Annotated in this window: 52 protein-coding genes and 3 pseudogenes (2 of these 55 running past the window's edge); 18 read left to right on the plus strand and 37 right to left on the minus strand. The window is 58.6% G+C overall.

Annotated elements, in window-relative coordinates; translation table 11 throughout:
* Positions 1-138 carry the 5' end (the start) of a chitooligosaccharide deacetylase NodB gene (gene nodB, locus OHD58_RS25995; protein WP_263806563.1) on the minus strand. It extends 513 nt beyond the left edge of the window, so the window shows 138 of its 651 coding nt (coding positions 1-138); it begins with the start codon at positions 136-138; its stop codon lies off the left edge, out of view.
* Entirely contained in the window at positions 135-725 is a 591-nt protein-coding gene (locus OHD58_RS26000; protein WP_263806564.1) for a NodA family N-acyltransferase, read from the minus strand. The genes nodB and OHD58_RS26000 overlap by 4 nt, the downstream gene beginning before the upstream one ends.
* 502 nt (positions 726-1,227) lie before the next feature.
* Between OHD58_RS26000 and OHD58_RS26005 the strand changes: the two are divergent.
* A pseudogene (locus OHD58_RS26005) lies at positions 1,228-1,886 on the plus strand (transposase); the annotation flags it as partial.
* Between the two features lie 382 nt (positions 1,887-2,268).
* Here the strand turns inward: OHD58_RS26005 and OHD58_RS26015 are convergent.
* Entirely contained in the window at positions 2,269-4,209 is a 1,941-nt protein-coding gene (locus tag OHD58_RS26015; protein ID WP_263806565.1) for an acyltransferase family protein, read from the minus strand.
* Between the two features lie 174 nt (positions 4,210-4,383).
* Here OHD58_RS26015 and OHD58_RS26020 point away from each other — a divergent pair, with 174 nt between their 5' ends.
* Positions 4,384-5,334, plus strand: a complete 951-nt coding sequence (locus tag OHD58_RS26020; protein WP_263806566.1) for a LysR family transcriptional regulator — start codon at positions 4,384-4,386, stop codon at positions 5,332-5,334.
* Here the strand turns inward: OHD58_RS26020 and OHD58_RS26025 are convergent.
* The 4 genes from OHD58_RS26025 to OHD58_RS26040 all read right to left on the minus strand — a co-directional run bounded on the left by OHD58_RS26025 (position 5,315) and on the right by OHD58_RS26040 (position 9,655).
* Positions 5,315-5,590, minus strand: a complete 276-nt coding sequence (locus tag OHD58_RS26025) for a 3-keto-5-aminohexanoate cleavage protein (protein WP_263806567.1) — start codon at positions 5,588-5,590, stop codon at positions 5,315-5,317. The genes OHD58_RS26020 and OHD58_RS26025 overlap by 20 nt on opposite strands.
* 196 nt (positions 5,591-5,786) lie before the next feature.
* Complete coding sequence (locus tag OHD58_RS26030) at positions 5,787-7,109, minus strand: aspartate aminotransferase family protein (RefSeq protein ID WP_263806568.1); 1,323 nt, start codon at positions 7,107-7,109, stop codon at positions 5,787-5,789.
* Positions 7,110-7,194: 85 nt separating this feature from the next.
* Positions 7,195-8,811 carry an MFS transporter gene (locus tag OHD58_RS26035; RefSeq protein ID WP_263806569.1) on the minus strand — a complete coding sequence of 539 codons (1,617 nt, stop codon included), beginning with the start codon at positions 8,809-8,811 and terminating at the stop codon, positions 7,195-7,197.
* A 13-nt stretch (positions 8,812-8,824) separates the two neighbouring features.
* Positions 8,825-9,655: an alpha/beta fold hydrolase gene (locus OHD58_RS26040; protein WP_006201702.1), complete on the minus strand. Its 831-nt coding sequence runs from the start codon at positions 9,653-9,655 to the stop codon at positions 8,825-8,827.
* 260 nt (positions 9,656-9,915) lie between these two features.
* On the opposite strand from OHD58_RS26040, the gene OHD58_RS26045 reads away from it, so the two are divergent.
* The gene (locus OHD58_RS26045; RefSeq protein ID WP_006201703.1) at positions 9,916-11,343 is read left to right on the plus strand and encodes a sigma-54 interaction domain-containing protein; all 1,428 of its coding nucleotides are present in this window, start codon (positions 9,916-9,918) and stop codon (positions 11,341-11,343) included.
* A 212-nt stretch (positions 11,344-11,555) separates the two neighbouring features.
* Here the strand turns inward: OHD58_RS26045 and OHD58_RS26050 are convergent, their stop codons facing one another.
* Positions 11,556-12,392, minus strand: a complete 837-nt coding sequence (locus tag OHD58_RS26050) for an EamA family transporter (RefSeq protein WP_263806570.1) — start codon at positions 12,390-12,392, stop codon at positions 11,556-11,558.
* A 215-nt stretch (positions 12,393-12,607) separates the two neighbouring features.
* On the opposite strand from OHD58_RS26050, the gene OHD58_RS26055 reads away from it, so the two are divergent.
* Complete coding sequence (locus OHD58_RS26055) at positions 12,608-13,207, plus strand: helix-turn-helix domain-containing protein (protein WP_006201706.1); 600 nt, start codon at positions 12,608-12,610, stop codon at positions 13,205-13,207.
* A 97-nt stretch (positions 13,208-13,304) separates the two neighbouring features.
* Here OHD58_RS26055 and OHD58_RS26060 read toward each other — a convergent pair whose 3' ends face one another.
* The 4 genes from OHD58_RS26060 to OHD58_RS26075 form a co-directional block, all read right to left on the minus strand.
* Positions 13,305-15,701 (minus strand): transketolase, encoded by a 2,397-nt coding sequence (locus tag OHD58_RS26060; protein WP_263806571.1) that lies wholly within the window; start codon positions 15,699-15,701, stop codon positions 13,305-13,307.
* Positions 15,702-15,749: 48 nt separating this feature from the next.
* Positions 15,750-16,700, minus strand: a complete 951-nt coding sequence (locus tag OHD58_RS26065; RefSeq protein ID WP_006201708.1) for a PDR/VanB family oxidoreductase — start codon at positions 16,698-16,700, stop codon at positions 15,750-15,752.
* A gap of 6 nt (positions 16,701-16,706) precedes the next feature.
* The gene (locus OHD58_RS26070) at positions 16,707-17,198 is read right to left on the minus strand and encodes an MOSC domain-containing protein (RefSeq protein ID WP_263790944.1); all 492 of its coding nucleotides are present in this window, start codon (positions 17,196-17,198) and stop codon (positions 16,707-16,709) included.
* A gap of 157 nt (positions 17,199-17,355) precedes the next feature.
* A complete protein-coding gene (locus OHD58_RS26075; protein WP_263790942.1) occupies positions 17,356-18,852 on the minus strand; it encodes a PLP-dependent aminotransferase family protein in 1,497 nt (498 codons plus the stop codon).
* 83 nt (positions 18,853-18,935) lie between these two features.
* Here OHD58_RS26075 and OHD58_RS26080 point away from each other — a divergent pair, with 83 nt between their 5' ends.
* From OHD58_RS26080 to OHD58_RS26095, 4 genes and pseudogenes are all read left to right on the plus strand, one after another.
* Positions 18,936-20,168, plus strand: a complete 1,233-nt coding sequence (locus tag OHD58_RS26080; protein ID WP_263790940.1) for a trans-sulfuration enzyme family protein — start codon at positions 18,936-18,938, stop codon at positions 20,166-20,168.
* Positions 20,169-20,220: 52 nt separating this feature from the next.
* Positions 20,221-21,123 (plus strand): dihydrodipicolinate synthase family protein, encoded by a 903-nt coding sequence (locus OHD58_RS26085; RefSeq protein WP_263790814.1) that lies wholly within the window; start codon positions 20,221-20,223, stop codon positions 21,121-21,123.
* Between the two features lie 33 nt (positions 21,124-21,156).
* On the plus strand, positions 21,157-21,792 hold the full coding sequence (locus tag OHD58_RS26090) for an FMN-binding negative transcriptional regulator (RefSeq protein ID WP_263790812.1): 636 nt from the start codon (positions 21,157-21,159) through the stop codon (positions 21,790-21,792).
* 283 nt (positions 21,793-22,075) lie between these two features.
* Positions 22,076-22,309: pseudogene (locus OHD58_RS26095) on the plus strand (DDE-type integrase/transposase/recombinase); the annotation flags it as partial.
* Between the two features lie 255 nt (positions 22,310-22,564).
* Here OHD58_RS26095 and OHD58_RS26100 read toward each other — a convergent pair.
* The 4 genes from OHD58_RS26100 to OHD58_RS26110 form a co-directional block, all read right to left on the minus strand.
* Entirely contained in the window at positions 22,565-24,487 is a 1,923-nt protein-coding gene (locus OHD58_RS26100) for a class I tRNA ligase family protein (protein ID WP_263806572.1), read from the minus strand.
* A gap of 71 nt (positions 24,488-24,558) precedes the next feature.
* Complete coding sequence (locus OHD58_RS26105; protein ID WP_263806573.1) at positions 24,559-25,917, minus strand: lysine N(6)-hydroxylase/L-ornithine N(5)-oxygenase family protein; 1,359 nt, start codon at positions 25,915-25,917, stop codon at positions 24,559-24,561.
* Positions 25,808-26,869, minus strand: coding sequence for a saccharopine dehydrogenase family protein (locus OHD58_RS30810; RefSeq protein ID WP_412177299.1), 1,062 nt, complete (start codon positions 26,867-26,869; stop codon positions 25,808-25,810). The genes OHD58_RS26105 and OHD58_RS30810 overlap by 110 nt, the downstream gene beginning before the upstream one ends.
* 227 nt (positions 26,870-27,096) lie before the next feature.
* Entirely contained in the window at positions 27,097-28,281 is a 1,185-nt protein-coding gene (locus tag OHD58_RS26110) for an MFS transporter (protein WP_263806574.1), read from the minus strand.
* 551 nt (positions 28,282-28,832) lie between these two features.
* Between OHD58_RS26110 and OHD58_RS26115 the strand changes: the two are divergent.
* Positions 28,833-29,644 (plus strand): annotated as a pseudogene (locus OHD58_RS26115) (IS110 family transposase); the annotation flags it as partial.
* A 423-nt stretch (positions 29,645-30,067) separates the two neighbouring features.
* Here OHD58_RS26115 and OHD58_RS26120 read toward each other — a convergent pair.
* The 13 genes from OHD58_RS26120 to OHD58_RS26180 form a co-directional block, all read right to left on the minus strand.
* The gene (locus OHD58_RS26120) at positions 30,068-30,511 is read right to left on the minus strand and encodes an Lrp/AsnC family transcriptional regulator (RefSeq protein ID WP_006205813.1); all 444 of its coding nucleotides are present in this window, start codon (positions 30,509-30,511) and stop codon (positions 30,068-30,070) included.
* Entirely contained in the window at positions 30,495-31,316 is an 822-nt protein-coding gene (locus OHD58_RS26125; RefSeq protein ID WP_263806575.1) for a phosphotransferase, read from the minus strand. The genes OHD58_RS26120 and OHD58_RS26125 overlap by 17 nt, the downstream gene beginning before the upstream one ends.
* Positions 31,317-31,333: 17 nt before the next feature.
* Entirely contained in the window at positions 31,334-32,743 is a 1,410-nt protein-coding gene (locus tag OHD58_RS26130; protein ID WP_263806576.1) for an aspartate ammonia-lyase, read from the minus strand.
* A 10-nt stretch (positions 32,744-32,753) separates the two neighbouring features.
* Entirely contained in the window at positions 32,754-33,632 is an 879-nt protein-coding gene (gene dapA, locus OHD58_RS26135; RefSeq protein WP_263806577.1) for a 4-hydroxy-tetrahydrodipicolinate synthase, read from the minus strand.
* A 56-nt stretch (positions 33,633-33,688) separates the two neighbouring features.
* Complete coding sequence (locus OHD58_RS26140; RefSeq protein WP_263806578.1) at positions 33,689-35,104, minus strand: aldehyde dehydrogenase family protein; 1,416 nt, start codon at positions 35,102-35,104, stop codon at positions 33,689-33,691.
* Positions 35,104-36,165 carry a homoserine dehydrogenase gene (locus OHD58_RS26145; protein WP_263806579.1) on the minus strand — a complete coding sequence of 354 codons (1,062 nt, stop codon included), beginning with the start codon at positions 36,163-36,165 and terminating at the stop codon, positions 35,104-35,106. The genes OHD58_RS26140 and OHD58_RS26145 overlap by 1 nt, the downstream gene beginning before the upstream one ends.
* Positions 36,166-36,651: 486 nt before the next feature.
* Positions 36,652-37,293, minus strand: a complete 642-nt coding sequence (locus OHD58_RS26150) for an FMN-binding negative transcriptional regulator (protein ID WP_263790794.1) — start codon at positions 37,291-37,293, stop codon at positions 36,652-36,654.
* Positions 37,294-37,511: 218 nt separating this feature from the next.
* On the minus strand, positions 37,512-38,732 hold the full coding sequence (locus OHD58_RS26155; RefSeq protein ID WP_263806580.1) for a trans-sulfuration enzyme family protein: 1,221 nt from the start codon (positions 38,730-38,732) through the stop codon (positions 37,512-37,514).
* A 42-nt stretch (positions 38,733-38,774) separates the two neighbouring features.
* Complete coding sequence (locus tag OHD58_RS26160) at positions 38,775-39,464, minus strand: ABC transporter permease (protein ID WP_263806581.1); 690 nt, start codon at positions 39,462-39,464, stop codon at positions 38,775-38,777.
* Between the two features lie 9 nt (positions 39,465-39,473).
* On the minus strand, positions 39,474-40,196 hold the full coding sequence (locus OHD58_RS26165) for an ABC transporter permease (RefSeq protein ID WP_263806582.1): 723 nt from the start codon (positions 40,194-40,196) through the stop codon (positions 39,474-39,476).
* Positions 40,197-40,271: 75 nt separating this feature from the next.
* The gene (locus OHD58_RS26170) at positions 40,272-41,033 is read right to left on the minus strand and encodes a transporter substrate-binding domain-containing protein (RefSeq protein ID WP_263806583.1); all 762 of its coding nucleotides are present in this window, start codon (positions 41,031-41,033) and stop codon (positions 40,272-40,274) included.
* 36 nt (positions 41,034-41,069) lie between these two features.
* Positions 41,070-41,876, minus strand: a complete 807-nt coding sequence (locus OHD58_RS26175) for an ABC transporter ATP-binding protein (protein ID WP_006204323.1) — start codon at positions 41,874-41,876, stop codon at positions 41,070-41,072.
* 170 nt (positions 41,877-42,046) lie between these two features.
* Positions 42,047-42,742, minus strand: a complete 696-nt coding sequence (locus tag OHD58_RS26180; protein WP_006204324.1) for a B3/4 domain-containing protein — start codon at positions 42,740-42,742, stop codon at positions 42,047-42,049.
* A gap of 44 nt (positions 42,743-42,786) precedes the next feature.
* On the opposite strand from OHD58_RS26180, the gene OHD58_RS26185 reads away from it, so the two are divergent.
* On the plus strand, positions 42,787-43,407 hold the full coding sequence (locus tag OHD58_RS26185; RefSeq protein ID WP_006204325.1) for a helix-turn-helix domain-containing protein: 621 nt from the start codon (positions 42,787-42,789) through the stop codon (positions 43,405-43,407).
* A 512-nt stretch (positions 43,408-43,919) separates the two neighbouring features.
* Positions 43,920-43,994, plus strand: a complete 75-nt coding sequence (locus OHD58_RS26190; RefSeq protein WP_244426006.1) for an Lrp/AsnC ligand binding domain-containing protein — start codon at positions 43,920-43,922, stop codon at positions 43,992-43,994.
* Positions 43,995-44,128: 134 nt separating this feature from the next.
* On the opposite strand, the gene OHD58_RS26195 is transcribed toward OHD58_RS26190, so the two are convergent.
* From OHD58_RS26195 to OHD58_RS26230, 8 genes are all read right to left on the minus strand, one after another.
* Complete coding sequence (locus tag OHD58_RS26195) at positions 44,129-44,941, minus strand: 2-keto-4-pentenoate hydratase (protein WP_006204327.1); 813 nt, start codon at positions 44,939-44,941, stop codon at positions 44,129-44,131.
* 21 nt (positions 44,942-44,962) lie between these two features.
* A complete protein-coding gene (locus tag OHD58_RS26200) occupies positions 44,963-45,700 on the minus strand; it encodes an ABC transporter ATP-binding protein (protein ID WP_263806584.1) in 738 nt (245 codons plus the stop codon).
* Positions 45,697-46,464, minus strand: a complete 768-nt coding sequence (locus tag OHD58_RS26205; RefSeq protein WP_006204329.1) for an ABC transporter ATP-binding protein — start codon at positions 46,462-46,464, stop codon at positions 45,697-45,699. Before OHD58_RS26205 ends, OHD58_RS26200 begins: the two co-directional genes overlap by 4 nt.
* Positions 46,461-47,330: a branched-chain amino acid ABC transporter permease gene (locus OHD58_RS26210; RefSeq protein ID WP_263806585.1), complete on the minus strand. Its 870-nt coding sequence runs from the start codon at positions 47,328-47,330 to the stop codon at positions 46,461-46,463. Before OHD58_RS26210 ends, OHD58_RS26205 begins: the two co-directional genes overlap by 4 nt.
* Complete coding sequence (locus OHD58_RS26215; RefSeq protein WP_006204331.1) at positions 47,327-48,193, minus strand: branched-chain amino acid ABC transporter permease; 867 nt, start codon at positions 48,191-48,193, stop codon at positions 47,327-47,329. The genes OHD58_RS26210 and OHD58_RS26215 overlap by 4 nt, the downstream gene beginning before the upstream one ends.
* Positions 48,194-48,355: 162 nt before the next feature.
* Positions 48,356-49,606, minus strand: a complete 1,251-nt coding sequence (locus OHD58_RS26220) for an ABC transporter substrate-binding protein (protein ID WP_006204332.1) — start codon at positions 49,604-49,606, stop codon at positions 48,356-48,358.
* A gap of 89 nt (positions 49,607-49,695) precedes the next feature.
* Complete coding sequence (locus OHD58_RS26225) at positions 49,696-50,832, minus strand: M24 family metallopeptidase (protein ID WP_157999218.1); 1,137 nt, start codon at positions 50,830-50,832, stop codon at positions 49,696-49,698.
* Positions 50,833-50,867: 35 nt separating this feature from the next.
* Positions 50,868-51,371, minus strand: coding sequence for an Lrp/AsnC family transcriptional regulator (locus OHD58_RS26230; RefSeq protein ID WP_006204334.1), 504 nt, complete (start codon positions 51,369-51,371; stop codon positions 50,868-50,870).
* Between the two features lie 214 nt (positions 51,372-51,585).
* Here OHD58_RS26230 and OHD58_RS26235 point away from each other — a divergent pair, with 214 nt between their 5' ends.
* The 7 genes from OHD58_RS26235 to OHD58_RS26265 form a co-directional block, all read left to right on the plus strand.
* A complete protein-coding gene (locus OHD58_RS26235; protein WP_157999220.1) occupies positions 51,586-52,245 on the plus strand; it encodes an NAD(P)H-dependent oxidoreductase in 660 nt (219 codons plus the stop codon).
* A complete protein-coding gene (locus tag OHD58_RS26240) occupies positions 52,229-53,470 on the plus strand; it encodes an LLM class flavin-dependent oxidoreductase (RefSeq protein WP_263806586.1) in 1,242 nt (413 codons plus the stop codon). The genes OHD58_RS26235 and OHD58_RS26240 overlap by 17 nt, the downstream gene beginning before the upstream one ends.
* On the plus strand, positions 53,467-54,258 hold the full coding sequence (locus OHD58_RS26245) for an alpha/beta fold hydrolase (RefSeq protein ID WP_263806587.1): 792 nt from the start codon (positions 53,467-53,469) through the stop codon (positions 54,256-54,258). The genes OHD58_RS26240 and OHD58_RS26245 overlap by 4 nt, the downstream gene beginning before the upstream one ends.
* Positions 54,259-54,286: 28 nt before the next feature.
* Entirely contained in the window at positions 54,287-54,733 is a 447-nt protein-coding gene (locus OHD58_RS26250) for a cupin domain-containing protein (RefSeq protein WP_006204338.1), read from the plus strand.
* Positions 54,734-54,790: 57 nt separating this feature from the next.
* Positions 54,791-55,798 carry an MBL fold metallo-hydrolase gene (locus tag OHD58_RS26255; protein WP_006204339.1) on the plus strand — a complete coding sequence of 336 codons (1,008 nt, stop codon included), beginning with the start codon at positions 54,791-54,793 and terminating at the stop codon, positions 55,796-55,798.
* Between the two features lie 66 nt (positions 55,799-55,864).
* Positions 55,865-56,623, plus strand: a complete 759-nt coding sequence (locus OHD58_RS26260; protein WP_006204340.1) for an SDR family NAD(P)-dependent oxidoreductase — start codon at positions 55,865-55,867, stop codon at positions 56,621-56,623.
* Positions 56,624-56,797: 174 nt separating this feature from the next.
* Positions 56,798-57,671, plus strand: partial view of an ABC transporter substrate-binding protein gene (locus OHD58_RS26265; RefSeq protein ID WP_263806588.1) — the 5' portion only. 275 nt of this gene lie beyond the right edge of the window; the window shows 874 of its 1,149 coding nt (coding positions 1-874); the start codon lies at positions 56,798-56,800; its stop codon lies off the right edge, out of view.

Raw genomic sequence — 57,671 nt, forward strand, 5'->3', positions numbered from 1 at the left:
GTGTTCTGCCAGGACATCGAGGATCTCCGGCGTGGCAAATGGATAAGGACCGTCGTCAAACGTCAAATAAACGCTCGGCTGGCCTGTGCCGTCAGCATCCTCACTGCGCACTTCGGACAAGCAATCGAAGTGGTTCATAGCTCTGGCCCATTCCGATCGATGAAATTACCGGTGGGCCAATCGCTCATCGACCGTGCAAGGGTTAAAACGATCACAAGTGCGTCCTCGATGCGAGTGGGCGGCTTGTCGAGACGCGCGTCTGGTAGGGTGGAGCGCACGCGAATCCCCGACAAAACGGTCAGTTGGCTGTGTCGGCCGAACCTTTCAATGTGTTTTTGCAGCGCGTGCCGAACGGTGCCAAAAGCGAATGGAACGCCTAGCTCCTGCAGCGTTGGAATCATGAAGCGGATCGAATGGGCGATCCCAAGGCCCTCAAGGTCCGGACGGACCCCGTACAGGCCTAGCTCGGCAACCAGAAGATCGACCCCGTCAACCTTGATGAAACGCCGCAGGCAGCCCATGTGAGCCGCCACACCGTTCGAGTCATAGGCGATTGCGCGGAGTTCGGGCCTGGCGCCAGCCCAGCTTCGACTACCTTCGAAGGGTTGTGCATTAAAGACTCCAGTCGGCCCGTAGGTCTTTCGAAAAAACTCCGTCAGTTCGACATGGTCGCCCAGTTGCAACTCATTTTCCCAGCACAGCTTCCACCGCACCTGCGAGCGCATGTAAAGACTTCCCTATTTTTGCTGTTTGTTTAAGACGCCTGATCACACGTTCGACGCAGCAGAGGCCGTCGTCAGCGATCGTGATGTCGGGCAATTGGGCGGATGGAACCCTTCAGGGCATTGCGTTCCAGATGTGGTGATGCTCTAATCGATGTCCGTCTTTGTTGTGCCGCCCAGGAAATGTACCGCTGGAGTACTTGGTTTCGCTCAGTTGACGATCTTCTAATGTATTACGCTCATGGATTTGTAAAATCGATTGTTTGGATAGACCGCATCCACGCTTTGGATGGGTTCGGTCATGCGGCTGGAGGCCTTTACCCAGCTGTTCAGGATGGATGCCGCGAACTTCTCCCCCGTCCATCCAAGCCGTCATCCGATCCATAAGGTGCTGATTATCCCTTGCGATCGCGACGCCCTCCCAGCGCAAGTCCAAGCGATCCTTAAGGACGGCACCTCCACTTCCCGACCGCCTGCTCATGCACCGCAAACTCAGCCGCGACGATGGAAGGGCCGCCGGCGTGGCCCGCGAAAGGATCGGCGATGGGCCAAGGCCTGGCGCCCGGAGCAGATTGCCGACGCCTGCTGATCGACTTCCCGGACGACAAGACGATGCGCATCAGCCACGAAGCCATCCATCAGGCCTTCTTCGTTCAGGGGCTGCGGAGTGCTGCGCCGCTAGCTGACGGCCTGCTTGCGAACAGGACGTGTATTACGGGTCCCCAGGGCGCGCGTACGTAGGCGAGGCACAAGGGCTTTATCTCGCCGGAAATCATGATAAGTCAGCGTCCCCGCCGAAGCGGCCGATCGAGCGGTGCCGGGACATTGGGAGGGAGACCTCATCCTCGGTCTTGGCAGCTCGCGACGGGCACGCTAGGCAAGCGACGCGCTTCACGATGCTACTGCATCTTCCCCGGCTTGCGGGGCATGACCCAGCACGATCGTCTGACGATCGATGCGGGTGTCTAGTTCTACTTCTGCGATCCGCAAGGCCATGGCAGCGCGGAACCAACGAGAACACCAATGGACTGCTGCGTCAGCACTTCCCGAAAGGGCCCGACCTGAGCATCCACCGCGCCGACGAGGATCGCCGCCGTGGCGGCCCTCAATGCCCGGCCGAGAAAGACCCTGGGTTGGAAAACGCCGGCAGAGACGCTTGACGAGTTGCTGGTCCTCTACAGCCCATTGTCTCGCCAGGCACAGAATAGCGTTGGACCGTCGGAACCGGCGGGAAGCGGTCCGGTAATGCCCGTCACTGGCAGCCCGTCCAGGCGATCGATATAGAGGAGCGCGTCCACGATTGTCCGCATCTCGGTCGTCCGTGGTCGTCCGGTCGCCTTCGCTCCAGGCATGAACGGCTCGATCAACGCCATTCCCTGTCGGTCAATGCGTTTACTCCCGCTGGCCCGCGCAGCAATATTGCCTGCGTGTGGCCTCCGTCAAACCCATGTCGCGATCCCGCTCAAGTCTAGACAACTCAAGCGAATCGCAACGGACAGAGCCACTCATCCGCTTCCACGTCCAAGCCCGAGTTTCGGGTCAGGCTCTAACGAGCAGCCCTGATCAGCTTCTCAGCAAGTCTTGTCTGGCGAGCAATGATTTCTGATCCTTCATAGGAAAGATGCCCGCTGTCTCGATAAAGGAATTTGCCATCTATCTCGGTCTTGCATGTGGTCTCATCGCAGAGGAAGTCGCGGTAGGAAATAACCACTACGTCAGCCTTCAAGGAAACTTGTTTCAATAGCTCAAGAGTTCTGGATCTTATCTGGAGGTAATCACTTACATATATTTTACAGTCACTGTAGGGACCGATCATAAAACTTCCCAGCGACTTTCGCTCAAGGCAATCGCCGATATCGAAGCTTGCGACTGGCGGAGGGGCAACAACAACCACTCGCTTGCCCTGCGCTCGAACGGCTTCGACGAGAGCCTTGATACCATCGACTGCTACATCTAGAGAAGCGTCAACCTCCGTGAAAGTACCATTGCTCTTCTTAAGAAGCATGAAGTCCGTCGACACAGGCGTGGCAAATGGGCTTGAAATGGCAACGGTCGTGATCTCGGGCCGACGTTTCAAGACATCCAGAACACTGTCATTGAAGCGCATGCAGTCCTCGCCGAAGGCACGGGGATAATAAGGAGACTCTGTTGACGTCTTCGAGAAGGCAGCAATGCCAATGGCGGGGAAGCATGCACTCATCGTGAGCTGCGCCAGTCCGCCTTCGCCGACTGTCTTGGCCAAGCCGGGAACGAGTGCCATGGCAAATGAATCGCCCCAAACCAGCAATTGGGGCCTGTCTATCGTCTGGCAGTTCTTGGGGATTTCCCGAGGAGGCGATCCTGGCTTGAAAACACATGCTGGTCCCAAACCGCTATTGATCTGCCGGATCTTGGCAAAGTCAACATTGTTCTGGATTGCGGCGATGGCGACTGAAGGTGACAAGCCAAGAACAACGGATGCGGCAACAAGTCCTCGGGCCAGCCGTCGACGAGACGTGACGAACCCCCGCCGGAACGGCTCCTCCACGAAGCGGTAGAGAGCCCAGCCCGCAACAAATGAGAAAGCAACTGCCGCGTAGATCGCAAGGGCAGGAGCATCTGACAGCCAAACAGCCCGCACATAGACAAGCACAGGCCAGTGGACCAGATAAAGCGAGTACGATACATCCCCTATCCTTGCCATGCCTCGAATCGCCGCGTTATCCCTGCTGGGCGCGAGCAGGAGGATCAGGGTTGCCAGGCAAACCAAAGCGGCGTCCACGCCCGGGTGCTGGGAACCAACAGGGGCAATGGGAAGAAAGAGAAGAAGTACGAGCGCGGGGAGGCGCAGCTTCGAAAGCTTGGCAGTCACCCAAGGGCTGGCGGGAAGCAAGGCTCCGAATGAACCGAGGGCCATTTCCCAAAATCGGGTGGGTAGAAGATAGAATGCAGTGGATGGGTCATAAGAGGCCACGTATAGACATAGAGCTAGGCTGGCAACGAGGAGTGAACTGACTCCTATCAGCCACCATCTTCGGGGAGCCAAGGCCAAGAAGGCAGGCAGCAGCAGATAATACTGCTCTTCAACACCAAGCGACCAAACATGCAGGAGTGGCATCGTATCGGCGGCTCCGCCGAAATAGTCGCATTGGAACCAGAGAACGATATTGCCGGAGAATGTGAGCGCCCCGAGGACTTGATTTTGGAACTCCCTCAGGCTCACTTCGGACAGCAAGAAAGGCGCAGCGATCGTCGTGAGCGCAATGACGACATAGGCAGCGGGCAACAGACGCTTCGCACGTCGATAGTAGAATTCCCAAAAACTGAATCGTGATTGCTCAAGCTGCGTCCTGATGAGGCCGGTGATCAGGAAGCCCGAAATCACGAAAAAAATATCAACGCCCAGGTAACCCGCGGCGAACGGCCCAAGGCGAGCATGGTAGAGGACAACCAGCAAAACAGCCAGACCCCGCAAGGCCTGGATATCAGATCGAAACTCTCGCGGCATGGGACTGCGTTCCAGATGTGGTGGGTGCTCTAACCAATGCCCGTCCTTCCTGCGCCGCCAAGAATGCACCGCTGTGGCACTTGATTTCGGGGGGTCGATGCTTCTAATGACGCATGCTCACTAATTCCTAAAATCGATTGTTTGGATGCCACGCATCCACCCTATGGATAAGACATGCGGTTCAAAGGCCTTGATCTAAATCTCCTGGTGGCACTCGATGCTCTGATGACCGAGCGCAACCTCACGGCGGCGGCGCGCAACATCAACCTCAGTCAGCCAGCGATGAGCGCTGCCGTCGCCCGGTTACGGGCCTATTTCAACGATGACCTGTTTACGATGCATGGTCGTGAACTTATCCCAACACCGCGTGCGGAAGCGCTTGCCATCACGGTGCGCGAGGCCCTGCTGCACATCCAGCTCTCCGTTATTTCCAAGGATCTGTTTATCCCAGCCAAATCGGGTCGCCGCTTCAGGATCATCCTTTCGGATTTCATCACACTGGTGTTTTTTAAGACGATCGTAGAGCGTACTGCGCTGGAAGCTCCCGAGGTCACCTTCGATTGTCTGCCTCTTGCCGACGACTACGATCAGCTTCTCCGGCGCGGCGACGTCGATTTTTTGATCATGCCGGAACTCTTCATGTCGAAGCAGCCTCGTGAAGCACTGTTCGAGGATATATTCGTATGCGTAGCCTGCGGCACGAATAAGCCGCTATCCGAGCCATTTACATTCGACCGATACATGTCGATGGGGCACGTCGCGGTCAAATTCGGGAACACCCTGAGGCCGTCCATCGAGGAGTGGTACTTGCTCGAGCACGGTATCAAGAGACGAATAGAGATCGTCGTACAGGGCTTTAGCATGATCCCGCCCGTTCTATCAGGCACCAACCGTATAGCGACGATACCCTTGCGACTGGCTCAGCATTTCGCAAAAACAATACCCCTGCAGATAATGGAGCTTCCGCTGCCACTTCCCTCATTGAAGGAGGCCATCCAATGGCCTGCGCTTCACAGCAGCGATCCCGCAAGCATTTGGATGCGGGAAATGATGTTAGATGAGGCATCTCGCATGGCTTCCTCACCCGAGAGACTGTTTGGAAATTCTACTCTGGCGGCCGTCTAGCGGTTTCCACGGACCCAAATGTCCGCTTCGTGTCAAGCGAAGTGAGGATTTGACCCCCTAATACAAGAAGCCAGGCCTTTTGCGACAGCCGAGATTGCCCTGAAGCTGGGCCGGCGACCGGCGCACCAAGCCGTTCCAAGTGCCATTTCGCTTTCTCGACGAGTTCGGCATTGCTCTTCACGAGCTCAGTCAGCGACATCTGGGTCGTGTCCTCCATACCGATCCGGACATCGCCACTGAGCACATAGGACTGCATCAATCGCGAATCGGCGGGATGCTGGCAACACCCGAATCGTGCCACCTTGGCCCAGTCTGGCTATTCGGCTGGGAGAAGGGCGACAGACGCAGCACCATATATTGTGGCCACCTGAGGCGAACGGGATAAGCGGTCTGCACCAACAAACAGTGCCGTTCGCTCTGCCGACAGCTTCCCAATCATATTGCGTAGGTCATCAGGCGAAAGCCGGCAATGCTCGGTCGAAGGCCCGTACTATCTCGTCGATATCCGCGCCCTCCATGGCGGTGGAGAACGCCATCAACCCGTTGCCTGAAATGATCACGCCTTCGTCGAACAATACCTTAGCGAGCGCCGAAACCCGCGCGGCGCCATCCGCCGCTGCGAATGTGGAACGGTAGTCGCTCAACGGTGCGTCCGTCAGGTGGAAACGGCGTAGCGAGCCCAGCCCGGTAACTTGCCCCTTGATCCCGTGTCGAGCAAAACACGCACGAATACCCTGGTCGAAGCGATCACCGAGCGCCTCGAGCTTCTCGAATGCGGCGGGTGTCAATTCCTCCAGAGCGGCTATACCGGCCGACATCGACATGGGATTGGCACTGAACGTCCCGCCATGAGGAACAGCGGGTTTGCCCTTGCTCGGATCGAACACCGACATCACTTCCGCCAGCCCGCCGATGGCGCCGATTGCAAAGCCGCCGCCGATGATCTTGCCGAGCGTGGTAAGGTCCGGGTCGATGTCGAAACGGCCCTGAGCGCCATTGTAGCCAAGGCGAAACGTGATGACCTCATCGAGAATCAACAAGGCCCCGAGTTCGCGCGTGACCCGCCGCAGCATCGCCAGATAGTCGGACTTTGCCGGCACGAGGCCAGCGCGGTTTGGCATCACATCGACAAGCACGGCGGCGAGGCTGTTGCCGCTGGCACGCAGGATTGCCTCGGCGACCGGGGTGTTGTTGAAGGGAATGACGACGACATCGTCGAGCACCCCTTGGGGTGTCCCCTCGGCTGCCGGCACGGATCCCGGCCTATCGATATCCCCCCAGGTAACTGGACTGGCGTCCAGACTTGTCTCGGCCGGGTCGTACGTTCCGTGATAGGCGCCCTCGCATTTTGCTATTTTCGGTCGGCCGGTATGGGCGCGCGCCGCCTTGATAGCGTTCATCACCGCTTCGGTGCCGGAATTTGTGTAGCGAAGCTGCTCGACGGACGGCAGACGATCGCACAGAATTTCAGACAGCCGGATTTCGCTCTCGGTAGGCATGCCGAAACACGTTCCGGCTTCAAGCTGCCGTGTAGCCGCCTCGAGGATTTGGCGATTGCCATAGCCATGGATCAGAGAGGTGGAGTTTCCCAAGGCATCGATCCGGACATGGCGGTCGATGTCGGTGATCCGGCAGCCATCGCCGCGCCTTGCATAGATTTGATGCGGTTTGCGATAGACGGTGGTGCGCGTGTTCCCGCCAGGCATGACCTCGCGGGCACGCGCATAGAGCTTTTCGGAATTTGGTGTCGCTGGTCCTGACATGATGTCGCTCATCACTTGGTTCTAGGGGGCAAGGTTGATCCGCGCGCGACGCACGCGGCGCCGTTGGGACAGCGCCGCGGCCTTCTATTCCGCCGCCCTAGTTACTCAAGTCGCGGCCACGGGTCTCTGGGAGCAGAAACGCCCCGATAACCGCGGTCAAACCGGCAAACGCGACGGTGTACCATAGGCCACCGAAAATATCGCCGGTCGCGATGACGACAGCTGTTGCCACAAAGGGCGCGAATCCACCAATCCAACCGTTGCCAAGTTGCAGGGCGACCGACACCCCGCTGTAGCGGATCCGGACAGGAAACAACTCGACCAACAATGCCCCGAGCGGTCCGTAGACCATCGTCGCAAGAAAGATCAAAGCGAACAGAACAGCGACCACCATGGGGCCGTTGGGCTGGGCGGGTGTATTTGCCGGCGGCATGCCCTTTTCGGTCAATGCCGCAAGGAGTGCGGCATCATCGAAGGTTTTGGGTGCGTCATCGTTGATCTGGATGCGAAGGGGTTCAGCGTCGGTGTTGATGGTGTAGGGGACGGCGTGCGCCGTTAGCAGCGCCTTCACCGTCTGGCAGTGTGTCGCTGCCTTCGGTCGGAAAAGCTGCCCGACGAACGACTGATCCTGGCGGCAGTCATTGCCAGTTAGCACCACTGACGTCTTCGAGCGGAACTGTGCGAGCGCAGGGTTCCCGTAGCTCGCAAGGCCCTGGAAGAGCGGTATGATCAGCAGGGCTGACAGCGCGCAACCCGTCACCACGATCCACTTGCGTCCGACCTTGTCGGACAGCCAACCGAAGAAGAGGAAGAACGGCGTTCCCAAAGCGAGTGCCGTTAGAAGGTAGAAGCTTGCCTGGTCCTGGCTCATCCTCAACGTCGTGGTCATGAAATAAAGACTGTAGAAATGCCCCGTATACCAAATTACCGCCTGACCAGCGACGGCGCCGAAGATCGCAACGAGCACATGGCGCAGGTTTCGGCCGTCGGCAAATGTATCGGCGATCGGATTCTTCGAACCTTTGCCCTGTGCCTTCATCTCCTGGAAGATAGGTGATTCCTGCAGTTTGAGACGAATGTAGAGCGACAGCAACAGAAGGACGATCGAGCCGATGAACGGTATGCGCCAGCCCCAGTTTGCGAAGTCTTCCGCTGACATGGAAGCACGACACAAGACGATCACTATCAGCGACAGGAACAGGCCGAATGTCGCGGTGATCTGGATCCAGCTCGTCGTGAAGCCTCGCCTTTCCACATCGGCGTGCTCGGCGACGTAGGTGACGGCACCGCCGAACTCGCCGCCGACGGCCAGCCCCTGCAACAGCCGCAGACAGACCAGGAGTATCGGAGCGGCCCACCCGATGGACTCGAATGTCGGCAAAAAACCGACCGCTACCGTAGCAAAGCCCATGACCAGCATGGTCACGAGAAACGTTTTCTTGCGACCGACAAGATCACCCAGCCGGCCAAACACAACGGCTCCGAAGGGACGAAGGACGAAGCCCGCCCCGAAGGTCGCCAGTGCAGCGAGCAATGCAGCCGTTTCATTGCCTTTGGGGAAAAACAGGGTGCTGAACAATACGGCAAGGGAGCCGTAGATGAAGAAATCATACCATTCGAACACGGTTCCCAAGGCGGCGGCAAAGACGATCCGCTTGGTGTCGCGGTCGAGATCGTGCGATTGCGAAGCGGCAGTGATACTTTGAAAGGACATTTGAACCTCCCAATCAAACAGTTTGCTGAGAGAGGCCAGCGCCTCCCATCAGACGGGATCGGCTGATGTTCTCGACGAGGAATTCGTCGAGCACGCGGTTGAAAACATCGGGCTGCTCAAGCATCGGGAAGTGGCCCGCCTCGGCGACGATCTCAAGCTGGCTATCGGGAATTCCTTCCGCCAAAATAACCGATTCACTCGGAGGCGTGATGACGTCCTCATTCCCGACGACGACCAGGGTCGGGACGCGGATCTCTCCGAGCCTGAGGCGACTGTCCGATGCATTGAGTGAGGCGATCGCCTGGCGCGCCACGAAGTCCGGAGTTTGCGCGACCTCTTCCTTGGCAAATGCCACGAGCTCAGCGCTTGCGGCCCGGCCGAAAGATTTTTGGATGACATTCTGGCTCGCCGTAACGACTCCCAGCTCATCGATTGCCGTCAGCACACTGTCGGCATTTACGTGCTCGCCTAGCCCATGTGATGTAGCCCCGACAAGCACAAGCGCTCGCACGCGTTCGGGGTGGGAAAGCGTAAAACTCTGAGCCACGGTCCCTCCCATCGAAAGGCCAACGAGAATAGCCTCGCCGATTTCCAGGGCGCGATACACTTCCAGGACATCCTCCGCAAAGGCCGGTACCGTGTAGTCGCGTCGCTTGCGGCGCGGGGATGCACCATGTCCGGGCAAATTGATCCTGATGACCCTGTATCGCGACGAGAACGCCTCGATTTGTTCTCGCCAGAATTCGGCTGTGGTCGTGAATCCATGGACAAAGACCAGTGGTGTTCCTGCTCCAGACACACGTACCACGGTGTCTCTTATTTCAAAGGTGTCGATGCGCGTCATCTCTTTCCTCCCTGCGCGTTTCCACACGGGGAACTTTGCAAGGCCCGGGCCAGTCCACGCTCGCGCGCCAACAACCCTCTTATCGAGTTGGTATCGTTGTAGAAAATCGTCGCCTTTGAAACTGTGAGCGATGTTTGACAGGCCGCAACCGGGATAGTAATGTCACCGAAGAGACACACTATCGTCTCGCTTGCGGGACACTCGGACATCATGAAGCCTCGCAAGCCTGCGCTTGGGGCTTGGCCAACACAGGTGCTTCAATGGCGCTTCCGGATTGGTTTGTCGGTTCATCCGAAGAGGCCGACTTTCTGAGGCTCATCCTCGATCATGTCTCGGACTGTCTGGTTGCCGTTGATACGTCCGGGACGATCGTGTTGATAAACGAGCCTTATTGCCGCCTGCTGGGAGGCGAGGCAGAGGAGTTTCTAGGTCGGCACATAACCGATGTGGTTGGGCAACAAACCCGGCTTCATCTTGTTGCTCGAGGCATAGGGACCCATGTCGGCTATCCCTTGGAAGTTCGTGGCCACAAATTGGTGACGAAGCAGGTTCCTGTACAGCGCGATGGTATTACTATCGGCGCGGTAGGGCTGGCCCTGTTCTCCGATTTCGATGCGCTAAAGAAAACATACAGCCGTATCTCGAAGGCGGAGCTCGCCATCCCTCAAAGCAACAAGCTCTGGCAATCAAAATTCAGCTTGGACGACATCCTTGGACAAGGTGAGCAGATGGATGCGTATCGCGGCGCCCTTCAGTCGGTCGCGGAATATGAACTGCCAGTGCTCATCTGCGGCGAAACCGGCTCGGGCAAGGAACTGGCCGCGCATGCAATTCATGCCCTATCAGACAGATCCCGCGGACCCTTCGTCTGGGTCAATTGCGCTTCGATTCCAAGCGAGCTCGTCGAAGCTGAGCTATTCGGTTACGAGGGTGGCGCCTTCACGGGTGCCCGCAATCGCGGCAAGCCGGGCAAGTTCGAACTTGCCGCAGGTGGCGCGCTGTTCCTGGACGAAATTGGCGATATGCCGCTTTCCCTTCAAGGCAGCTTGCTGCGCGTCCTTCAGGCCAACGAGATTGTGCGGGTAGGCGGCACCACTCCCGTGAGCGTCAGCGCGCGTGTTATCTGTGCTACCAACCGACCGCTCGCCAATATGGTCAAAGCTGGCCGCTTTCGCGAAGATCTCTACCACCGGCTGAATGTGCTTCCCATAATTGTACCTGCTTTACGTGAGCGCGACGATGTCGGTTTTCTCGCGGAGCAATTGCTCTCACGCATCACCGACCGTCTGGGCAAGCCAGCGCCCGCGTTGGCGGCGAAGGACCGTCAACTCCTGCTCCGGCATTCATGGCCCGGCAACGTGCGCGAACTGGAGAATGTTCTGACGCGACTGGTCATCACCGGCAAACTTTCTGCGTCTTTCCCAGAGTTTCCTTTGGAGCCGACATATGCGGGATCGAACCCTCCGCTCAAGCACCGAATTCAAGCCCAAACCGGAGCGGAGATTCGGGCCGCGTTGAAACAAGCTCAAGGGAACAAGCGTCGCGCCGCGGATTTGCTCGGCATAAGTCGCGCACATTTATACCGGCTCCTGAAGGCGCACAGTGCCCAAGGGCCTGTCAAAGGTGAAATGTCGCCGATGCAACCTTCAAGCCAGCGCAAGAATACTTCGTTTGGGGCTGGCGGCTGACCCCGGAAGGGCAACGCGACCGTTGCCACTTCGCAGGCGCTCCACGTCCGGTTGGCATCCGCGAATTGTCATATCCTGACGGCCAACTGCCCTGCGCATGCCACTCGATCGTCGCACCAGGACGATAGGGAGAACGTGACGCCCCCTCTTGCAAGGACGGGCACCTCAGACCGGCATCTATCATTATCGTCCCGAGCCGCTTGGACCACCCCTTAACCGGATTGGAGAAGGAAGACCGCCGGAATGGCCAAAAGCAGCCCGATCCCTTGTGTAATCGAAGGCCGCTCTCGCAGAACGGCGATGGCCAACAGGATGGTGGCGACCGGATAAAGTGAGGCGACGGCGGCAGTCTCGGCCAACCCTCCCGTGGCAAATGCAAGCATCAGCAGCAGGTTTGCAGTTCCATCGAGAAGGCCGGCAACAGCAGCGACACCCAAGCTCCGCAACTGAAACACGTGTCTTCGGCTTCTCAGGGCCACGGCAGTAACCAGTACAAATGCTGTGGCACGAACAAGCGTGAGTCCCCAGATCCCTCCCCCTGCCGCGTCGACTCTATCAAGGCCGATGTAGAACAGGGCCAAGCCAAGCCCGGCACCGATAGCGACAATGATGACCGATGGGTTCCGGATGCTCTTGTACAAGCCACCACTCAAACCCGATAGAAGAGCAGCGCTGAGGCCGGCAGCCCCGAGCCCAAGCAACAGATGCCCTGTCAGCGCTTTGCCGGTCAGAATATCCACCAGAGCCGGAACGGCGATTGCAACGACGGCGGTGACCGGTGCGACCTGGGTCATCTGTCCCTCGGCGAGCGCGCGGTAGAGGAGCGACACACCGACCGCGAAACCTGCGCCAGCCGACAAACACCAGTTCAGCGGAAGCGTAGGGGGCGGGCTGCCCTTGAAGCATGCCGCGACGCCTAAGACCAGCAAGCCCGTTCCGAGCGCCACCAACACGACCCGGCGCCAATCCGAACCGCGGGACGCGACACCGCCAAGAAAATCGCCAGCGCCAAAAGCGGCGGCCGCCAAGCTTGCGGCCGTGACACTCATGCGCAGCACCCAGTGAGCAGAACGGGTTTCAATGGTCGATGCATATCCGCCGCCGCCCTTATTGTCGGGGATGTATCTGACTTCAAAGCAATGGCTTTACGAGCGATCGGAAGGTACATCTTCATCAATCCTTGAACAAATGAGATGGCATGATTGAAGTCCCCGCACCGGTCATTATACTGACCGTAAGCGGCATATCTGGAGAAGTCAATATAATGACCAAGCACGCAGCAGCGGTGGCAACCGAGAGAGAACTGGGAACGCTGCTCTCGTCCAAGGTGCAGCATTTGCGGCAATTGCAGAATATGAGCCTTGATGCGCTAGCGAAGCGCGCGGGCCTTTCGAAGGGCACGGTTGTGGCCATCGAACAGGCAAAGGCAAATCCGAGCATTGGAGTCTTGTGCCGCCTGGCCGTCGCGTTCTCGCTGTCGGTCAACGACTTGCTAGGTCAAACTTCGGAAGAAATCACAGACGATCGTATCGAACGGACCAAACCAGCAACACTTTGGAAAACCCCGCAAGGCAGCGAGGCGAAACTGATGGCATCGACCTCAGGCCGAACGATGTTCGAGATGTGGTCCTGGACGATTGCGCCCGGTGATGTCCATTGGTCGGACGCTCACAGCCGCGGCACTCGTGAACTTGTTTCGGTCCTGCGAGGAAGTCTGAAGCTCACTGTCGGCTCCGAAACCATAATCTTGCAAGCCGGCGAAGCCGCGCGACTCCTCACCGATCAGCCGCACTCCTATGCGGCTGCCGACGATCATGCCGTTTCGTTTTCCATGGCTGTGCTGGAACGGGGCGTAGAAACGTGACCCCGCGGCAATATGGCGTTGGCTTGATGGAGTCTCGAGCGGCTACTCAAGCATGACACCCCCATCGTGCCGATAGCGCAAGACGTCCGCCGACCGCTTAGGGAAGCGCCTTCAGGTATCGGATCCTGCGGCCGGAACTGACTGCCTGGGCGGCATGCACGATGGCATTCGCATCGAGACCATGGTGGCGATAGAGATCTGCAATCGTGCCGGTCTGGCCAAAATGCTCGACCCCAAGCGCCTTGACGCGATGCCCGTTCACGCCGCCGAGCCACGCAAGCGTCGCCGGGTGACCATCAATTGCGGTAACGATTCCGCAATCGCGCGACAGCGGTGCCAACATCCGCTCGATGTGGCTAAGGGCGCCGGTCGTTCCGCGCTGGCGGGCACGCTCCGCTGCCTGCCAGCCCGCGTTCAGCCGGTCGGCTGACGTGATTGCCATCAGCCCGACGTCGCGCCGGTCCTCTGCCAGAAGCCCAGTCGCTGCAATCGCCTCTGGCGCGACAACGCCTTGATAAGCGATCACTACGCTGGCGTTCGGCCCGGGCGGTCGCAGCCAATAGGCGCCATTGACGATATCCCGTGCCAGGTCCGGCCTGATGTCGCGCAACGGCTGCTCGAGCGGCCGGGTGGACAAGCGCAGATAGACCGACCCTCCGGTCTGATCGCGCAGCCATGTCGTCTCGTCCGGATCTCCTTCGCCGTTGCGCTGCATGTAATCGAATGCGAAGCGCATGATCACAGACAACTCGTCGACGAAGGCCGGTTCGAAGGCGCAAAGCCCATCCTGCGCCATGCCGATGAGCGGGGTGCCGATCGATTGGTGCGCCCCGCCTTCCGGCGCCAGCGTCACGCCGGAGGGCGTGGCGACCAGCATGAAACGCGCGTCCTGGTAGCAGGCATAGTTCAGTTGATCGGCGCAGCGATAGATGAACGGGTCGTAGACCGTCCCGATCGGCAGCAGACGCACGCCATTGATCGAATGCGATAGACCGAGCGCCCCGAGCATGATCATCAGGTTTGACTCTGCGATCCCGAGTTCCAGGTGCTGCCCCTTGGGTCCGAACTCCCAACTGTAGGTGGAGGGGATGCGTTCGGCCTTGAAGGTGTCGGCCATCGTCTCGCGCGCAAAAAGGCCACGCCGGTTGACCCACCCCCCAAGATTGGTCGAGACCGTCACATCGGGCGAGGTGGTGACAATGCGTTCGGCAAGTGGACTCTGCTCGCGCGCGATGTCGTTCAGGATCTGGCCGAAGCCCATCTGGGTCGAGAGCGGCTTGCCGCGCTGCCCCGATGACGGAAGGGTTTCGGGCACCGGCACTGACGGCGCCGACAGCCGGCGCCGCCCCTCACTGAAGAACGGCACCTTGGAGAAGAAGGCTTCAAGCTCCGCTTCCGGCAGGGTGGCCGCGGCCCATTTGCCCCACTCCTCACCCGGCTTGACGCCCATTTGCCGGCGGAACCCTTCCATCTGTGCAGGCGTCATCTGTCCCGCATGATTGTCCTTGTGCCCTGCAAGCGGCAGGCCGTAACCCTTGATGGTGTAACAGATGAAGCAGACAGGGCGGTCATGTCTGGATGCCGCTTCGAACGCTTCAAGGAGGCTCGGCATGTCATGCCCGCCAAGGTTCGTCATGAGCGCCTGCAACTCGTCGTCGGAGCGGCGTTCGATCAGAGCGGTGGCCGGACCCTGATCTCCGATCTCGTCGAGCAGCCGCTTGCGCCAGGCTGAGCCTCCCTGGAAGGTCAGCGCCGCATAGAGCTGGTTGGGACACCGCTCGATCCACTCACGCAGCTTCTCGCCCCCCGGCTCAGTGAAGGCGGCCTCTTGTAGGGCACCATGGCGCAGGATCACCACGTCCCAGCCGAAGTTACGGAAAATCTGCTCGAACCGCTGCCACAGGCCCTCGCGGATCACGGCGTCGAGCGACTGGCGGTTGTAGTCCACGATCCACCAGCAGTTCCGTAGCCCGTGCTTCCAGCCCTCGATCAGGGCTTCGTAGATGTTGCCCTCGTCCATTTCGGCATCGCCGATCAAGCTGACCATACGACCCTCGGGGCGGTCCTTGATCCAGCCATGGGCCGAGACATAGTCCTGCACCAGCGACGAAAACAGCGTCTGCGCGACGCCGAGCCCCACCGACCCGGTCGAGAAATCGACGTCGTCGATGTCTTTGGTCCGTGAAGGGTAGCTCTGGGCGCCCTTGTAGCCACGAAAGTTCATGAGCTTTTCACGGGTCTGGTTGCCCGCGAGATATTGGAGAGCGTGGAAGATCGGCGCCGCGTGAGGTTTGACCGCCACCCGGTCCTGTGGGCGCAGCACCGATCCGTAGAGTGCCGTCATGATCGTGCTCAGGGAGGCGGAAGAAGCCTGATGGCCGCCGACCTTGATCTCGTCGCTCTCGCGGACGTGGTTGGCGTGGTGGATCGTCCAGGCTGCGAGCCAGGAGACGCAGCGCTCGATCTCGTTCAAATGTGCAAGTTTCGTCGTCATTCACTTCCCCGAAAATCAGCGTCCGGATGGCTGCATCCCAGTGGACCGTCAAAGATCGAGCTTCAGCACGCCCGTCGCTCGTGACACGCAGGCGATGAAGCGGTGGCCGCGTGCGTCTTTCGACAGGATGGAATCCCGATGGATCGGCTGCCCACCAAGCATCCCGCATTCGCAGGTCCCGCAAACGCCGTTCTCGCATGAGGCCAGCAACGGCACCCCGGCTGCGCGCAGGGCCGCGAGCGCCGTGGTCTGCGCCGAAACCTCGACCACCCTGCCCTCACGCAGTTCTATGATGAATGGTTCCGGTGGCGCGCCGTCAAGCCCGGCAGGCTGGAAAGTTTCGAAATGAACAGTGCCCTCGGGCCAGTGTTCGGCCGCGCGCCCCACAGCCGCCATGAATCCGGGCGGCCCGCAATAGTAAGTCTGTGCGTCGGCCAAACGGTTGGCCAGGAGCGCGGCGATATCCTCCCGGGTCGCCGGCTCGTCATCGAAATGGAGCTGCACATTTCCGACAGGAAGATCGCTCTCGATCGCCGGCAGGAGTGGCGTGAGCGCCCGGCTGCGGGTGAAATAATGCAAGTGGAACGGCTTGGCCTGCCGGGTGAGCGCGCGCGCCATGGCCAGAATCGGGGTGATTCCGATCCCGCCTGCCAGCAGCAAGATCGGCCCCTCGCCGGGCTTGAGCGCAAAATGGTTGCGTGGCGCCGAGATGGGCAGTGTGGAGCCGGCCGCAACGGTTTCGTGAATCCACGCCGAGCCGCCACGGCCGTCACTCTCGCGTTTCACCGCGATGGTGTAGCGGCCGAGCTCGGTCGGGTCGCCGCAAAGCGAATACTGACGCACCTTCCCCTCAGGCAGATGGACATCGACGTGAGAACCTGCCTCGAACGGCGGCAGCAGAGGTTTGCGCGGGTGTTTCAGGTCGATGATCAGCACGTCACCGGGCTCCTTGCGGACGGCGGTCACGGTCAGCTTCATGATGATGCGGGGCGAGGCCATGGCGTTTCACTCGTCGATGGGCAAGATCAGATCACCGGGGCGGATCACGCCCCCGACCTCGATTGTGCAGTTCAGTCCCGAGCGGTTCAGAAGCCCCTCGTAGAGACCCGGAAGCCCCAGCAACTCCTCGATATACTTGCACGGCACATTCATCCGGGCAGCCCTGAGGATCGTTTCACCGACCCGGAAGCGTTTGCCGACAAGATGGCTAAGCGGAACGCCTCGTGTTGTGATATTGCGCCGGTGATCTTCGGGTGCGAGCTTGGCCTTGAAGCCCGGTATCCTGGGTTCGCCCTGCGCGATCGCGTCCAGAACTTCGGCTTCGATCAGTGTCACCTCGCGAACGTCAGGACGCGCGGAATAGGTCCCCGTCCCCAGGTAGTAGCGGTCTCCGACAATGCCTCGGCCGGCCACGAGCTGCGCCTGCGCCAGCTCCTCCATTTCATAAGAGGCAGCGGGCGCGATATGGATGTGCAGCAGCTTTCCTTGCCAGGTCATGCATCGCTCTCGGAAATCGTCTTCCACCAAAATCTGCCGCCAAACTGGCCTGATCAACAGCACCAGTTGCATGGCGTTTTCCCAGTCCAGTTGGCTTTGCCACGAAATGCGGGGGCCTTGGGGTCGCTTTCAGCGCCAGCTTTCGACGTCCCCTGTCTCAGTCACCCTGCCCCGGCAACGCGTCTTGCACTTGCTTGACAACCTCGCGCAGGACCTCAACGCCCTTCTCGATCTGCCGAATGCTCAAGGCGGCGTAGCCCATGACAAGCCCAACGCGATCGGTGCGGCCTTCCTCCGAGTGTCGTTCGTAAAGGGGCGATATCAGGTGTAGCCCCAACCCCGTGCGTCGGGCGGCTTCGACCAGTGCCGTTCCCCGCGATCGCTGCAGGTCGTTGAGCCAAACGACGACGTGCAGACCAGCCTCTGCTCCCTGGACAGCGATGCGATCTCCCAAGCAGCGCTGCAAGGCGCCCAACAATGTCTCCCGACGCTCGCCGTTCAGCCTGCGCACGCGGCGCACATGGCTTTCGTAGCCGCCGCTCTCGATGAGAGAGGCCAGAGCCTCCTGTTCAGCCACCGGCGAATGCCGGTCCGCGAATTGTTTGGCGGTTGCGAAGACCTCCTGCAATTCCGGCGGGACGACGAGGTAGCCGATACGCAGCATCGGCGAAAGCGTCTTGGAGATCGTGCCGAGGTAGATGACAGCCCCGTGGTCCTCGAGACTGTGCAGCGGAGGGACCGGATTGATGTCATAGCGATATTCGCTGTCGTAGTCGTCCTCGATCACGTAGGCGTTGTTGTGCCGCGCCCATTCCAGAAGCTGATGGCGGCGCGCGATCGGCATGACGCCGCCCAGCGGAAACTGATGCGATGGCGTGACATAGGCCAAGCGTGCCCCGATCCCCGCCAGCAACTCCGTCTTCATCCCATCCTCGTCGACGGTGACGGGGATGGGCGAGGCACCGGTACTGGCAAAGACCTGACGCGCCATCCTGTAGCACGGATTCTCGATGACGAAGTGGTCGGCGGGATCAAGAAGCAGGCGAGCGCACAGATCGAGGCCCTGCTGCGAGCCGTTCACAACTATGATCTGCTCGAGGTCGCAGCTCAAGGTTCGGGCGCGCCAGAGATAGCCCTGCAGCGCCTGGCGTAGCCTGCGCGAGCCGCGAGGATCGTCATAGGCAAGACGCAACGGGCGCTGCCCCATCGCCTCGTTCATCACACGTTTCCAGACCAATGCGGGGAAGTCTGCCGGCGCCAGGTCGCCATAGCGGAAATCGACCCTCAACCCGGTCGGCAAGTAATCTGGCCAGGGCGGCGTGACGCGCAGTCGTTCGCCATAGGCGGATATATGAACCGGGCCTAGCCGTTTCGGGGAAGTGCGGCTTGCCTCAGGACCGATTAACGAAGATGAAACGCGAGGTCGCGCGCCTTGACGGACTTCGATGAAACCTTCCGCAGCCAGTTGCTCGTAGGCGACCGTCACCGTCGTTCGCGAAACCCCGAGGTCATTTGCCAGGCCTCGGGAGGACGGCAACTGACTGCCGGTTTCATAGACGCCGCCCAGGATTTGCTCGCGAAGAGCCTCGTAGATCTCGCGTGCACCCATCGCGTGCGAGCGACCGGCAGCACCGGCACTTGAAGACTGGCCCATTTCATTCATCGCCAACTGGATATTTCGCATTGGCCAGTTTGCCGTCAATCTTTCGGAAACCCAAGAAAGATCTTCGAGGCCGAATGACCCGCACCTATCAATCCGCAACCGATGCTCCCGCGCGTTCGCTCAACGACACCGGCCCCGGTTTCGCCACCCGGGCGATCCATCATGGCTACGATCCGTCCGGCTTTTCCAATGCCGTTCAGCCACCAGTCTTCTTGACCTCGACCTATGGCTTCGAAAGCGTGGCAGCAAACGAGGCCGCCGCCGCGCTTGGCGGAAGGCTCTACGCGCGCGAATACAATCCCACGACAGAGATCCTCGAACAACGGCTCGCCAATCTGGAAGGAGCCGAGGCAGGTCTGGTCATTGCCTCGGGGATGGCGGCTTTCGGCACGCTGATCCTGTCGCTCCTCTCCCAAGGCGATGAACTCATTGTCCACAAGACGCTTTATGCGAACACGCTTGCCATGGTCGAGCAGGCGGTCCCCCGCTTCGGCATCAAGGTCGTGGCGGTCGATCTGTCCGATCCACAAAATCTCGAGGCCGCGATTACCGAGCGGACGCGGCTTGTTTTCTTCGAGACGCCGGTGAATCCGCTGAGCCGCATCCTCGACATCGCTGCCATTGCCGAGCGCGCCCATGCGCGCGGTGTCAAGGTTGCAGTCGACAGCACCTTCGCCTCGCCCGCGCTCCAGCGACCGCTTGAACACGGGGCCGACATCGTGCTCCACTCGCTGACCAAGTACATCAACGGTCATGGCGATGCCCTTGGCGGGGCGATTCTGGGCGACGCCCAAACACTCCGCACGCTGCACGAAACGGGCCTACGCTACATCACCGGCGCAGCGCTCTCGCCCATGTCAGCCTTCCTGATCCTGCGCGGTCTGAAGACGCTCACGCTTCGTATGGAACGGCACAGCGCCACAGCCCTTGCGGTGGCTCAGGCGCTCGAGGCGCACCCGGCGGTGGCATTTGTGAGTCATCCCTTCCTCGACTCGCACCCTGATCAGGTGACAGCGCGAAAGCAGATGTCCAACGGGTCGGGCATGTTGGCCTTTGGCCTGCGCGCTGGATACGAAGGCGCGCGCCGGATGATGGACCGGCTCAACCTGATCACTCGCGCCGTCAGCCTCGGCGATGCCGATAGCCTCATCTATCATCCGGCAAGTCTCACACGTGCTCGGCAGCCGATCCGCAAGGATGCCCATCTGGCCGACGGAGTCGGCGAGGACCTCATGCGTCTGTCGGTGGGTCTTGAAGACGCCGATGACCTGATCGCCGACCTGCGGCAGGCTCTGGACGCCTTGTGATGACCTGTCGTGCGCCCAGCCCTGCCCTCACGCACCAACCTGGAGCCTTGCCATGGCATTCCTGAGCGGTCTTTCCGCGTTCCCCATCACGCCTGCCGATCGTGACGGCCGCGTCGACACCGTTGCTCTGCGCAGGCTGATTGCTCGGCTTGGCGACGCTCAGGTCGATTCCATCGGTCTTCTCGGCAGCACCGGCACATACATCTTTCTGTCGCGCGAGGAACGGCGGCGGGCGCTCGCCGAGACCTTGGAGGAAACCGCAGGGCGAATGCCGGTCGTGGTGGGTGTAGGCGCGCTACGCACTGACGAAGCCGTGCGGCTCGCGCAGGACGCCAAGGCCCTTGGAGCTGCGGCGGGGTTGCTTGCCGCTGCCTCTTATACCCCGCTCACTGATGACGAGGTGTTCGAACATTTCTCCACAGTGGCGCGCGAAAGTGGCCTGCCGATCATCGTCTACGACAATCCGGGAACGACGCATTTCCATTTCACCCCAGCCCTCGTCAACCGCCTGGCAAAGGTTGGTGGGATCGTCGCTATCAAGAATCCGACCAACAAAAGCGATGCGATCAAGAGCCATCTGGCCGACCAGAGGCGAACGCTGCCGGAAGGGTTCTCGATCGGTTACAGCGGCGACTGGAATGCCGCCGAGGCCATGATCGCCGGCGCCGATACATGGTACAGCGTCCTCGCGGGCATCCTGCCCGAGGCATGCATGATGATCGTCAGGGCGGCGCAGCAGGGCGATGCGGCCGAAGCGCGACGGATCGATGCCACGCTTTCGCCGCTCTGGAGCCTCTTCCAGGAGTTCTCAAGTCTTCGCGTCGTCTATGCCCTTGCCGAATTGCTCGACATTTGCCGTGCCGACCCCCCGCGTCCCATCCTGCCTCTGCCTGCAGCAGCGAAGGACCGGGTCGCCGCCGCGTTGGAATGCCTGCCATCAGATGCCAGCCGGTGAACAGCGACCCGGCGGCCCGTGAAAGGAACTGTCATGTATGTACCCGCGCATTTCAATGAACCGAGCCGAGAAATCCTTTACCATCTGATCGAGAACAACGCCCTCGGCGTGCTGATTACCCATGGCCGGAGCGGGCTCGACGCCAATCACATCCCCTTCGAACTCGACGCGTCACATGGAGAAAACGGCACCCTTCGCTGCCACGTCGCCCGCAACAATCCAGTTTGGCAGGACGTGGCGACCGGCGATGAGGTGCTCGTGGTGTTCCGCGCCGGCGATGCCTATATTTCGCCCCAGTGGTATCCGAGCAAACAGGACTTTCACAAGCAGGTGCCGACTTGGAACTACATCGTCGCACATGCCTATGGACGGATCACAATCCACGACGACGAACGCTATGTCCGCCGCAATGTCGCCAAACTGACTCACAGGCACGAGTCGACCCAGCCTATCCCGTGGAAGATGGGGGACGCGCCCAGGGACTTTATCGACACAATGGTCAAGGCGATCGTCGGCATAGAGATCGAGATCACTCGCCTTGTCGGCAAGGCCAAGCTCAGTCAGAACAAAGAGCGGCGCGACATCCAAAACGCTGGCGAAATGGTCAACGCCCAGGGGGATCATCCGATCGGTCAGGCGATGCTGGCAGCCGCCGCCCGGAAAGTCTGAATGAATGTCGATGGAACATGATCCTTGAGCCACGCCGCGAAATCCATTCAATGCTTTGTCTTAGCTGTGCATGCACGGCCAACACGGCTATGTCGACAAGGGGGCCGATGGCTCAATCAAGGCCTGACTCATGCGCTAGCGTCACTTTCGTTAGCGAGCGCGTCGGCCTGACGGCTGAAACGATGACGAACATCGATACGTCAAGCACCCTGCCCTGCACTTGCCGTGGTTGTTAGGTCTTGCTCATGCTCCCCTAGGAGGACGGTAGTCGATCCATCCGTGCAAGAAAATACGGATTGGCGCGTCGCGCCTATTCATGTCTGATAACAACAGGATCGAGCAGGACCACCGGCGCATCAAGCGCCGTGTGCGGCCGATGCTGGGTTTCAAGTCGCCGGCCACCGCCAGCACCCTGTCGGAGATCGAAATGCTTCACATGATGCGCAAGCGACAGGCGAGGTACGCGTTCAATCCAAATCCCTCCCTGGCCGAGCAGTTCGCCATACTGGCGGCATGACAGCGGCCTGTCCCGACCAACCTTCATGACACAGAAAAAACTTTGCAATACAACCAACTCTTGTCGTCGTTTAGCCGCGCTTTTGAAAAGCCATCAACACGTCAGACTTCGCCCGAGCCGGACGACATCGGCGTCGTTTCGGTGACAAGGCTAATCAAAGACGAAGTCCACGATGCACTTCCTGGCTTGCCCGCATCCTCCGGCTGATTCTCGAAAAGTGGCTGCGGTGAACGCCCGAAAACTTTGATCGGTTATTCAACGGCCTCCAGCGTCATGGCTTGCAGACAGACGGACTGGCTCGGCCATCCAGTCGCGGTCGAACCAGCTGAGCTTGGGAGCCTCTAGCCCCAGACTCCCTGCGATGGAGATGGCGAAATCAGGTACGACCGGGTATGTCGCGACACAGAGTCCGACGAGCGCGAAGGTCACCGCGCGGGCCGCAGTCCGGGCAAGCGCCTCCTTCACCTTCGGCGCAGCCGGAACTTGCAGCACTGAACATGAATAGCGCTCAATTGCGTCGACGAACGCCTCGATTGCGCGTGTCAACTGACGTACGTCCGGGTAATCCGCTTCGAATCGCGCCCGCACTTCCGCGTTGAAGCGTGTGCAGTCCGCGAGGAACGCAATGTCGGTGGCTGACCACTGGCCAGGACACGGGAGCTCGTCTGTCGCGACCCGCCCGATGACCTCGTTAGCCTTCGCGACCGATCTCGACAGCCGTCCGTCCCAGAAGTCCCGTTTCCAGCTCTCGTAGGCACCCATGGAGAAGTCCTCGACAGAACCGTCCGGACGACACCGACACAAGTAGAAGCGAAGCGGCTCGGCAGTTTCTTCCGCAGCGATGTCGTTCACCCAGATTGCGTGATTTCGTGATGTTGAGAACTTCTTCCCCTCAAGCGTGAGCATCTGGTTGACGAAAATCCGTCGGGGGAGCATCTCATGGAGATCAAGCGCCGAAAGTACCCCGGGAATAACCAACAGACGTCCGAAGGCGTTGTCCGCCCCGAAGAGAATGTCCAGCTCCGGCATCTCGTCCCGTGGGATTTGGTACCAGAAGGCGGGGCATCCGCTCTTTTCTCTTATCGTTTCTAAGGCGAGCAAGTGCCGAGGCACGTGTTCCATGGTGATGGTAAACCGCTGGCACTCAAATCCTGGGATTGGAATCCGAATTCCCTCCCGGTTTGGGTTTGAGATGCAGACTGCCGGAAGCCCCCGGGACAGCCAGGACTCGACATAGAGCTTTGCGTAAATGGGCAGGAAGTTCCGCGAGGCGAAGGATTCGAGTGCGTCATGCAATGGAGCGAGGTTCAGGAAAAGGCGCTTCAGGGGACGACGTTCCAGCGAGCGCCCGTCGAGATCGACCGGATCCTGGAGTTCGGCATCGAGGACCAGCGCGCCGCAATCCTCGCATTCGTGGCCGGAGGAATAGCCGCCGCAATATGGACATTTGCCGTGGACGAAGGCGTCCACCTTGAAGCGCCCACTTTGGACGTCATACGGGACCAAATGCTCTCTTTCAGCGATCAGGCCCTTGCTGCAAAGTCGCTTAAAGACCTCGAGAACGACCGCCTTGCCGCGGCGGTCAGGCTTTGTCCCAAGGAAAATATCCGAAACTGCATTGAGCCGATGCAGAGCCTCCTGGAAAGAAGCCGTGTTTTTCTCGGCCAGCTGGTAGTATTCCAGTCCAGCAGCGTCGGCCGCAATTGCAATGTGCTCAAGGTGACCGTGCGTGCCCTGCAGCACGAAAACCTCTCGGCCGCCGGTCTCGGCAATTCGGCGCAACACATCCGCGTAGAGGAACGGTCCTGAGGCATGACCTATATGCATGTTCCCATTCGGGGTAAGCATTGCGGGCACCAGCAGCAGCGGTCTGCTCTTTCCTATCGCTTCGTTCGTGGAAGTCGCCTCTTCGAAGGCTGCGCGGCTGTGCCACCACACTGTCTGCATGACTGCACCGCTGTCCAAAGCCTCAATCCTGTGCCTGCTCAGCGGGTCCATCCGAATGCTCTCTCCGCCAAGCAGCAGGAACGTCTTTTCGTCTAGATGAATTCGAACGCCGCCAGAGATCACCGTCCAAAATTCGACTTCCGTATGGTTGTGACGGCAAGTGGTCGCGCCTGGACTGAGCTTCAATAGTCGGATGGAAACGTCGCCCCCTTCCGGGAAGGGATCATGCATGACGATGCCCCCTTCAATCGAGATGGGGACCGCGCGTGTTTCATTTTTGAGATCTATTACTTGCGAACACATCATTTCGTTTCCAGTCTCGAATTTCCGGTTGGCCGTGCCGCTGGCAAGGTCTCGGGGCGACCTTGAGCAGGTTGAAGCACGTGCCCGTCTTGCAGCGCCTTCGCCACCACCGCAGCCCGTTCGGCCAGACCGCCGAGTGTGTGCTCCGTTGGGCCCCGAAGGCCAAAAGAGTGGTTCAACAAGAAAACGCGAGGTCTCGGACCGGTGAAACACGATTCTGGCATCTGATCGAGTCCCACTTCGAAGGACTCATCGACAACGACGTCGCCATCTTCCATTCGCGGTTGCAGCAGTTGGAAAAATGATAGATGGCGACGGTTTGAAAAGCCCGTCGCGCATACCAGGAGGTCAATTTCAAGCGTCGTGGAGTCCGGCTTGCCTCCGATTCCGCGAAGGTCTAGACGAAGACCATTCTCGAGACGCTTTGCCGCCGTGATTTCAGTATACGGGAACAGCCTGAGCCTGTCGCGTCCGCACGCCTGGTCCTCGAATCGAAGATCGTAGATGCTTTTGAGGACGTCCTTGGTGACGGTGGAGAAGTTCGTGTTCCTAGTGTCGGAAAGAAAGCTCTTGCGATCTTCAAGTGGCAACTCCGCGAACTTCAGCGAGTGTGGATAAGTGTAGAAATCATTTACGAACGGGTTGTCATCCGTCTGTTCGAAGAGGTGGCGCCGACCAACGACGATAACTTCCGACACTTCCCGGTGTTGGAGCAGGAATCTGACTATCTCGCCGGCGCTTTGCCCGGACCCGACGACCGCAACGCGAGCGTTAGCGTTGATTATTCCCTCGTTCGCATGGGATAGGAAGAAGTTTGAATGCACCACGCGGCCGGAGTCGACGGCCAGTTCTTCGGGGATGTATGGCTCATGCCCAAGGCTGACGACCACGTCGTCTGCCTCGATTTCTGAAACATCTCCGCTCGAGACATCCCTGGTCGTGACGACAAGGGTTTGGGTTCCCGACGGCTTCTCGTGGAACCTGGCCGCCACCGCCTCCTTGCCGAAAGAAATCTTGTTCGCAAAGAACCGGCTTACCCAGACCAGATAGTCGGAAAACAGCTTCCTTGAAGGATACAGATTGTTCGTATGGATGAAGTGATAGAGAAGCTCCTTGTCACGCAGGAACGAGAAAAAAGTGAATGGGCTTGCCGGATTCCTCAGGAACGCCAGGTCCTTGAACAACGACACTTGGAGCATCGAATCCTCGAAGGCGATGCCCGGGTGCCATTCTGCGCTGTCGCGGCGCTCAAGGACTTCCAGCGAATCCAGAACTGAGGATCCCCGCTCCTTGAGGCAGGTCAGCAGTGCCAGGTTTGCTGGTCCGCTCCCCACGAGTAGTGTCTTTCGTCTTTGCATGACCAGCTCCCAAAATTGTGCTTGTTTCCAACAGCCCGGTCGCGCGCTCGGCTAAGACAGCGATCCGGCTTCTCCTCAGTTGCTCGAGGGCCATCGCGGCAACATCGGCGAGCGCGGCTTTGCTGGGGTGTATGGGACCCCGCAACTGTTGACGCGTGACGCATTCCACGGCTGTGGCCACCGGAACTGCGGTGGCGATAGCCATGCTTGAGATGCCTCGCTCCTGAAGCTCGGAGCGCAGGATGCACGTCCAACGGCCAACCCGCCCTTGGCGATCCTCAATGGCGATGTCAAGGACGACCTGGTCGCCATCGTCATTTGGGTTCCGGCGACTTAAAAGCGCCTCCGTGACCTCCTTGACCTGCAGGCGCGCGCTCCCGATTTCGATCTCCTCGTCGGACAGCAGCCCGAGGCGATGCAACATCCGAACGCCATCCGCAAAGCCAGGCCACCGCACAGTCAACTGTCGAAGCGTTGGAATGCTAGGATGAGCGCCTGCAGCCGTCGACGAAACCATTGCATCATCGTATGCTTCGAGAAGGCCGACACCATCCACGAACAGCTGAGATACGCTTTCGAAGCGATTTCGCGTTACGGCTTGGCCGTCGATTCGAGCAAACGCGAGCCTCTGCTCTATGGGCAGCCGACGCCCAAAGGCGAGAGCATAGTTCAGCGGAGGTTCCGGAATTCTGGGAATCCCTCCGCAATGAGTTACTATGCTCTCTATGTCCTTTATTTCAGCCGCAACCAGCGAGACTAAAGATTCAACCAGTCCTGGTTCGAGACCCGCTCCCAAGACTACGGGCGGACCGTTAGGCGGTACCCGGAGAATGTCAAGATCCCCAGGGCTCGGCCTGCCGACGCAAATAATAGGGGTGTGTAGACCTGCCTCGTGCGTTTGGTGCAAAAGCTTGCCGACCAAAACTCGGGAATCTCTCCAAGACGTAGCCATGATCAGCGATCGGGCTTGAACCGAGAGAGCGGATGGACCCAACGACACGTCGAAGCGGACGTTTGCGAGATTGCCCAGAAGCCGTTGCGCCACGGCAAGCGCAGAATGGCTCCTGTCAATCACGACAACGAACGAGTCCGGCTGGTCCGCAAGTTGCAGCGCCACTGCCCGACCGACCGGCCCGGCTCCGATGACGACGTGTGATCTCTCGTGCATAGTGCCCTGCTTCAGCCTTTACTGCCAACTACGGTCGGGGTCGGCTTGCGCCGGATCGTGCGATAGCCAAGGAGAGCGATAGCCGTTTGCAGTAGAGCCAAGCCGGCAATCAACAGCGTCAGCGTGTCATATCCCAGATGGACTGAGACGAGCCCTGCGGCGAAGGGGAAGAAATACAGGCCAAGAAAATAGCAAAGGCTGAAGATGATCTGCACCAAAGTCCGGGACTGCGGCGCAGTCACGCGGATGGCTTCTGCCTGTATCAGGGGATAGGATAGCCCATAAGTTATGCCGGTCGCCAGCGATGCCATTGCGTAAATGACGGGGTGGCCCGGGGAGTAGTGAAAGCCGAGAAGCGAAACGACCATCCCGCCCAGAAGTAGCGGCAAGGTGCGGTCGGCCGCACTGCGGATTACGCGCGGACCAATTGCAAATCTGGAGCCGACTGATCCTATGGCCCAAAAGCCAAAGAATATTTCGTACGGTAGACCTGAATTATTCGCAAATGTAACCTGGAAGTTTATCAAGCTAGTGTAAATGCTTGCGGACAACAGTACAAGAACAAAAAACAGAGCAGATTTGCTGAAGAGGAGATCAAAAAGGTCGCGCGCAATCGAGGCGTTATTCGGAATATCGGCTTCGCCGATGTTCGCCGCATGTCGCGCTGCCCACGATGACAACGCTGCCCCTGCCGTCGCCGCGAGCATTGCCAGAATGAACATATCCAGCGTGCCCAAGCCGGCGTACCGGGTAAGGAGACTGCTCAGCAGCGGTCCGCAGGTTAACCCTAAGGTGGAGAATGCAGAGTAGGCCATGAAGCTCGATGGCCGGTCTGCATCGCTTGAGAGGGCGGAAATGCATATCGAGCCGATAGTGAAGTGCAGCGCCCATCCGCCTGATTTCAGCATGTAGCTGAGGAAGTAGGGGAATGTCGCGCGCACCCCCGACAATTCGTTCAAGAGTACGGTCGCGCAGGCTGCTGCATAGAGAAGCCCGCCGATGGGTGCGAGCCTCCGCACACCAAACTGGCGTATCAGCGTAGGACTGATCAAAACTATTAATATAGCGACCGCCATGCCTGCTGCTGAGATCGAACCAAAAAAGATCTCGTCGCGCCCAACAGACAACAGGTAGACTGGAAACAGCGCAAAAACGCCCATCGCGAAGGAAATCAGATATCGTTCAGCAATGAACATGCGCCTGTGCCACAAAAGGCGCCTATTATTGATCGAGATGCTGCGAACGTTCATTTTGTTATACCATGAAACTGTACTTTTCGTCGGTTAGGACGAAGATAAGTTATGTATCCGAATATGATTCGCGGTTTTGATGTGACCATTGTCATGGTCGAAGGGATACGTTTCCTTAGATCGAGAGCCGTCCTTCGCCTGTTCATCGTGGCTACCCGTGACACGAGTTATGGCCGGCAGCTGTTGCCCGCCCCGCAACGAAGGCTCTCAAGAGTCATGCCAGCTTGCTTGATTGAGCTGAGGAAGGAACTTTATGGTTGCTTTTCAGTCGATTAGCCCGAAGCAAAGCAAGAGATCGACTGAAAATGGCCATATCGCGAACTCGACAAACCCAACAAACCCGACAAAAGATGTCGGATGGCGTTGTTGAGACTGCTCCGCTCTGACCTCGCCGGTGAGCCACGAACATCGTGCTGTGTCCAAATGGAGCCCGGAGTTGAGAGGGTTGTGTTGCAAAGTTTTTTCTGTGTCATGAAGGTTGGTCGGGACAGGCCGTATGGGCACGAGTGTTGGCCGAGGCTGGACACGAAGTTCTCCTGATGCCGCCTGCCTATGTCAAACCATATGTGAAGCGCGGCAAGACAGATGCTGCCGATGCCGAAGCGATTTGCGAGGCCGTCACACGGCCGACCATGCGCTTCGTAGCGATCAAATCGGAAGACCAGCAGGCGGTTCTCATGCTTCATAAGGCGCGGGAACTCCTGGTGCGCCAGAAGACGATGCTCACCAATGCCATTCGCGCCCATCTTGCCGAGTTTGGCCTGGTTGCGGCGCAGGGACCGGGTGGATTGTCAGCCCTTCTGGCGGTGTTCGATGCTCATCGAGAGCAACTGCGCTCGATGGTCTGATCGCGCAAGCTGATCATATCGCGACCGAGATCGCCGCGCTGGAGGCCCGCATTCTCGAATGGCATCTCGGACACGCCGCCAGCAAACGCCTCGCGACGATCCCAGGCGTCGGACCACTCACAGCAAGCGCGATCGCTGCGAGCGTCCCCGACGCTTCACTGTTTCGTTCGGGCGACAGTTCGCCGCCTGGCTCGGCCTGACGCCGAGAGCTCATTCGAGCGGAGGCCATGAGCGTCTGATGGGCATCAGCAAACAGGGAGACGGCTATCTTCGCCGCCTGCTTGTCGTCGGCGCTGCAGCCGTGCTGCGATACGCTCGTCAGTCGACTGAAGCGAAGGTTTTTGGCAACGCAGCTTCTCGAGAGGAAGCGCCCGAAAGTCGTCGCGGTCACGCTGGCCAACAAGATGGCGCGGATCGCGTGGGCGCTTCTGCGCCGCAACGAGACCTACGTGGCGCCGACGGCACAAAGCGCCGGAAATCGCGCCACAAGCAGACATGCATGGATGCTGAGAGGAGATGACGAACCGGCAGTGCCGGGGATCGGGACACCCCTTGGGGTCAGAGCGCATCAAAAGCGCGCAAAATTGATTGGGAACCGATCCGCGGACTTCATCTTGGCCAGCGAGGCGAGCCTCGCATGAAACAGGCCGTAGACATGACTGCACCTGGCCGGTCCGTCACCCACAATCACCCTTGCGCAACGGGGGCCGTCCAGACATGAACCCCGACCGGCGTCCGAGGCCATCGACTAAAAGCGAGGGCCCGGCCAGCCGACCCCGCTCTGGACGGCCGCTGCGAGAAGGTGAGGCTCTCCACACCGGCAGAAACACGGATCAGACGATCAGCAATGCAACCTGAGTTGGCTCTCCTCAGAGCCGATAGTGCTATTTTCGAATGACGGATGATAAAGCAAACGCCGTAAGGGTATCACGTACCCCTGGCAATTCGGAGATTTGCTGCCAGATTTGCCGAATACGGTCCGCGTCACCGGACTCCACCCGCACCAAAAGATCGAAGTCCCCGGTCATCACGTCACATGAAACAACCTCCGGAATACGCCGCAACGCGTGTATGACCTCGCCACCTCTCATCCGATCATGTCTATAAACGAACATCATTGCGGTCGTGAGAGCTTCGCTGCTCAAACCTTCCCCGGACACGATTGTGTAGCCTTTGATGAAGCCTTCCCGCTCAAGTCGTTCGATGCGCACGCGAACAGCGTTACGCGACAAGTTGACTTGTCCGGACAATTCAGCATGCGATATGCGTGCGTTGTTCTTCAATTCGTTCAGGATTTTTTCATCGGTTCTATCAAGCAGGTATTTCATGGGGATCCAAGCCAACCAGTCCTGATTGCATTATCCCGCTAGCCGATCGATATGCGTTTACAGCAATGTCAGGGAGATGCCTGTGATCTCCCTTTCTCCCATAGCACCTGGCTGTTGCCGCCATCACAAAGGCAGGTAGCGCATCTCGTTCAGCATCCGACAAACTTCTAACACTCTGGTATCCAGCCAGCAGTGCTTGAGCGTTGTCATTATCCAAGCCTCCGTTCGACCCGCCTGTCCAGTCAACAAGCACATCCGCAACTTCCGAAATGAGCGCATCATCATGGCGGAGTCGAAAATTTATGATACCGCTGACCTTGTCATCGAGAAAGAAAACATTCTGATGGACCAGTGCTCCGTGAACCGGTCCTGTCGGCAGCTCATACGAAGATCTATTCGGATGGGGCTGCAAAATGGAGTGAATCCTTGCCATGGTCTGCCCTAGGCTGTGACACTTGCGCGTTACGGGATCAAACGTTGACGATCCAGGCACGAAACTCACGATCGCTACGAGTTTGCCAGCTGCTCGAGAGGTGGCATTTCCGTCGAGGCTTCGAATTGGCTTCGGACAAGGGACTCCGTTTTTGTGGAGCCTCTCCATGGTTTCAAATGCTCGTTCCAGATCTGACGGTTCGGCGCCATTTTCGAACAGGGTGACGATAAGGTCATTTTCTTTGGATCTGAAAAGATAGGTCGTCTCGCGGTCTCCATCAGCAATGCCGATGACAGATAACAACGATGTTATCCCGTACGCAGACGCAATAGCGTCGCGATCGCCGTCAGAGAGCTCTGTGAATACAGCCATAACCCTTGCCGCCAATCTTAGGAATTATTCGGTGATTTGGAGGGGCAATCAGAGATGCCGAATATCCGAACAATCTGGTCTTGAGATAAGATACCCTCTTCTTCTACGACTTGCCGAAGTGGTTTCTTTTCCCCCAAAGCTCTCATTGAAAGAGCCGAAGCTTTACTATAACCAATCAATGTCGCCAGTGGCGTAGCGAGAACGAGAGACTGATCGCAAAACGATTTGCATCGATCAACATCGACCTCGATTCCTTCTACGCAACGCTGCTTCAGAATTTTGATACCTCTTGTCAACATTCGCATGGATTGAAGAATGTTCAAAACTATGACGGGCTCCATCGCGTTCAGCTGCAACTGGCCTGCGCTCGCCGCGAGCGTCACCGTCAAATCATTGCCTATCACCTGGAACCCAATCTGGTTCATCATCTCAGGGATGACCGGATTGATTTTTCCCGGCATTATGGACGAACCAGCCTGTACGGCCGGCAGTCGGATCTCTCCGAAACCCGTGCGAGGGCCGCTGCTCAACAGACGCAAGTCGTTGCATATTTTTGAAAGCTTTACCGCGATTCGCTTCAAGGCGCCGGAGAAGGTAACGAAGGCTCCGGTGTCGGAAGTGGCTTCGACAAGGTTGCGAGCAGGCACCAAATCAAAGCCAGAAATTTGATTGAGATGACTGCAGGCAAGGCCTGAAAAGCCAGGTGGAACATTGATGGAAGTGCCGATCGCCGATCCACCCAGGTTAACCTCCATCAGCAGCCTCGACGCTGATTGTAAATGCACTATGTCTTCTTCCATCAGTTCCGCGAACGCATCAAACTCTTGGCCAACCGTCATAGGCACGGCGTCCTGAAGCTGTGTGCGACCAACTTTTGCGACTTGATCATACTGAGCTGCCTTCACTCGGAAGGCGTCTCGAATATTTACCTGCGACGCGATTAGTGCATCGCAGGCCCGCAAGATGGTTAGGCGTATTGCCGTTGGGTAAACGTCATTGGTCGACTGCGACAAGTTGACGTCGTCATTGGGATGGAGTGTGACATAGTCTCCCACTGCCCGCCCAAGCTTCAGGAGAGCGAGGTTTGTTACGACCTCATTGACGTTCATGTTGGTGGAAGTCCCGGCACCACCTTGCATCATGTCGACTGGGAAATTCTGATCGATGCCCTGCCGTTCTATCAGATCTTCACAAGCCTCGGAAATTGCCATTGCTTTTGATCTTGATATCAGCCCGAGATCCATATTGGCCAGCGCCGCTGCTTTCTTCACCATGGCCATGGATTGTATGAGTTCGGGAAAGTCCTTCAGTTGTAGCCCTGAAACGTCAAAGTTCTCAGCTGCACGTGCGGTATGTACGCCATAGAGAACGTTACTGGGAATGAGGAGCGGGCCGATAAGATCGGATTCAATACGTCCTGGAAGCATGTCTTGCCTCTTATCCGAGGATTCCAGCATGCAGCATGGCACGCTTGATTTCATCCTGGACTGTCGGGCTGACAGCGACGAGCGGCAATCGAAGGTCTGCCTTCATCCGACCAAGAAGCTCCAACGCATATTTGGGACCAGCAGGATTCGTTTCGAGGAAGAGCGCTCTGTGGAGCGGCATCAGCTGATCCTGCAACTTGAGCGCTGCTGCAAAATTACCGTCCAGACAGGCCTGCTGGAATAGAGCACAAAGACGAGGTGCGACGTTTGCGCTCACCGAAATACATCCATGACCGCCGTGCGCCATATAGCCCAAGGCAGATCCGTCTTCACCCGACAATAAATTGAATTGCGGGCCGCACGCCATGCGCTCAAGCGAGGGACGCAATATGTTGCCCGTGGCGTCCTTAACCCCACAAACATTGCGACAGTTTTTGAATATTCGCGCCAGAGTTTCAACTTGGATGTCGACGACGCTGCGAGGCGGTATATTGTAAACTATGATCGGAAGTCTGCTGACAGCGTCAATCGCCTTGAAATGCTGGTAGATTCCCTCTTGAGTCGGCTTGTTGTAATAAGGAGAGACAATGAGCAGTGCATCGGCGCCTGCGTTTTGAGCATGGCGCACGAACTCCAGGGCTTCCTCTGTGCTATTGGAGCCGGCCCCTGCGATGACTGGTACACGACCGGCGGCGGCGTCTATGGTGATCTCCACCACCCTCTTGTGCTCGGCATGGGTAAGTGTTGGACTTTCTCCTGTCGTTCCACACGGTACCAGACCTGATGATCCTTCTGCAATTTGCCATTCAATGAAGTCGCGCAATGCAACGTCATCGACGTGGCCGTCCTTGAACGGTGTTACAAGCGCTGTGATAGAACCTTTGAACATCTACACTTTTCCCCTCAGGCAACAATTGCTGGCGGCTGCCAGTTGCAAGACGCCGGTTATCGTTGCAGTCTGTTTATGCAAACGACCTTGGGTTGCGTCATTTCCTCATAGGCGAACCGAACGCCTTCTCGTCCCATGCTGCCATATTTAAAGCCGCCGAAGGGCATCGCGTCGAAACGATAGTCCGAAGAGTCGTTGATCATGACGCCAGATGCATCAATTCCGCTGGCGGCATCGAGGGCGTGGTCCAGATCGTTGGTGAATATTCCGGCATGGAGACTGTACTCGGGCTCGTTAGCCATCGCGATGGCATCCTTCAGCTCACCAAACGGTTGCAGGATGACAATCGGCGCAAACACCTCTTCCGACCAGACAGCACATTGCGCGGGGACATTCTCCAGAACGGTAGGCGCGTAGAGATTCCCATGCCGGTGATGACCACAGAGCAAAGCGGCTCCCGCCGAGATTGCTTGATCGACCATTGCAGTGGCTCGCAAGATCGCTCCTTCTGAGATCATCGGGCCGATGTCGGTCGTTTGCTCAAGGGGATTTCCGGCCTTCAATCTTGCGGTCGCCTCGACGAACGTTGACCTGAACCGTTCATAGATGGCGTTCTGTACGAGAATTCTCTGCGTGCCTATGCAGTTTTGGCCAGCTGCCCAATAGGCCCCGGAAACGCAGGCGTCGACGGCTGCATCGAAATTGCAATTTTCCATCACGATCACGGGAGCGTTGCCGCCAAGGTCCATCGCAAGCTTCTTGATGCCCGCGGCCCGTGCGATCGCCTCGCCGGTGTTGAACCCACCGGTAAAAGATATCATGCGCACGTCGCGCGCAGAAACAAGCGCCTTACCAAGCTCCGGCCCACCGACGGCAACGGTCACGATCTCCTCAGGCAAGCCGCTCGCGATCAGGGTGTCGACCAGCTTGAGTGCGGAAAGTGGCGTGAGCTCTGACGGCTTCAAGAGCACGGCATTGCCTCCGGCGATGGCTGGGCCAAGTTTGTGGGCGACGAGGTTCAGCGGATCGTTATAGGGCGTAATGGCAGCGATAATGCCCAAAGGCTCCCGGGTATACCAGCCCTGGCGAGATTCCGATCCGAGGTAGGAGTCGAACGGTATGATCTCGCCCGCATTTCGTTTTGCTTCATCCGCCGACAGTTTGAGAGTGTTGACGCACCGAGTTGCTTCCTTGCGGGCCTGCACGATGGTTTTCCCCGCTTCCCTCACGATGAGCAGCGAGAATTCTTCCAGGTTGGCCTGGATCGTCGCAGCTGCCCTTTCCAGGACGGCCGAGCGTTTGTATCGCGGCAGGGCTCTTGCGATCTGGGCTCCCCGCTTTGCCCGTTCCAAGAGCGAGCCCACGCTTCCAGCACTGGTCTGGCGCACTGTTCCAACGACGGCCCCGTCGAAGGGGCTTCTCACGATGATATCTTGAGCAAGGGTAATCTCGCTCAGGGCTGCACTGCGCATTATGCAGCCTCCTTCGCTTCTCGCGACGGTTGAGTCGTGTGGATGGCAACAATATCGGACAGAAGGGCATACGCAGTCTCGACCCGTCCAGCGCCTGGTCCTGTTATCGTCACCGATCCAAGCAGCTCCGTGTTGAGTGAAACTGCGTTCGTTGCGCCTCCGACTCCTGCGAGCGGGTGCTCTAGAGCTAGTCTCTTGGGAGCAACACTGCCAACGACAATCCCATCTACACCACGAGCCGCGGATCCGATGAGCTTCCACCGGCAATTCTCCTTGGCAGCCGTTTCAATGTCGTGAGGAGACAATCTTGAGATGCCCTCGCAGGTGACATCCTCGGGCTTGAGGTTTGCCCCCAGCAACTCGTTTGCAAGGATCACGACTTTCAGTCGAACATCATGGCCCTCAACGTCCGCAGTTGGGTCGGCCTCAGCATATCCAAGGGCCTGCGCCTCTTTGACGGCAGAGGAGAAGTCCAACCCCCCCTCCATGCGTCCCAAGACGAAATTCGAGGTGCCGTTGAGAATGCCCTCAAAGCCTTTCATTTCGGCGCCGGCCAGCGTTTTGTCCGCCAGTCGCATTACCGGAGTTCCGCTCATGACGGCGCCCTCATACTCGAAGCGCACGCCGCGAGATTTGGCCAGTGCCTTGAGCTCCTGGGCGGCAAGAGCTACCGGACCCTTGTTGGTCGTGACGACATGTTTGCCTGCTTGAAGCGCCCAACGGCAATGGCTGACGGCAGGCTCCCCATCTTTCGGGTTGGTGAACGTCGCTTCAACGACAATGTCTGCTGGCGCCAGCTTGATGACAGTTTCATTGTCAGCCTCAGAACTGCCGCCGGAAAGCTGCCCAAAGCCACCTTTGGTGAAATTGGCCTCAGTGAGCATCCGCGGGTCAAGCCCGTTGGGTGATATCACCGAGCCCAGGTAGAGATCACTGACGGCGACGATGTTTAACTGGAAGCCAAGCTGGCGCTCCCACTGCGGATTTTTTGTCGCGATAAGTCCTGCCAAGGCCCGGTTCACACCGCCAAAGCCAATAAGCGCAATATTGTAAACTGTCATGACGATCCTCCAAAGAATTGTGCGGGCATCATGCGGGTGCGGACCGCACAGTGGAAACGCCGCAATAGGACCAAACAACCGAGCACTTTGCTCATTTTGCCGCTATTTTGTTGGCGTTGCGACCAATAGCCTTCCAGCCGCGGGAACCAATCGCCTCCGATTCGCCGGTGGGTGGTCGCCGGACCACCAAGGTCGGACCGCTGATGGCATATACTTGTGCCGGAGCCAGACGGCTCCCATGTTGGACCAGAGAGCAAGTCCGTGAAGACTCTGGCTCAGGAATGAGGTGGGGGCGCGGATGCTGCGGGATCATGAACAATTCACGGTGTGTTTTGCCCATTGATTTCGCCCGATCCATCAAGATCACCCGATCTGCTACCTGGCGGACAAACCGCACCTGATGGGACACGGCTCGAAAGAGAAACAGCGTGGCGGATCCGATAGCGGTATTCCTCATGGCCCCTGCCCCGGATGGGACTGTTCGTGCTAACTCTGGACGTCGATATCCGCGCGCGCAATCATGGCGTCGCCAATCAAAATATCGCCCTGGGCTTTCAGGCCAAGGCCAGCGCCGCGCATATCTGGGGCACCGTCATCTTGGCCCAACTTGGACTTGCCGGTCAGCCTGGTAACCTCGATCTCTATGCCGACGATCGCCTTCACCAACGCGTCAATGTAATCCCTTGGAGCATGCGTCATCTTCCATGGCGTCTCGCGCGTTGCCTCGTGAATACGCGTCAGGCGCGCTACGATAGCGCGGACATAGCGTTCGTCATCGCGGATCCTGATTTGCCCATAGGCGTGAGCAACCATGTAGTTCCAGGTGGGGACCTGCCGCTGCGTCTCATGCTTGGTCGGATACCAGGTCGGCGTGATGTAGGCGTCTGCGGCGCGAAATACGACCAGCACTTCATCGCCGTTCGCAGCATTCTGCCAGACGGGATTGGCGCGGGCGACGTGGCAATGAAGCACGCCTAACGTGCCTTGCTTGGTGTCAAGGAGAAAGGGGATGTGATTTGCATCCATTTCACCTTTGCTATTGGTGAACAGGATGCCAAGGGGATTGCGCTCGATCAGGTCGTGAAGGACCTCAAGGCGCGACTCGTTGAAATGCGACGGCAAATACATGACCGCTCCTTTGATGCCTAGTGCTATCCCCAGCACCTTTTGCCTTGGCTCTGCGACAAATGTCTTGCCCTTCCCTGGGTCAGAACCGGCGAGTTGGCGAATTTCGCGCTGACATGCCAGAGACGTTCAGGGCACAAAATTCGCATCGGCTTGAAGATCGCCCAGGGCCAAGTAAATGCTCAATCAAGGAGCAATTTACTCGGCAAGAGGGCCACCCCTTAGATGGGGTTGGATTTCTCAAACGTTGCGTCCAATGCATTGTTGATGTCGGCGATGAGATCGCGTGGGTCCTCAAGGCCGATCGACAGGCGCAGATGTCCATATTTTTGGAAGTTGGGCGGATATTTGTTGGAGCCGCCTCGTCCACCGCCGCCGACGTGAACGATCAGGCTCTCGTCATGCCCAAGCGAGACCGCGGAGGTGATCACCTTCAAATTGGCGACGAAACGATTTTGCGTGTCCGGATCGCCTTCCACCGCGAAAGCCATCATCGCGCCGTAGCCTTGGCCTGCGAATTGCTTTTGCGCCAACTCATGCTGGTCATGGCTCTCAAGGCCGGGGTAGGTCACATATGCGACACGCTTGTCGGTCGCCAGATATTGGGCAACCGTTTCGGCCGAGGAGAACTGCTGCTTGAGGCGAAGCGGCAAGGTGACCGAGCCGCGCATGATCAGCCAGGCGTTGAAAGGCGAGATGGTTCCGCCGACATCCACCAGGGCGTCTGCCTTCACATGGTGGACGAGCTCCTTCGAGCCGATGACAACGCCGCCCATCGCATCGCCATGGCCGTTGATGTATTTCGTCAATGAGTGGATCACGAGGTCCGCCCCCAACGCAAGCGGTCGAAAGAAAGGCGGAGGTGTGAAGGTCGAGTCCACTGTTAGAAGCGCGCCGGCTTCCTTGGCAATCGACACCAGCGTGGCGATATCAGCCACCTTCGTGGTCGGGTTGGCGATCGTCTCGGTATGGATCAACTTGGTGTTCGGCCGGATGGCGGCTCTCACTGCATCCATGTCGCCCATGTCCACAAAGGTTGCTTCGATCTGATAGCGTTGCGGCAGGAGTTCAGCGAACAGCCGCCAAACCGCTTCATAGGTGACATCGCCCACAACCACATGGTCGCCTGTCTTCAGGAAGGTGAAGAAAACGGCATGGAGGGCTGCAACCCCTGTTGCAAAGACTGCCGCATCCTCGCCTCCTTCGAGCGCCGCCAGCTTGCGCTGCAGGCCGATCTGGTTGTGACCCGAATTGCGGGTATAGGAGGGCGTTTCCGTATCCGACCAATCCATGGTCGATGGGTCTTCCGGAAGAAGATAGGAATTGGCCATGACGATCGGTGTTCGGATCGCGCCGGACGTCTTGTCGATTTCATTGCCGCCGTGCACCGACAGCGTATGGAAAGACAAGGTGGACAGCTGATGTTTATCGGGTCTGGACATTTGTGGCTCTTCGTTGCTGGAGTTTGAAACAGTAATTGTGACTCAACGCCGGGACGGCACCGCCTTTTCGAGTTTCTGAAAGGCCTGCGTTATCGCGAAGGTCAGGCCGACGTAAAACACCATCACCAGGATAAGCGGTTCATAGACCAGGAGGGTATCCTGACGGATCTTGTAGGCCGCTCCGTAAAGATCCATGACGGTGACCGAGAACACGATCGGCGTGGCTTTCAACTGAAGCACGACCTCGCCGGCAAAGGTCGGCAAAGCGATGCGGATCGCCCGTGGCAGCCATATGCGACGCAGGATCTTGCCGGGTGACATGCCAAACGCCCGCGCAGCCTCGAGTTCTCCTTTTGGAACCGACAGCATCGCCCCCCTTAGGATTTCGCCTTGGTAGGCTGCGAAGTTCAGCGTCAGGGCAAGCACTGCAAAGAAGAACCCCTCGCGCAGTATCGGCCACAAAAAGCTTGCCCTTAGGCCGGAGATGGAAGGAAGGTACGACCCAAGGCCATAATAGAGGAGCCACAGCTGTATCAGGAGCGGGGTGCCGCGAAAGAACGTGCAATACCCTCTCGACAGCCAACGGAATGCGGAAAAGGCCCCCACTTGTGCGACTGCAAGGAGAATTGCCAAAGCGAAACCGACTGCCACCGAAATGGATAGAAGCAGAAAGGTTATTGCAGCTCCTCGCACCAGCAAGTCCGCATAGGAGGCAACCCAAGAGAAGTCCATTTTGGCCTCCTACGCCAATGCTCGCTGCCCACGGCGGAAATACGATTCCAAAGCGGCAAAGATTTGATTGGAAACAAGGGTAATTATTAGGTAGATCGCCGCAGCCGCCAGGAAAAACACCATGTATTGCTTCGTATTGCTTGCAGCAACCCGTGCAGCGAGAGCCAATTCCTGGTAACCTACAACAGCTATAAGTGCGCTGTCCTTGACGACTCCCATCCATAGGTTGGCGAAACCCGGCAGGGCATTCGGAATCAGCGCGGGGAGGATTACCCTGCGGAATCGTAAGGCCGGGCGCATTCCAAACGCTTTCGCCGCTTCGAGCTGGCCGACCGGAATTGCCAGAATGGCGCCTCGCAACACCTCCGTCATGTAGGCTCCCTGGACGAAGCCGAGCACGATCACAGCTGCGAGCAGGCCGTTAACCTCCAGCGGACCAAGATCAACCAAGGCGAGAACACGGTTCAGGCCGTCGGTCCCAGCATAGTACAATGCTATGATCAAAATCAGTTCCGGAACTGCCCTGACCACAGTCGTGTAGAGTTGCAGAAGCCACTCAATTGATCGAAATCCGCTCAACTTTCCAAATGCGCCAAACAGCCCCAAGACCATGCCAAGGAAATAGGCGCCCATGGATATCAACAGCGTGGCGAGAGCCCCGGTGAGCAGAACGCCACCCCACCCCGGAGGGTTGATGGATAACAATTCCAGAATTGAGTTCACAGAATTCATAGTGGAATCTTTCGAAACAGAGCTAGCGGACTTGCCGCGAAGGATGCTCGTCAGCAAATCCGCTAGATAAATGCATCAGTAAGGATCGTAGTCGAAGTACTTCTTATTGAATTCCGCGTACTTCCCGTTGGCTCTTATCGCCTTGATGGCGCCGTTCAGTTTCTGCTTGAGCTCTTCGTCCCCCTTGCGAATTCCGCCGCCTACGCCTGCTCCAAGAATCTCGTCATCGGCAGCAACCGTCCCCTTGAATTCGCAACAGCCCTTTCCGAGGTCCGTTTTGAGGAATTCCTTCAGGGGCCCGGTGTCTGCAAACGCATAGTCGATCCGACCTGAAGCCAAGTCTTGCAGTGATTCATCAACAGTCGCGTAGCTTTTCTCAGTTGCTATATCTGCGAAATGTTTCTGGAAGTAAGCCGATTGCGTTGTGGAAACTGCGATCCCGATGGTCTTCCCCTTCATCTGCTCATCAGTGACCCCAGCAAATCCGTCCTTTGCTCCAATCATGCTTGCCGCTGCGGAGTAGTACTTGTCGGTGAAATCGATACGCTTCTTGCGCTCGTCCGTAATGGACATCGAAGACCAGATTACATCGATCTTCTTGCTTTCGAGAGCGGGAATGAGGCCATCCCAGGCAATATCGACGGTTGTGCACTGCTCGTGAAGCTGTTGGCAGACCGCGTCCATGAGATCGATCTCCCAACCGATCTCTTTGCCGGAGGCATCTTTCGTCGTGTAGGGAGGATAGGCCTCGTTCGCGATGCCAAACCGGATATCGGCATGAGCGTCTGCCGCGAAACAGAGAATGGTGAGAGTTAGAGCAATAGTCCGATATTTCATCTTAGTTCCCCTTTTTGAGAAGTTGGGTGGTGGTGACTAGTGCGAACCCGCTCCAACAAATTCCTTGCAGCGGCTGCTCATGGGTGCACCGAAGACCTGGTCGGGAGGGCCGTCTTCCTCCACTTGGCCTTGATGCAAAAACAGCACGCGAGTCGAGACATCGCGAGCGAACTTCATTTCGTGGGTGACCAACAACATGGTTCGGCCCTCTTCCGCTAAGCTGCGGATCACCTTGAGGACTTCACTGACCAGTTCCGGGTCCAGGGCCGACGTCGGTTCATCAAACAGCATGACGGAGGGGTCCATGCAGAGCGCGCGGGCGATCGATGCTCGCTGTTGCTGACCACCGGAAAGGAAAGCGGGATAGGCATCGCGCTTGTCGTAGAGACCCACTTTGGTGAGCAGCCCATGCGCTTTCTCGACAGCGACCTTTCGATCAACGCCAAGGACGTGAACAGGGGCTTCGATCACGTTCTCCACGATCGTCATGTGGGGCCAGAGATTGAAGCTCTGGAAAACCATCCCTAACCCTGTTCGGAGTCTCTCAATCTGGCGCCAGCTTGCTGGATGGCATTTCCCATCATGCCCAATCCGGAACTTGACGTCCTCTCCATTGACCTGGAAGGCTCCCTGGTCAGGGATTTCGAGGAAGTTGATGCAGCGCAGAAAGGTGCTCTTGCCAGAGCCTGACGAGCCGATGATCGAAACCACATCACCCTTTTGTGCCGTGAGCGAAATTCCCTTCAAAACTTCGTGGGCTCCATAACGCTTATGGACATCCCGTACGGCAAGCGCAGGTATCCCAGTGCCAGCATGCATTCTGATCTCCATCAGGCTCGTCATGGCTTTTCGGTGCTCATGCAGGCAACGCTCCGCAATCGCTGCGTTGCCGCAGCAAACGTCACCCTTGTGCAGTTAGTCGCAGGAGAGGAAGGCTACTCAAATCTGGCCGTTTGGCCGCGGCAGGGAGCCCGCGAACCGAGTGCCGTTATCTGGTCGCCACAGATTGTTGTTTAAGGAGGAGGAGTAATGGACAGCTTTTGTTTCAGGATCCCACACCCTGGCATGAGGCGCGACAAGCCGTCGGTCAGCATATCGCCTGCTTCTTCGAGCGCGTTTTCAGGCATGGTCTCCAAGCTTTCCAACAGAAACCACATGCGACCGGTCAAAGCGTCCAACCGGGTGCGAGAGCACTGTCGCCAATTCCATCTCCTGCAAGTGACGCCTGCATCATCTCGCCAGATGGCCTCTCCCGGTGCCGGGCATTCCTTTATCGCCTCTCCATTGACAACCGTTTCGAAGACTTCAGTTCCAGCGGCAATTGTTAACCGTGGCCGCCCAACATACGCGTCGTAGTTTTCACCGCCGACAGGAAGTGCGTACCGAAGGCTGACAGCGTTGTAGAGATCGACAACGGGGTTGATCGTGGGAACCTTGCCGTCTTTCTCCACCCGTTTTCTGAGAGCCTGGGCAGAGCAGGGAGTTCGGTTCGGCTTTGCACCGAACCGGAAGTACGTTTCCGACCAACTGGCCAAATGCGCGTCTGCCCATGGCGCACCTCCCGCCGACACAAAGTTGCAGGCCTCTGCCAGAAGATTTGTATCAACGCTTCCTGTTTCGGCATTCGTGGCATCGATATGGATGGATATGGCGCGAAAGCCAGGGGCAATGCTGGCAATTCGTTCGTCGACAACCGGGATTTCGAACACGGCCCACTAGCTCCCATTGACCATCTTGGTGTAATATACCGACCATGGAACAGAAAGTCAATATACTGACCGACGTGGGCGCCGAGGTCGAACACGTCAGTGCAATGGTCTCCCAGAACCTCAAGCTTTTCCGACGCCAGAACGGCCTCACACTTGACCAGCTCTCTCGAAAATCCGGGGTCAGCAAAGGGATGCTGGTGGAAATCGAGAAGGGCAGCGCTAACCCCAGCATCGCCACTCTTTGCAGGATGGCAGTCGCTCTGGGGGTTTCTGTCGCAGACTTCGTAGGCGTAGCATCAAGTGTGCCAGCACGGATCGTGCACCCGCAAGACACTTCCACATTGTGGCGAGGCCCTGGCGGAGGCAGTGCCACTCTCCTTGTGGGAACGCACGGTCCGGACGAGGTGGAGCTTTGGCGGTGGATTATGTTTCCAGGCGAAACATTCGAATCGCCCGGGCATTCTGCGGGAACGCTCGAATTGCTGAATGTGGAAACCGGCGAGCTAACTCTGAAATTGGCTGATACCGATCTCCTAGTTCAATCCGGTTCTTCGGTTTTGGCACGCACGGAAGACAAGCATGCCTATATGAATCGGGGCACTCAAGAGCTTCGGTTCATCATGGTGGTCGCAGAACTGCAGTACCCACGCGTGCAGCATGTTTAGGTACAATTCCCGTATCCCACGCTATATGCGCTTTTGGCTAAGTCGGACCGGCGGAACGATTTCCCGCAACCCCGATGCCTGTCTCTTAGACCAGCACTGAATGCTAGAGCCATGATTGACAATACGGGATTGAACGCGTCCTTCGTCGGATGCAGCGAGGGGCACACTGGACCTGTGCGCATGCGGCAATGCCTGCCTGATGCTCGTCTGCGGAAAGCCAGAAGACGGGCTTCCGTTCCCCACGTCGAAATGGCACGAGCCAACTTCCGTGCAGCTCGACAATCTCATGCCCCAGCAGGAAATCTCCCGCCGTGTAGGCCCTTCGGCGCCAGCGGTAGCGCGCCGCCTTCAAACGGCTTCGCTCCACCGGATAATCAAGAAGAAGGACATCTCTGTCGTAAACGAGAGGGCGATTGGGCGCCCCCTGACGGTTATCGCGGAGGTGACGACCGAAACAGGAAAGACTGGATCTGATCGACGAGATAAAAAAGCGTTTCGCGAGCTGTCCACAGGTGCAGCAGTGCTACTGCATCACTGGCGAGACGGACTTTGTGCTTATCATGAATGCCAGCGACATGGATGAGTAAACGGCACTGATGCGCCAATCGTTCTTCGAGGGCGGAAATGTGACGAGCTTCGAAGCTGCGTTGCAATGGAGAAAGCCGACGGCCGATCCCGCTTTTGTCTCACCTGCGCATCGGAATGGTTTCGTCTTGATATTCTAGACTAGATCCAAGCTTATATCCTTGAACGGAATTTCCAAAGGCTGTGCTCGCCACCGCTGTCCCGACTGAGCCGGTAGAGCTACGGTCAAAGTGCCTGTGGTAACGATGTCTCCCGATTTGAGGGGTTGACCGCCAAAGCGCTCCAGTTCTCGTACCAAATAGGCTAATGCGGCGAGAGGGCTACCCAGGACCTGCGACCCACCACCCACCGCCGCGGAACCGTTTTCACAAGCAAGCGTCACCGAAAAGCTATGCAGTTGCTTTCCCCATCGCTCGCGGTCACTTTTGATTGAGTGCCGGGAGCCGAGAAGTAGGGCAACATGAACACCCGTTGCCGCAGCATCTGCGACATTGAAACGCCATTCTGGAAAGATCGACGTGCAAACCTCGAAGCCGAGTGCTGCCCATTCCACACACGAGAGAAGATCGTGTTCGTCCATGCGAGGGTCCGGAGGTGCGCACAAGCCGAGCGCGACTTCAGCCTCCATTCTGACGTTCGGCCAATGCGCTACCGCAAGGCTCGTCTTCACGCCTAGATCGAACGTTGTTTGGTCGTAGAGGTAATTCCAGATTGGCCCGCTGATCCCGTAGCCGGCCCACGCGGCAGAGTTGGTAAAGCCAATCTTGCGGCCGACTATTCGCTCACCATTTGCCTCGCGTCTGCGTCTTATCTCTTCGACAACCCAGTATGCATCCGCCAGTCCAAAGTTTGGATAACGGGACGTAAAAGGTGAGACCTCTCGCAGGACATCGCGTGTATTCTGAACTTCATCCGCAATATCCGATAAGATATTCTTGGGAAGCTGCACTTAAACCTCCTACACGATGGGTCAAGGCTTCTCCGCCCCGTCGCCGGCACCGAGATAGATGCGGCCGACCTCCGGATTGCTGGCGATGGAAACAGCGATCCCGTCCAGCCTGTTGCGCCCTTCGGCGAGCACGTAACAGCGATCCGAGATAGCTAGCGCCTTGTGCGCATTCTGCTCGACCAGCACCACGCTAACGCCGCCCTCGCAGCTGATCGTACGGATGTGCCCGAAAACCTCGTCGGTTGCCTTAGGAGAGAGGCCGGCACTCGGCTCGTCAAGAAGCAGCACTTTGGGGGATGCCATCAGGGCGCGACCGAGGGCCACGATCTGTTGCTGACCTCCGCTCAGCCGGCCGGCGGTGGCGCTCCAATAATTGCCGAGCGTCGGCAGGATTTTGCGTACCGCATCCTGCCGCTCGCGAACGGGACCGGGCACCGCGACGAGGCCCATGCGCAGATTCTCCTCAGTCGTCATGGTCGCGAAGACGTTCCTGACCTGCGGCACATAGCCCAGCCCGGCACGCAGACGCTCGCGCGTCGCGGTGTTGGTGATATCGTGTCCGGCAAGGGAAATCTTGCCTGCAGTTGGGTGGATGACGCCGACCAGCGTCTTCAGGAGTGTCGACTTGCCGCAACCGTTCGGGCCAATGACGGTGACGATCTCGCCTGGCGCCACGCGTATGCTGATACCGTGCAGAATCTGCATTTCGCCGTAGCCGGCCACCAAGCCATCGGCGACGAGAATGTCGCTCCCGCTCATGCATCTACCCCGCCGAGATAAGCGTCAAGCACCTGCTTGTTCTGCTGGATTTCCGCCGGCGTACCGGCGGCAATGACGTGACCCCGGTCGAGCACGACCACCCGCTCGCAGAGTTCCATAATGACGTTCATGTTGTGCTCGATGATGAGCAGCGTGATGCCCGAGGCGTGCACCTTCTGCATGACTTTCATCAGGTGCCGGATTAGGGTCGGGTTAACGCCTGCTGTCGGCTCGTCGAGCAGCATCAGCCGCGGTCGGCTCATCAAGCAGCGGGCAAGCTCGAGCAACTTCTTCTGGCCGCCTGAGAGACGCGCCGCGGCAATGTCGGCCTTTTCGGCGAGCCCGACCGTCTCCAACACCTCACGGGCGGCTGCCTCGTTGACTTGCTCTTCCTGTCTGACCCGCGCGCCTGGCAGAAGGACGGAGAGGAGCCGGTCGCCGAATTGGCCTTCCGGCACCAGCATCAGGTTTTCCAGCACCGACATCTCCTTCAGCTCTCGCGGGATCTGGAAGGTACGGCGTAGCCCGCGCCGCGCGACCTCGTATGCGCCCAGGCCCTCGATGCGCCGCCCGCCAAACCGGATCTGGCCGGAATCGGGCTTGGTGAAGCCGCTGATGATGCTGAAGAGCGTGGTCTTGCCCGCACCGTTAGGGCCGATCAGGCCAGTGATCGATCCCTCTCGGACCGATAGCTCGCAACGGTCGACGGCCTGGAGGCCGCCGAAGCGTTTGTTCAACCCGGCAATCTCCAGAAGGTTGCTCACGCGCGCCTCCCGGGACCGTAGCGAACCGCCACGATTATCATTAGCGCCAGGCCAAGCGCCATCAGGCGAAGTGCGGCCAACTGCACACCGTCGACGACAGTGATGTAGTCCTTGAGAAGTCGCGTGCCTTCGAGAAGGACGGCAACGACCGCCGTTCCCGCGAGCGTGCCCAGGGTGGAACCTTGCCGGCCAAGCAGCACGGCCGCAAGCACATAGATCGAGATATTAGGGCCAAACATGTCAGGTGAGATGTAAGTGAGGTAGCTCGCGAACAACGCGCCACCTATGCCTGCGAGCGCAGCGCCGAGCACGAATGCGAGCGTCTTGTAAGTAAGGGTCGGCTTGCCGATGGATGCGACCACGGTCTCGTCCTCACGGATTGCGCGCAGCGTCCGGCCTATCGGGAAGTGTGCCAGCCTTTGACTAAACCAGAAAGCGACGGCGAGCAGCACGGCGGCAATCACCAGGAAGGAAGTTTCTGAATCGAGGCCTGGAATGGTGACGGGCCGCGGTATGCCGGCGATGCCGTCCGGGCCACCAGCGAGCCACTTTTCGTTGAGAAAGATCAGCCGCACGAATTCGGAGAACCCCAACGTGACAATGGCGAGATAGTCTTCGCGCAAGCGTGGCGTAAACAGCGCCACCGCACCGCCGAGCGAGCCGCTGACCAGCGCAGCCAGAACGAGAGCAGGCAGCAACGGCAACCCGGCCTGCGTGGTGAGTGCCGCGCAATAGGCGCCGACCGCGAAGAATGCGACCTGGCCGAGATTGATCAAACCAGTGAGGCCCCACTGGATGTTGAGGCCGAGCGCCACGAAGCCGTAGATCACGGCAAAGATGAGGATGGCAACAAGATAGGCTGTCATCGCTCAATTCCCCCCGTCCGGATGAGGCCCGTAGGTCTGACCAGCAGCACCAGCGCCAGCACCAGGAAGGCGAGCGCTGTCTTGTAGGTGACCGGCAGCAGCAACAGGCTGAATTCCGACACCGTCGCGAGAAGCAGAGCCGCAAGTGCGGCGCCGGTAACGCTGCCCAGTCCACCCAAAATGGCGACGGCAAAGAGTGGGATCAACACCCGCCAGCCGAGAAGTGGGGTGAGCGAGGTCTCCGTGGCAAGCGCCACCCCGCCGATGGCCGCGAGGAAGCCGCTGGCAAAGATGATGCCGCCATAGACGACTTCCGGCCGGATGCCGGTGACAACCGCGAGCTCTGGATTGGTGGAAGTGGCGCGCACAGCGCGGCCGAAGGAGGTCCAGCGCAGCGCCGCGATCCCAAATACCAGGATGACCGCGACGGCGCCGATCATGGCCGCTTGCGTCGGCGTGACGATGAAGCCGGCGAACACGAAGGGACGCGCAAGCTCGATGGGATACTGATGCACGTCATTGCCCCAAATGAAGCGGACGCCGTTCTGCAGGAAGAGCATCAGGCCAAGCGAGAGGAGCACTGGCGGCAGCGTGCCCGCGGCGCGCACGAAACGAAAGATCGTCTGGTCGACTGCGAGCGCGATTAGCCCTGTTAGCACGGCCGCCAGAAGTGCCGAAAGCCACAGCGGCACGGAGAAGCCACACAGTAACAACGCCAGATAGGCGCCAAGCGTCATGAATTCGGGAATGGCGAAATTCGGGTAACGCAGAACTCCGTAGATCAACGATATCGCCGCCGCGGGCAGCGTCCAGATCGCGGCCGAGACCAGCGCCGAGACGAGATAGATTTGCAACTCATCCACAATAGCGTTTCCTAGCCTCCAGCTCCGCCTGCCGGCAGCGCCTCCGATGAAATCGCACGCGGGTACGGATTTAAAGCCCACCGCCGTTTGGTCGAGGTCAGGTGCTGCTTGTCATCCTTACCCCCTCCCCGCAAACGGGGAGAGGGATTGTCAGCGTCTCGTCTAGAACACAACGTCCTTGACCGCGCCGATGGGCATGATCTTGCCGTCCTTCACTTGCGACACGCGGAAATTGGCCTTAGCGATATTGCCGTTCGCATCGAAGTCGATCGCCCCTGAGGCGCCTTCGTAGTTCACCTGCTCACCTGTGCGCAGCGCCTTGATGCCCTCTGCGAAAGAGGTCACTTTGGCGCCGTCGGGCCCGGAGACTTTTCTGACGGCGTCATTGAGCGCAGTGCCGTCGGTCGACTTGGCCGCCTCAATGGCAAGCGCGAGCAGGACCAGCTGGTCGTAGGCCTGCGCGCCGAAGGAATAGTAGCGGTCGCCGCCAAGCGCCTTGGCAAGGCGATCATAGGCGGGCGAACCCTCGGCCACGCCCTCTTCGACCAATAGCAGTCCTTCCGCGGCAGGCCCGGCATTCTTGATGAGCTCGGGGCTCACCGCAAAGCCGGGCACGATAAAGCGTCCGGAAAGACCGAGCTGGTAGGCAGCCTTTAGAATGGCGGTGATGTCGGGCTCGTAGCCGGAGATATGGATGAAGTCCGGCTGATCAACGAAGGCGCGCGTCACCTCGGAGCGGAACGTGGTCTGGTCCTCATTGTAGGTGGTGAAGCTCATCACCTTCCCTCCCCGCTCCTCGAAACGCTGGCGGAATGCCGCGACCGTCATCTGCGTGAAGGGCACATTGAGGCCAAGCACGGCGGCCTTCTTCCAGCCCTGGCTGTTGGCGTATTCGGCATAAGCTTTGCCAAACAGAAGGTCGTCTGGCTCCGTGCGGAACAGATGACCCTTCTTCTGTACCTCGGTGATGCGGCTGGCGCCGGAGGTCGAGAGCTGGATGAGCTTCTTCTCTTGCACGATCGGCGCCACCGCAAGCGTGACACTGCTCGCCCAGGTGCCGACGATCGCGGACACCTTGTCGACATCGACCAGCTTGCGCGCACCGCGCACGGCTGCTTCAGGGCTGGTCTCGTCGTTTTCCACCACGAGCACGATCTTGCGACCGAGCGGACCGCCGGCCGCATTGATCTCCTCGAGTGCCACCTTCGCCGAGGTGAGCATCTCCTGCCCGAAACTACCGCCGGCCCCCGACAACGGCATCAGAGCGCCGACTTTGATGTCGCCATCCTGAGCCCAAGCTGCGCTCAGACCCGGCAGGGCGGTTGCGGCTACCGCTCCGGCGCTGATGGCCAGCAGCGAGCGGCGACTGATGGAGCCGCCCAATGGACGGCGCTTCGTGAAGTCGCTTTTCATCGTTTTTACTCCCCTTTGTTACTAAACTCTACGCTGAGCCCGCGGCAGCCTTGGGAGGATGACGCCGGGGGATCGGCCGGATTCTGTTCTCAAAAGCCGATGTCGCGTGGGAAATCGGTGATGCAGCGGGACCCGGTTTCCGTGACGATCAGCACATCGGAGTGACGGAAGCCACCGAGGCCCGGAATGTAGACGCCCGGCTCGACCGAGTTCGCCATGTTGGGCAGGAGCTTGGTCTTGTTGTAAAGACGCAGTTCTCCCTTCTCCTCGCGGCTGGCGGAGCCGATCATGATGCCGTGGGCATGCCCGGTGCCGTGGCGGATATACTTGACCAGGTCGTATTTCTGCAGAATCCCGCGCGTCAGCATATCGATGTCCGACATGGCGACACCCGGCTTCAGGGCTTCCTTGCCCGCGTCGAACGCCTCGTTGACGGCATCGAGCGTCCTCCTGATCTCAGGTGTAGGCTCGCCATAGACGAAGGTGCGCTCCAGCTCCGCGCAATAGCCCCAGACGACCGGAAAGATGTTGAGCGATACGAGATCGCCGCGCTTCAGGCGGCGGCTGGTCGGGTGCAGATGCGGTACCATAGTGTGGTCAGCGAATTGGGCATAGGCGTAGGTGCTGGTTAGTCCGTTGTCGGACAGGGCGCCCATCGCCTTGTTCACCGCCGCGACCGCATGGGCGGCCACCGCAAGTTCGGTGACGTTGTCCTGCATGGCCTCTAGGAAGGCGTCGGCGCCGATCTTGGCGAGGTCCGCGCCCAATTCAAGCAGGCGGATCTCCTCGTCCGACTTGATCAGCCGCAACTCCTCCAGCCATGGGCCGACTTCGACGAGTTCTGCCTCGGGAAAGCGGGCCTGAAAGGCGCGGAACAGACCGACTGGCAGCAGAGCTTCCTCGATGCCCAGCCTTATCCTGGCGGAGCCGCGGCGCGCGATGAAGTCTGCGCAGAGCTTGAGGCTCGCCTGCACGACATTCTCATCATCGCCATAGGCCATCACCTCGTCGAAGGAGCTGTGCTCCTCCATGTTCTCAGTCTCGATAGCCGCACCGCAGACCGCGCTCGACCCCGATGCCGGCAGAATCGCCCACATCGGCCGTCCCCATTCCGACAGCAGCGGCACGCCGCTCATGTAGAAGACGCTGTCGGCGGTGTGCAGGAATGCGACATCGACGCGCTCCGCGGCGAGCTTTCTGCGGAGAGCATCGATACGACGTGTCATTTCCTGTTTCGAGAAGGCTGGCATTTCAAACTCCACTAGGGTTTGTTGTCTTGAGATTCATTGTTCGGTCCGTCTTCGAGACCGGCGACGCCGATCAGGCCGTCGGTCTTGATGTTCTGGAGGATCATCAGCGAGTTGGAATCCTTGATCCCGTCGACCGCAGCGAGCTCAACCAGGATGAAGTCGTAGAGATCGCGCAGCGTCTCGAAGCAGGCCTTGATGATCAAGTCGTAGGGACCTGTCGTCACGGCGACACTGTCGACGAACGAATATTGCTGCAGCACCTTCGCCACTTTGATGATGGCGTTACGCTCCACGTCAATGCCGATGAAGGCCGAGGCCTCGTAGCCGAGATCGACGGGATCGGCGGTGGCGCGAATGCGCACCCTACCCTCCTGAGTAAGCTGGCTCAGCTTCTTGCGCACAGTCGGCTCGCTGATGGACAACCGCCTAGCCATCTCGGCGGTCGGCATGCGGCCGTCCTCTTGCAAGAGACGGATGATGAGCCTTTCGGTTTGATCAAGCGGTTTTGGCTTCATGTTCTCAATTCAGGTAATTTGTTCGTTCATATCTTCCATAATCCGAAACTTTTTGCAACGTATTATTTCGGCTTCCATATTTTTCGGCGCGCCAGACTCAAAATGGGCGCGAGCGCGGCGTCCAAACGCAATCCTGCTTACCGACCGATCTAACAGCGACAACCGACAAAGCGCTCTCATAGAGTCGACAGCGTTCACCCCTCCATTTGGCGGGGTGGAACTGCCGCTGCCTTCGGCCGATGATTGCCTTGCAGACAAATTGCGAGCAGGCGGCAAGCGTATGACAAGATTGAGAGTCGTGGCATTCAGCGGCAATTTTCGCCGGCCTTCCAAGACATTGGCGCTGACGAACGCGATCGTCAGTCAATTGGCGCAGAAGACCAGCGCTGAGATCGTCACCTATGATCTCCTGGACCTGGATGAATCTGTTTGCACTTTCGATCGCGCCGACCTGAGCCAGCAATCGGCCCGCATCATCGGCGAGCTCGAGAGCGCAGACGCCCTGATCGTGGCGACCCCCATCTACAAGGGTGCTTATTGCGGGCTGATGAAGCATATCTTCGACCTTCTTCCAGCCGATGCCCTTTGCGAAACGCCGGTACTGATCAGCGCCAACGGCGGGGGGCCGCGGCATGCCCTAGTGATCGAGCATCAGCTGCGGCCGCTGTTTGGCTTCTTCGAAGCAGATACGCTTCCGACATGCGTCTATTCCTGCGAAGCCGACTTCAAGGAAGACAAGATCGTCGATCCGGGAGTTCTAGCGCGGATCGACAAGGCGACCAATCAAATGGCGCATCGGCTCGACGAACTTGGCGAATTTTCGAGCGAAAGCTCCACTCTCGTTTCTGGGAAAAATCATGCCTATCCTGTCTGACACGAAATTCCTTGTCGCCCATTACATGCCCTACACCGACCTTCCTGATGAGTGCCTGGAACGGGACTCGCTTTGGGTCGACATCCCGAACGCCTACTACGATCCACACAAGGGTCATGCACTTTATGAACGCTACCTGGGCGAGGCGGTGCTGGCCGAGGAATTGGGCTTCGACGGGCTGTGCATAAACGAACATCACGCCACGCCAGCAAGCATGATGCCGGTGCCGTCCATAATCGCATCGGCGATCTTTGCCAGGACGGAGAAGTTGCGTGTCTGCATTATGGGCACGCCGCCCAATCTGGAGAACCCGCATCGCCTGGCCGAAGGCTATGCGATGCTTGACGTCATGTCAGGCGGTCGGCTCGAAGTCGCTATCCCGCTCGGCACCCCGATGGAATACTGGGTCAATCCCGTGGCGCCGGCGACGGCGCGAGACCGCCTGCATGAATCGATCGATATCATGCTGAAGTCCTGGGAGACGCAGACCGGCGAACCGAAGGGCTACGATGGCAAGTTCTATCATTACAAATATCTCAATGTGTGGCCCCGACCGATCCAGCAGCCGCATCCTCCCATCTTTCTCGTCGGCTCCGGGAGTCTCACAACGGTCGAGATGGCTGCACGGCTGGGTTTCGGATATGCCGCGACTTTCTCGCCGATTCCCAAGCAGATGAAGGCGCTGGAGATCTACCGACAGAAATCGGTCGAAGCCGGACATGACCCGGATCCCTCCAAATTCCCGCTTACCGCAATGGTCTACGTCGCGGACACCGACCAACAGGCGGTCGAAGAGATGACGCCTTGGGCCGATTTCTACTTTGGTCAGTTGCTCAAATCGGGCCGGTTTATCGAGTTGCCGGGATACATTCCCGTCGACGAATTCCGCCGGCGCGACGGGAAATTCATTCCCGAATCCCACGGTGTCTTCGACTGGAAGGCGATCGAGGCGGTCTACCGTGTCGTCGCAGGCTCACCAGAGACCGTCGCCAATCAACTGGAAAAATGGGCTGAAGAGACCGGGTCAAATCGGATCATCTGCGAAGTCCACATCGGAAACATGCCGCATGACAAAGTCGTCAGCAACATGACCAAGCTTGCCAAAGAGGTGATCCCGATTCTTGAGGAGCGACGCGACGGAGCCCCAAAGGTCGAACAGTCACCGCAATCGGCTTACCTCGATCCCCCGGAAATGATGAGATTTAGAAAATGGACGGGCCGGTGAACAAGAAAATCGTGGATATGAGCGGGTTCGACCGCTCGGAGTATGTCGTGTCCGGCGTCAGGACGGCCGTTTATTCGATCGGCTCAGGACGGCCCGTCATTTACCTTCACGGAGGCGGCACCTTCCCGGGTTTCGATTTCGTGCGCGAGTGGGCCAGGGACCGCCGTGTCATCGTCCCTTATCATCCCGGTTTCGGCGAGAGCGACGACGATCCCCGCATCGACGACGTTAGCGACTACATCTTCCACTACATCGACCTGTTCAATCAGATGGGGCTGGATGAAGTCGACATCGTCGCCCACTCGCTGGGAGCCTGGATCGCGGCCGAATATGCCTCTGTTCAGGCGCCGCGCATCGGCAGGCTCGTACTCGTGGCGCCGAACGGCGTGGTGATCCCGGAGTTCCCCAACCCCGACAGCTTCAAGATCCCAAAGGAGCAGCTCCACGAATATCTCACGGCCGATCCCTCGGTCGCGCTTCGATATTTCCCTGATGGCCACGACATCGACTTCCTGACGCTTGGCTTCCGCGAGTTGACGGCCTTCAGCCGAGTCGGCTGGGAGTATCCGCAGGGCAATCCAAAACTGCGCCAGCGCATACACCTGATTACCTGCCCGACGCTGCTCCTGTGGGGTCAGGAGGATCGGTTTTTTCCGGTGGGCGGTGCCAAGACGTGGCAGGAGCTTTTGCCGAAATCGGAACTGAGGATCCTCCCGAAAACCGGGCACCTCGTCTTGGGCGAGAACCCTGATGCGCCGGGCATCGTGCACGAGTTCCTGACACGCTGATATCCATCCCTGAAGAGGAGAAGTCCACATGAAACCTGAACCCGCCGGCATCACGCGCATGAAGGATGCCTATGAAGGGCGCGTCTGGAACATCCTCGGACAAACCTACACACTCAAGCATGTGACCGAGACTTCGATGCTTTGGTATGCCGAATTCCCACCGGGAACGTTCGTGCCGCCGCATATCCATCCCACCCAGGACGAGCTGGTCATCGTTCTCGAAGGCGAGATCCATGCCGTGCTCGACGGAGTAGAGCAGGTTGCAGGCTACGGAGATACGGTCCGATTGCCGATGGGCATTCCGCATGGGCTGTTCAACAAGTCCGATAAGAAGGCTGAAGCTCTTTTCGTGGTCTCGCCGACCGGCGCGCTGTTCTCTCTGTTTGACAAAATCCACAACGTCGGCGACCCGGCTGAGGTGGTCCGCTTGGCCGCGCAGCATGAGATCAACTTTCTCCCGCCGCCAGCCGGCTGAGCGTCGGGCGCCCGGCGATCGCAAATGCCCGGTTAGTGTGCGTAAATGGGAGCACTTATGTCTTCGACCTGCAGCAATCACGCCAACAACAGCCAGATGTTTCGGCCGCCGATCGGCGATCTGTGGGACTATGCCGACATCTCGCGCGACAAGTGCATTGCGCCTGGATTGAAAGTACGCAACTGGATCCAGTACCAGGCGAGCGAGGAGTTCTACATCCAACGCCTGACAGATCGTGGCTATTTGGTCGGCGCCGCAGGTTACAACGCGGTTGCCGTGATCGGCGACAAGGGGGTGCTGCTGGTGAGCACCCAATCGGGCGTGGCGACCACCCACACGCTCAAGGGGTTGCGCACACTGACCGACCTGCCGGTCACGGACATCGTCTACACCCACTACCATATGGATCACATCGCCGGCACGCCCGAGATCGTAGCCGAGACCAAACAGCGCTTCGGTAGGGAAAGCCGGATCTGGGCGTCCTCGCTCACCGCGCGGCAGATCGACCGCTTTGGCCGTAAGGTACCGATGCCCACCAATGTCATCGAGGGCCATGACGGCGACTTCCTGTTCGAGGGCAAGCGGGTGCGCATCCGCACGCCTGAATACAACGGCCATTGCCTGGACAACGCGATCATCCATCTGCCGACCGAGGGCATCGTGCAGTTCGACGATATGGTCGAGCCGGAATGCATGCCCTTCCCCCATTTCGGCCCGCAGGAGAACTTGCGGAACTTCGAAGACAACATGATCGAACTGCAGGGGATGACCTGGGACTTCGTCAATGGTGGTCACGGCAATTTGGGCAGCCACGGCGACGTCAAATTCTACCTCGACTATTTCGACAAGATGCGCAACGCCACGGCGGCGCGCATGGAACGGCTCTCCACGACGGATTTTGTCGTGCCCACCTATTCGTACATGAGTGCCTGGGTGAATTATCTTGCTGCCGTCAGCGCCCTGGTCAAAGAGGACCTGCGCCCGGAATATGGCCTCTACTACGGATTCGAGGAAAGCGTCCCGACCCATGTCGAGATGATGATCAATCATCTTATCCTGTACTGAGGCATGAACGCGTCCATGACAGATCGCTTGCCGATTCCTCCTACCCTCGCCGGGAAGCGCGCTCTGGTGACCGGCGCCAGCCAGGGCTTGGGCCAGGATATGGCGGTGACCTTCGCCCAGGCAGGAGCCACGGTCGCAATTCACGGCCGAACACTTGGCGAGACAGAGGCAACGATCGAATTGGTCCGCAACCTCGGCGCAAACGCGCACGCGGTCGCAGCCGACTTCCTCGAGCCCGCAAGCATCAGGCCCATGGTCGAAGGGGCGATCAAGGCGATGGGCGGTCTGGACATCCTGGTGAACAATGCTGGGATCGGCGAGATTTCCACGCTGGAGGATATGGACGAGGCCCTCTGGGATCGCACCATTGCGATAAATCAGAAAGCGCCGTTCCTCGTCACCAAGGTAGCGGTCGAGACGATGCGGTCCAATGCCGATGGCGGACGCATCCTGTTCATCTCATCGACCGCGGCAAAAACCGCGGACGCCGGTTTTTCCGTCTATGCCACGGCAAAGGCCGGGCTCCTGGCCTTTGCTCGCTGCATTGCCCCTGAATTGGGTCCGCACGGGATCACGGTGAACGCCATCTGCCCGGGCTGGATCGACACCGCGTTGTCACGCGACCCGGTCAAAGCGATGGCAGAGGAGCTGAAAGTCCCCTTCGATCAGGTTTGGCAAATGACCATGGCGGACACCAACATGATGAAGGCTTTTCTCAAGCCGGCCGACATATCCCAGGCAGCGCTGTTCCTGGTGGGCCCCGGCGCCCGCCACATTACCGCGCAATCGCTGAATGTCTGTGCGGGATTGGCCTATTGGGGTTGAGACAGCGACGACCAAGAAGGTGGCGCGGAGAGTAGAATACGGAGCAGCAGTCCAGTTGCAAAAGCATGGTATGTCCTGCCGAGAATCGATCCATGGCGAAGCGTCCGATGGACATTTTCGGGGACGGGCAGAATAAAAAACAAAGAGGAATTACCTCAGAATGGGAGAGCAGACATGAAGACGTTGCAGCATTCGGTTCAACCGGGATTGCGGTTCGATCGGCGTGATTTCCTGAAGGCGTCGGGCGCGGCGGCACTTGGCCTCGCGGGCAGCGCCATGCTCGGCCGGTCCGCCTTTGCACAGAACATCGGTGGAACCCTCGACTATCTTGGGTGGCAGGGCGAGGAGATGCCCGGCGCGATGGGAGCCTTCGCCAAAGAACACGGCATCAAGATCAATCCAAGCTATATCGCCTCCATCGACGACGTCGACGCCCGTTATGCCGGTGGCGGCGGCAGCGGCTTCGACTTGCTGTCGACCACCACGTCAACAAGTGACCAATTGGAGAAGAATGGGCACGTGCTGACGCCGCTCGATCTCGAGCGGATACCGCGGCATGGAAATCTGGCCAACTACTTCACACAGAATGCGCGTACGATCGGCATCGCCGACGCGGAGGGCAAGCTGTTCGCGATACCACATTCGTTTGGGGTTTTCGGTATCACTTACGACAGCAAGGCCATCTCCGAGCCGAAGGCGTGGACCGATCTGCTTGATCCGAAATTTAAGGGACGCATTACCATGCCGGGAGATCCCGGCGCCAACTTCACACTTGCCGCGCATATTCTCGGACACGATCCGTTCCGAACCCCGAAGGGCAAGATCGACGAGATTGCCGCGTTCATGAAGCAGTTCATCGACCAGTCGAAGACCATTGCGCCGAGCTATGGCGACGTGGCGTCGCTCATCGGTTCGGGTGAAGTGGTCGCCTCCTTCCTGGGCTGGGCGGCGATCGATGTCTTTGCTGCTGCCGCCGGCAACAACAATGTGCGCACCAACATTACCCCGACGGACGGCACCTTTACCTTTGTCGAAGCTTATGTGATCC

It is taken from the genome of Mesorhizobium sp. ZC-5 (assembly GCF_025753855.1).
Classification (GTDB): Bacteria; Pseudomonadota; Alphaproteobacteria; order Rhizobiales; family Rhizobiaceae; genus Neomesorhizobium.

Bases quoted from the DNA above. Each gene is read 5' to 3' on its own strand.
- OHD58_RS26000 (WP_263806564.1), bottom strand. From the start codon at position 725: ATGCGCTCGCAGGTGCGGTGGAAGCTGTGCTGGGAAAATGAGTTGCAA.
- OHD58_RS26165 (WP_263806582.1), bottom strand. From the start codon at position 40,196: ATGAATTCTGTGAACTCAATTCTGGAATTGTTATCCATCAACCCTCCG.
- OHD58_RS26210 (WP_263806585.1), bottom strand. From the start codon at position 47,330: ATGACAGCCTATCTTGTTGCCATCCTCATCTTTGCCGTGATCTACGGC.
- OHD58_RS26040 (WP_006201702.1), bottom strand. From the start codon at position 9,655: ATGACGCGCATCGACACCTTTGAAATAAGAGACACCGTGGTACGTGTG.
- OHD58_RS26025 (WP_263806567.1), bottom strand. From the start codon at position 5,590: ATGCAGTCCTATGTGCTCAGTGGCGATGTCCGGATCGGTATGGAGGAC.
- OHD58_RS26185 (WP_006204325.1), top strand. From the start codon at position 42,787: ATGGAACAGAAAGTCAATATACTGACCGACGTGGGCGCCGAGGTCGAA.
- OHD58_RS26150 (WP_263790794.1), bottom strand. From the start codon at position 37,293: ATGTATTTGCCGTCGCATTTCAACGAGTCGCGCCTTGAGGTCCTTCAC.
- OHD58_RS26060 (WP_263806571.1), bottom strand. From the start codon at position 15,701: ATGACGACGAAACTTGCACATTTGAACGAGATCGAGCGCTGCGTCTCC.
- OHD58_RS26105 (WP_263806573.1), bottom strand. From the start codon at position 25,917: ATGCAAAGACGAAAGACACTACTCGTGGGGAGCGGACCAGCAAACCTG.
- OHD58_RS26110 (WP_263806574.1), bottom strand. From the start codon at position 28,281: ATGTTCATTGCTGAACGATATCTGATTTCCTTCGCGATGGGCGTTTTT.
- OHD58_RS26130 (WP_263806576.1), bottom strand. From the start codon at position 32,743: ATGCTTCCAGGACGTATTGAATCCGATCTTATCGGCCCGCTCCTCATT.
- OHD58_RS26220 (WP_006204332.1), bottom strand. From the start codon at position 49,606: ATGAAAAGCGACTTCACGAAGCGCCGTCCATTGGGCGGCTCCATCAGT.
- OHD58_RS26160 (WP_263806581.1), bottom strand. From the start codon at position 39,464: ATGGACTTCTCTTGGGTTGCCTCCTATGCGGACTTGCTGGTGCGAGGA.
- dapA (WP_263806577.1), bottom strand. From the start codon at position 33,632: ATGTTCAAAGGTTCTATCACAGCGCTTGTAACACCGTTCAAGGACGGC.
- OHD58_RS26030 (WP_263806568.1), bottom strand. From the start codon at position 7,109: ATGAGCGACATCATGTCAGGACCAGCGACACCAAATTCCGAAAAGCTC.
- OHD58_RS26085 (WP_263790814.1), top strand. From the start codon at position 20,221: ATGGCATTCCTGAGCGGTCTTTCCGCGTTCCCCATCACGCCTGCCGAT.
- OHD58_RS26175 (WP_006204323.1), bottom strand. From the start codon at position 41,876: ATGACGAGCCTGATGGAGATCAGAATGCATGCTGGCACTGGGATACCT.
- OHD58_RS26250 (WP_006204338.1), top strand. From the start codon at position 54,287: ATGAAACCTGAACCCGCCGGCATCACGCGCATGAAGGATGCCTATGAA.
- OHD58_RS26225 (WP_157999218.1), bottom strand. From the start codon at position 50,832: ATGACACGTCGTATCGATGCTCTCCGCAGAAAGCTCGCCGCGGAGCGC.
- OHD58_RS26050 (WP_263806570.1), bottom strand. From the start codon at position 12,392: ATGAGTGTCACGGCCGCAAGCTTGGCGGCCGCCGCTTTTGGCGCTGGC.
- OHD58_RS26020 (WP_263806566.1), top strand. From the start codon at position 4,384: ATGCGGTTCAAAGGCCTTGATCTAAATCTCCTGGTGGCACTCGATGCT.
- OHD58_RS26035 (WP_263806569.1), bottom strand. From the start codon at position 8,811: ATGTCCTTTCAAAGTATCACTGCCGCTTCGCAATCGCACGATCTCGAC.
- OHD58_RS26055 (WP_006201706.1), top strand. From the start codon at position 12,608: ATGACCAAGCACGCAGCAGCGGTGGCAACCGAGAGAGAACTGGGAACG.
- OHD58_RS26065 (WP_006201708.1), bottom strand. From the start codon at position 16,700: ATGGCCTCGCCCCGCATCATCATGAAGCTGACCGTGACCGCCGTCCGC.
- OHD58_RS26230 (WP_006204334.1), bottom strand. From the start codon at position 51,371: ATGAAGCCAAAACCGCTTGATCAAACCGAAAGGCTCATCATCCGTCTC.
- OHD58_RS26125 (WP_263806575.1), bottom strand. From the start codon at position 31,316: ATGGCTGTATTCACAGAGCTCTCTGACGGCGATCGCGACGCTATTGCG.
- OHD58_RS26200 (WP_263806584.1), bottom strand. From the start codon at position 45,700: ATGAGCGGGAGCGACATTCTCGTCGCCGATGGCTTGGTGGCCGGCTAC.
- OHD58_RS26090 (WP_263790812.1), top strand. From the start codon at position 21,157: ATGTATGTACCCGCGCATTTCAATGAACCGAGCCGAGAAATCCTTTAC.
- OHD58_RS26240 (WP_263806586.1), top strand. From the start codon at position 52,229: ATGCCTATCCTGTCTGACACGAAATTCCTTGTCGCCCATTACATGCCC.
- OHD58_RS26120 (WP_006205813.1), bottom strand. From the start codon at position 30,511: ATGAAATACCTGCTTGATAGAACCGATGAAAAAATCCTGAACGAATTG.
- OHD58_RS26015 (WP_263806565.1), bottom strand. From the start codon at position 4,209: ATGCCGCGAGAGTTTCGATCTGATATCCAGGCCTTGCGGGGTCTGGCT.
- OHD58_RS26145 (WP_263806579.1), bottom strand. From the start codon at position 36,165: ATGACAGTTTACAATATTGCGCTTATTGGCTTTGGCGGTGTGAACCGG.
- OHD58_RS26100 (WP_263806572.1), bottom strand. From the start codon at position 24,487: ATGCATGATCCCTTCCCGGAAGGGGGCGACGTTTCCATCCGACTATTG.
- OHD58_RS26075 (WP_263790942.1), bottom strand. From the start codon at position 18,852: ATGGGCCAGTCTTCAAGTGCCGGTGCTGCCGGTCGCTCGCACGCGATG.
- OHD58_RS26155 (WP_263806580.1), bottom strand. From the start codon at position 38,732: ATGTCCAGACCCGATAAACATCAGCTGTCCACCTTGTCTTTCCATACG.
- OHD58_RS26255 (WP_006204339.1), top strand. From the start codon at position 54,791: ATGTCTTCGACCTGCAGCAATCACGCCAACAACAGCCAGATGTTTCGG.
- OHD58_RS26045 (WP_006201703.1), top strand. From the start codon at position 9,916: ATGGCGCTTCCGGATTGGTTTGTCGGTTCATCCGAAGAGGCCGACTTT.
- OHD58_RS26170 (WP_263806583.1), bottom strand. From the start codon at position 41,033: ATGAAATATCGGACTATTGCTCTAACTCTCACCATTCTCTGTTTCGCG.
- OHD58_RS30810 (WP_412177299.1), bottom strand. From the start codon at position 26,869: ATGGCTACGTCTTGGAGAGATTCCCGAGTTTTGGTCGGCAAGCTTTTG.
- OHD58_RS26070 (WP_263790944.1), bottom strand. From the start codon at position 17,198: ATGACCTGGCAAGGAAAGCTGCTGCACATCCATATCGCGCCCGCTGCC.
- OHD58_RS26080 (WP_263790940.1), top strand. From the start codon at position 18,936: ATGACCCGCACCTATCAATCCGCAACCGATGCTCCCGCGCGTTCGCTC.
- OHD58_RS26140 (WP_263806578.1), bottom strand. From the start codon at position 35,104: ATGCGCAGTGCAGCCCTGAGCGAGATTACCCTTGCTCAAGATATCATC.